General features: G+C 43.6%; 51 protein-coding genes (1 of these 51 running past the window's edge). 25 read left to right on the top strand and 26 right to left on the bottom strand.

The features are described 5' to 3' along the window. From ACE1AQ_RS20335 to ACE1AQ_RS20325, 3 genes are all read right to left on the bottom strand, one after another. A protein-coding gene (locus ACE1AQ_RS20335; protein ID WP_008196518.1) for an NAD(P)H-quinone oxidoreductase subunit F crosses the window boundary here: on the bottom strand, window positions 1-965 show its 5' portion. 934 nt of this gene lie to the left of the window's left edge; the window shows 965 of its 1,899 coding nt (coding positions 1-965); it begins with the start codon at window positions 963-965; its stop codon lies off the left edge, out of view. 223 nt (window positions 966-1,188) lie between these two features. Continuing rightward, window positions 1,189-1,872, bottom strand: a complete 684-nt coding sequence (locus ACE1AQ_RS20330) for a PHP domain-containing protein (RefSeq protein ID WP_008196516.1) — start codon at window positions 1,870-1,872, stop codon at window positions 1,189-1,191. A 164-nt stretch (window positions 1,873-2,036) separates the two neighbouring features. Continuing rightward, window positions 2,037-2,306 carry a hypothetical protein gene (locus tag ACE1AQ_RS20325; protein WP_051011137.1) on the bottom strand — a complete coding sequence of 90 codons (270 nt, stop codon included), beginning with the start codon at window positions 2,304-2,306 and terminating at the stop codon, window positions 2,037-2,039. A 409-nt stretch (window positions 2,307-2,715) separates the two neighbouring features. Here ACE1AQ_RS20325 and ACE1AQ_RS20320 point away from each other — a divergent pair, with 409 nt between their 5' ends. The 3 genes from ACE1AQ_RS20320 to secF all read left to right on the top strand — a co-directional run bounded on the left by ACE1AQ_RS20320 (window position 2,716) and on the right by secF (window position 6,427). After that, window positions 2,716-3,699, top strand: a complete 984-nt coding sequence (locus ACE1AQ_RS20320; RefSeq protein ID WP_008196512.1) for an alpha-ketoacid dehydrogenase subunit beta — start codon at window positions 2,716-2,718, stop codon at window positions 3,697-3,699. 26 nt (window positions 3,700-3,725) lie between these two features. Continuing rightward, window positions 3,726-5,132: a protein translocase subunit SecD gene (gene secD, locus ACE1AQ_RS20315; protein ID WP_008196510.1), complete on the top strand. Its 1,407-nt coding sequence runs from the start codon at window positions 3,726-3,728 to the stop codon at window positions 5,130-5,132. Between the two features lie 362 nt (window positions 5,133-5,494). Next, window positions 5,495-6,427 carry a protein translocase subunit SecF gene (secF, locus tag ACE1AQ_RS20310; protein ID WP_008196509.1) on the top strand — a complete coding sequence of 311 codons (933 nt, stop codon included), beginning with the start codon at window positions 5,495-5,497 and terminating at the stop codon, window positions 6,425-6,427. Here the strand turns inward: secF and ACE1AQ_RS20305 are convergent. From ACE1AQ_RS20305 to ACE1AQ_RS20280, 6 genes are all read right to left on the bottom strand, one after another. Further along, complete coding sequence (locus ACE1AQ_RS20305) at window positions 6,424-6,747, bottom strand: helix-turn-helix transcriptional regulator (RefSeq protein ID WP_008196506.1); 324 nt, start codon at window positions 6,745-6,747, stop codon at window positions 6,424-6,426. The two genes, secF and ACE1AQ_RS20305, sit on opposite strands and share 4 nt — an antisense overlap. After that, complete coding sequence (locus ACE1AQ_RS20300) at window positions 6,744-7,130, bottom strand: type II toxin-antitoxin system RelE/ParE family toxin (RefSeq protein ID WP_008196504.1); 387 nt, start codon at window positions 7,128-7,130, stop codon at window positions 6,744-6,746. The genes ACE1AQ_RS20305 and ACE1AQ_RS20300 overlap by 4 nt, the downstream gene beginning before the upstream one ends. A gap of 66 nt (window positions 7,131-7,196) precedes the next feature. After that, entirely contained in the window at window positions 7,197-7,682 is a 486-nt protein-coding gene (locus ACE1AQ_RS20295; protein WP_008196503.1) for a crossover junction endodeoxyribonuclease RuvC, read from the bottom strand. Between the two features lie 3 nt (window positions 7,683-7,685). Then, a complete protein-coding gene (gene wecB, locus ACE1AQ_RS20290; RefSeq protein WP_008196502.1) occupies window positions 7,686-8,789 on the bottom strand; it encodes a non-hydrolyzing UDP-N-acetylglucosamine 2-epimerase in 1,104 nt (367 codons plus the stop codon). Between the two features lie 107 nt (window positions 8,790-8,896). Further along, entirely contained in the window at window positions 8,897-10,228 is a 1,332-nt protein-coding gene (locus ACE1AQ_RS20285; protein ID WP_110545361.1) for an MlaD family protein, read from the bottom strand. 46 nt (window positions 10,229-10,274) lie between these two features. Next, a complete protein-coding gene (locus ACE1AQ_RS20280; protein ID WP_149978782.1) occupies window positions 10,275-11,057 on the bottom strand; it encodes an ABC transporter ATP-binding protein in 783 nt (260 codons plus the stop codon). Between the two features lie 191 nt (window positions 11,058-11,248). On the opposite strand from ACE1AQ_RS20280, the gene ACE1AQ_RS20275 reads away from it, so the two are divergent. After that, entirely contained in the window at window positions 11,249-13,819 is a 2,571-nt protein-coding gene (locus tag ACE1AQ_RS20275) for a TIGR03960 family B12-binding radical SAM protein (protein WP_008196496.1), read from the top strand. 44 nt (window positions 13,820-13,863) lie between these two features. On the opposite strand, the gene ACE1AQ_RS20270 is transcribed toward ACE1AQ_RS20275, so the two are convergent. After that, entirely contained in the window at window positions 13,864-15,078 is a 1,215-nt protein-coding gene (locus tag ACE1AQ_RS20270) for a type II secretion system F family protein (RefSeq protein ID WP_008196494.1), read from the bottom strand. On the opposite strand from ACE1AQ_RS20270, the gene ACE1AQ_RS20265 reads away from it, so the two are divergent. Beyond that, a complete protein-coding gene (locus ACE1AQ_RS20265) occupies window positions 15,011-15,181 on the top strand; it encodes a hypothetical protein (protein ID WP_159036980.1) in 171 nt (56 codons plus the stop codon). The two genes, ACE1AQ_RS20270 and ACE1AQ_RS20265, sit on opposite strands and share 68 nt — an antisense overlap. A gap of 98 nt (window positions 15,182-15,279) precedes the next feature. On the opposite strand, the gene ACE1AQ_RS20260 is transcribed toward ACE1AQ_RS20265, so the two are convergent. After that, the gene (locus tag ACE1AQ_RS20260; protein ID WP_008196492.1) at window positions 15,280-16,380 is read right to left on the bottom strand and encodes a type IV pilus twitching motility protein PilT; all 1,101 of its coding nucleotides are present in this window, start codon (window positions 16,378-16,380) and stop codon (window positions 15,280-15,282) included. A gap of 152 nt (window positions 16,381-16,532) precedes the next feature. Next, window positions 16,533-18,548 (bottom strand): GspE/PulE family protein, encoded by a 2,016-nt coding sequence (locus tag ACE1AQ_RS20255; RefSeq protein WP_110544542.1) that lies wholly within the window; start codon window positions 18,546-18,548, stop codon window positions 16,533-16,535. A 240-nt stretch (window positions 18,549-18,788) separates the two neighbouring features. On the opposite strand from ACE1AQ_RS20255, the gene grpE reads away from it, so the two are divergent. After that, entirely contained in the window at window positions 18,789-19,511 is a 723-nt protein-coding gene (gene grpE / locus ACE1AQ_RS20250) for a nucleotide exchange factor GrpE (RefSeq protein WP_008196487.1), read from the top strand. A gap of 134 nt (window positions 19,512-19,645) precedes the next feature. On the opposite strand, the gene ACE1AQ_RS20245 is transcribed toward grpE, so the two are convergent. Both ACE1AQ_RS20245 and ACE1AQ_RS20240 read right to left on the bottom strand, forming a co-directional pair. Beyond that, entirely contained in the window at window positions 19,646-20,305 is a 660-nt protein-coding gene (locus tag ACE1AQ_RS20245; protein WP_106909550.1) for an HAD-IA family hydrolase, read from the bottom strand. Between the two features lie 90 nt (window positions 20,306-20,395). Continuing rightward, window positions 20,396-22,360 carry an amylo-alpha-1,6-glucosidase gene (locus ACE1AQ_RS20240; RefSeq protein WP_106909551.1) on the bottom strand — a complete coding sequence of 655 codons (1,965 nt, stop codon included), beginning with the start codon at window positions 22,358-22,360 and terminating at the stop codon, window positions 20,396-20,398. A gap of 90 nt (window positions 22,361-22,450) precedes the next feature. Between ACE1AQ_RS20240 and rpmH the strand changes: the two genes are divergently transcribed. The 5 genes from rpmH (at window position 22,451) to ACE1AQ_RS20215 (ending at window position 25,089) form a co-directional block, all read left to right on the top strand. After that, entirely contained in the window at window positions 22,451-22,588 is a 138-nt protein-coding gene (gene rpmH, locus ACE1AQ_RS20235; protein ID WP_002739276.1) for a 50S ribosomal protein L34, read from the top strand. A gap of 26 nt (window positions 22,589-22,614) precedes the next feature. Next, window positions 22,615-22,977 (top strand): ribonuclease P protein component, encoded by a 363-nt coding sequence (rnpA, locus tag ACE1AQ_RS20230; protein WP_008196481.1) that lies wholly within the window; start codon window positions 22,615-22,617, stop codon window positions 22,975-22,977. After that, window positions 22,967-23,362 (top strand): PH domain-containing protein, encoded by a 396-nt coding sequence (locus ACE1AQ_RS20225; RefSeq protein ID WP_002763099.1) that lies wholly within the window; start codon window positions 22,967-22,969, stop codon window positions 23,360-23,362. The genes rnpA and ACE1AQ_RS20225 overlap by 11 nt, the downstream gene beginning before the upstream one ends. A gap of 84 nt (window positions 23,363-23,446) precedes the next feature. Continuing rightward, window positions 23,447-24,595: a membrane protein insertase YidC gene (gene yidC / locus ACE1AQ_RS20220; protein ID WP_008196477.1), complete on the top strand. Its 1,149-nt coding sequence runs from the start codon at window positions 23,447-23,449 to the stop codon at window positions 24,593-24,595. Further along, on the top strand, window positions 24,595-25,089 hold the full coding sequence (locus tag ACE1AQ_RS20215) for a R3H domain-containing nucleic acid-binding protein (protein ID WP_106909553.1): 495 nt from the start codon (window positions 24,595-24,597) through the stop codon (window positions 25,087-25,089). The genes yidC and ACE1AQ_RS20215 overlap by 1 nt, the downstream gene beginning before the upstream one ends. Before the next feature lie 106 nt (window positions 25,090-25,195). On the opposite strand, the gene ACE1AQ_RS20210 is transcribed toward ACE1AQ_RS20215, so the two are convergent. The 7 genes from ACE1AQ_RS20210 to hslO all read right to left on the bottom strand — a co-directional run bounded on the left by ACE1AQ_RS20210 (window position 25,196) and on the right by hslO (window position 33,677). Next, the gene (locus tag ACE1AQ_RS20210) at window positions 25,196-25,594 is read right to left on the bottom strand and encodes a hypothetical protein (protein ID WP_008196473.1); all 399 of its coding nucleotides are present in this window, start codon (window positions 25,592-25,594) and stop codon (window positions 25,196-25,198) included. Between the two features lie 590 nt (window positions 25,595-26,184). Next, window positions 26,185-26,394 carry a hypothetical protein gene (locus tag ACE1AQ_RS20205; RefSeq protein WP_002739214.1) on the bottom strand — a complete coding sequence of 70 codons (210 nt, stop codon included), beginning with the start codon at window positions 26,392-26,394 and terminating at the stop codon, window positions 26,185-26,187. Window positions 26,395-26,405: 11 nt separating this feature from the next. Further along, complete coding sequence (locus ACE1AQ_RS20200) at window positions 26,406-28,085, bottom strand: glycosyltransferase family 39 protein (RefSeq protein ID WP_110544544.1); 1,680 nt, start codon at window positions 28,083-28,085, stop codon at window positions 26,406-26,408. Between the two features lies 1 nt (window position 28,086). Beyond that, entirely contained in the window at window positions 28,087-28,662 is a 576-nt protein-coding gene (locus ACE1AQ_RS20195) for a hypothetical protein (RefSeq protein ID WP_008196448.1), read from the bottom strand. A 393-nt stretch (window positions 28,663-29,055) separates the two neighbouring features. After that, window positions 29,056-30,267 carry a pentapeptide repeat-containing protein gene (locus tag ACE1AQ_RS20190; protein WP_008196445.1) on the bottom strand — a complete coding sequence of 404 codons (1,212 nt, stop codon included), beginning with the start codon at window positions 30,265-30,267 and terminating at the stop codon, window positions 29,056-29,058. Between the two features lie 476 nt (window positions 30,268-30,743). Then, on the bottom strand, window positions 30,744-32,699 hold the full coding sequence (locus tag ACE1AQ_RS20185; RefSeq protein WP_008196443.1) for a hypothetical protein: 1,956 nt from the start codon (window positions 32,697-32,699) through the stop codon (window positions 30,744-30,746). A 63-nt stretch (window positions 32,700-32,762) separates the two neighbouring features. Continuing rightward, window positions 32,763-33,677 (bottom strand): Hsp33 family molecular chaperone HslO, encoded by a 915-nt coding sequence (hslO, locus tag ACE1AQ_RS20180; RefSeq protein ID WP_008196441.1) that lies wholly within the window; start codon window positions 33,675-33,677, stop codon window positions 32,763-32,765. 84 nt (window positions 33,678-33,761) lie between these two features. Between hslO and ACE1AQ_RS20175 the strand changes: the two genes are divergently transcribed. Then, on the top strand, window positions 33,762-34,178 hold the full coding sequence (locus ACE1AQ_RS20175) for a hypothetical protein (protein ID WP_008196440.1): 417 nt from the start codon (window positions 33,762-33,764) through the stop codon (window positions 34,176-34,178). Between the two features lie 170 nt (window positions 34,179-34,348). Next, a complete protein-coding gene (ffh, locus tag ACE1AQ_RS20170) occupies window positions 34,349-35,785 on the top strand; it encodes a signal recognition particle protein (protein WP_008196438.1) in 1,437 nt (478 codons plus the stop codon). Window positions 35,786-35,788: 3 nt separating this feature from the next. Here the strand turns inward: ffh and thiL are convergent, their stop codons facing one another. Beyond that, window positions 35,789-36,757, bottom strand: coding sequence for a thiamine-phosphate kinase (gene thiL, locus ACE1AQ_RS20165; protein WP_110544546.1), 969 nt, complete (start codon window positions 36,755-36,757; stop codon window positions 35,789-35,791). 637 nt (window positions 36,758-37,394) lie between these two features. Continuing rightward, window positions 37,395-38,066, bottom strand: coding sequence for a hypothetical protein (locus ACE1AQ_RS20160; protein ID WP_008196433.1), 672 nt, complete (start codon window positions 38,064-38,066; stop codon window positions 37,395-37,397). A 104-nt stretch (window positions 38,067-38,170) separates the two neighbouring features. Between ACE1AQ_RS20160 and ACE1AQ_RS20155 the strand changes: the two genes are divergently transcribed. The 3 genes from ACE1AQ_RS20155 to cax all read left to right on the top strand — a co-directional run bounded on the left by ACE1AQ_RS20155 (window position 38,171) and on the right by cax (window position 41,561). Continuing rightward, window positions 38,171-39,655 carry a site-2 protease family protein gene (locus ACE1AQ_RS20155; RefSeq protein WP_008196431.1) on the top strand — a complete coding sequence of 495 codons (1,485 nt, stop codon included), beginning with the start codon at window positions 38,171-38,173 and terminating at the stop codon, window positions 39,653-39,655. A gap of 157 nt (window positions 39,656-39,812) precedes the next feature. After that, a complete protein-coding gene (locus tag ACE1AQ_RS20150; protein WP_008196429.1) occupies window positions 39,813-40,424 on the top strand; it encodes a YdcF family protein in 612 nt (203 codons plus the stop codon). 48 nt (window positions 40,425-40,472) lie between these two features. Further along, complete coding sequence (gene cax, locus ACE1AQ_RS20145; protein WP_110544548.1) at window positions 40,473-41,561, top strand: calcium/proton exchanger; 1,089 nt, start codon at window positions 40,473-40,475, stop codon at window positions 41,559-41,561. A gap of 2 nt (window positions 41,562-41,563) precedes the next feature. On the opposite strand, the gene rsmG is transcribed toward cax, so the two are convergent. After that, window positions 41,564-42,241: a 16S rRNA (guanine(527)-N(7))-methyltransferase RsmG gene (gene rsmG, locus ACE1AQ_RS20140; protein ID WP_110544551.1), complete on the bottom strand. Its 678-nt coding sequence runs from the start codon at window positions 42,239-42,241 to the stop codon at window positions 41,564-41,566. 257 nt (window positions 42,242-42,498) lie between these two features. Between rsmG and ACE1AQ_RS20135 the strand changes: the two genes are divergently transcribed. The 3 genes from ACE1AQ_RS20135 to ACE1AQ_RS20125 are packed head-to-tail and all read left to right on the top strand — an operon-like array spanning window position 42,499 to window position 45,831. Then, window positions 42,499-43,536: an AI-2E family transporter gene (locus ACE1AQ_RS20135; protein ID WP_110545813.1), complete on the top strand. Its 1,038-nt coding sequence runs from the start codon at window positions 42,499-42,501 to the stop codon at window positions 43,534-43,536. 18 nt (window positions 43,537-43,554) lie between these two features. Further along, window positions 43,555-44,409 carry an amino acid ABC transporter substrate-binding protein gene (locus ACE1AQ_RS20130; protein WP_008205768.1) on the top strand — a complete coding sequence of 285 codons (855 nt, stop codon included), beginning with the start codon at window positions 43,555-43,557 and terminating at the stop codon, window positions 44,407-44,409. A gap of 15 nt (window positions 44,410-44,424) precedes the next feature. Next, complete coding sequence (locus ACE1AQ_RS20125) at window positions 44,425-45,831, top strand: DUF2079 domain-containing protein (RefSeq protein WP_110545810.1); 1,407 nt, start codon at window positions 44,425-44,427, stop codon at window positions 45,829-45,831. Here ACE1AQ_RS20125 and miaA read toward each other — a convergent pair. Further along, window positions 45,773-46,720, bottom strand: coding sequence for a tRNA (adenosine(37)-N6)-dimethylallyltransferase MiaA (miaA, locus tag ACE1AQ_RS20120; protein WP_106909032.1), 948 nt, complete (start codon window positions 46,718-46,720; stop codon window positions 45,773-45,775). The genes ACE1AQ_RS20125 and miaA overlap by 59 nt on opposite strands. Window positions 46,721-47,295: 575 nt before the next feature. Next, window positions 47,296-49,149, bottom strand: a complete 1,854-nt coding sequence (gene ftsH3 / locus ACE1AQ_RS20115; protein WP_002763074.1) for an ATP-dependent zinc metalloprotease FtsH3 — start codon at window positions 49,147-49,149, stop codon at window positions 47,296-47,298. 274 nt (window positions 49,150-49,423) lie between these two features. On the opposite strand from ftsH3, the gene ACE1AQ_RS20110 reads away from it, so the two are divergent. The 6 genes from ACE1AQ_RS20110 to ACE1AQ_RS20085 all read left to right on the top strand — a co-directional run. Then, window positions 49,424-50,671 (top strand): RNA polymerase subunit sigma-70, encoded by a 1,248-nt coding sequence (locus ACE1AQ_RS20110; RefSeq protein WP_110545808.1) that lies wholly within the window; start codon window positions 49,424-49,426, stop codon window positions 50,669-50,671. A gap of 2 nt (window positions 50,672-50,673) precedes the next feature. Next, window positions 50,674-51,801 carry a DUF1822 family protein gene (locus ACE1AQ_RS20105; protein ID WP_110545806.1) on the top strand — a complete coding sequence of 376 codons (1,128 nt, stop codon included), beginning with the start codon at window positions 50,674-50,676 and terminating at the stop codon, window positions 51,799-51,801. A 15-nt stretch (window positions 51,802-51,816) separates the two neighbouring features. Then, window positions 51,817-54,285, top strand: coding sequence for a CHASE2 domain-containing protein (locus ACE1AQ_RS20100; protein WP_110545803.1), 2,469 nt, complete (start codon window positions 51,817-51,819; stop codon window positions 54,283-54,285). A 65-nt stretch (window positions 54,286-54,350) separates the two neighbouring features. Beyond that, complete coding sequence (locus ACE1AQ_RS20095; protein ID WP_374809090.1) at window positions 54,351-57,305, top strand: tetratricopeptide repeat protein; 2,955 nt, start codon at window positions 54,351-54,353, stop codon at window positions 57,303-57,305. Window positions 57,306-57,322: 17 nt separating this feature from the next. Further along, window positions 57,323-57,511: a type II toxin-antitoxin system HicA family toxin gene (locus ACE1AQ_RS20090; protein ID WP_016514488.1), complete on the top strand. Its 189-nt coding sequence runs from the start codon at window positions 57,323-57,325 to the stop codon at window positions 57,509-57,511. Between the two features lie 11 nt (window positions 57,512-57,522). Then, window positions 57,523-57,671, top strand: a 149-nt coding sequence (locus ACE1AQ_RS20085; RefSeq protein ID WP_374809110.1) for a type II toxin-antitoxin system HicB family antitoxin, incomplete at its 3' end; no start/stop codon positions are given.

The following is a 57,671-nucleotide window of genomic DNA, read 5'->3' as shown; positions in this document are numbered from 1 at the left end:
AAACCGAGATAGGCGCTGGTGGAGTGGCATAAAACCCGTTTAATATCAATTTGGGACAAGGCCATCAGAGAAGTACCAATTGCCGTCATTGTCCCCAACACTATTAAAACATCAGCAGCGATCGGAGATAGGGTAAATACCGGCTGCAGCTTAATTAAAACATAGGCCCCCGCCGAAACCACGATCGAGTTCCGCAGGATTCCGGCTGGATTGGGTCCCTCCATCGCCTCATCTAGCCACAAATTCAGGGGAAATTGGGCGCATTTACCCGTTGGACCGGCAATAAGGGCTAATCCTAATAAAGTCGCCGTCAGAGGCGGTACAGGGTTATTTACCGCCCAATTTTCTAACTGAGAAAAACTCAATCCCTCCCCGTAACTGGACAGAGCCACCAACCCCATCAATAAAATAATATCGCCGACGCGCTTGGTTAAAAAGGCATCTCGGGCCGCGGTTACGACCAAAGGTTGGGCATACCAAAAACCGACGAGGAGATAGGTAGAGACCGTTAACATCTCTAGGAAGGCGTAACTGAATAGTAGGGAGTCACTCAGGGCAATTCCTCCTAAAGCTGCCTCAAAAAAGCCCATTAAGCCATAAAATCTCGCCAAAGACCAATCCTTTTCCATGTAGCCAAGGGCATAGATTTGGGCCAAGAGACTGATGAGGGTAATCACTTCCAGCGTCCCTAAACTGACGGGAGAAAGTTCGATCGAAAGGGATAAACTAAGATCGGCCACTTTTACCCATTCAAAAGCCAGTTTAATCGTCTCTCGATGCCAAATTTGATTAAAAGCGATCGATCCGTGTATTAACCCTAAGACGGTCATCAATAGGTTAATATAAGCTGCCGGCCGCGGACCGGTCCGACTAATAATGCCTAAAGACCAAGGTAGGGTTAAAATCGAACCAATTAAGCCATAAATGGGAATTAACCAGCAGGTGTAAAGGAATAAATCTTTCATTCAGAGTGTTGGGGTGTTGGGGTGTTGGGGTGTTGGGATGTTAGGGTGTTAGGGTGTTAGGGTGTTAGGGTTTTAGTTGAAATTCCCCATTCCCCCATTTCCCCACTTCCCCATTTCCCCACTTCCCCACTTCCCTGTTTTTGGCCATAAAAAACTAACACTCGATCGAGCAGGGATCGAGTTTAGTCAATTTAGGTATTTTACAGTTAATCCTGCGATCAGGCTAAATGCGCTGTAATAAAGATTTACCGTGGGAATCGGTGCTACAGGTGGCGAATAATTGATATTGACGACTAAGAGCGAGAGCTTGTTCGGTTTCCCGTTGACTGGGTAGCCAGGGTTTGGGATTGCCGTAGGCATAAAAAGCCTCAATCCCATCAATACCCAATTCTACCGCCGCCGCCACTAAATCAGCTGCGGGACGATGATAACGAAAGGGATGGGCCAGAACCACTAAAGCCCCCGCTTGCTGTAAACTTGTAATGACTCTAGAGGCCAAAGCGAGATCTCCTTCCGGTTTGGTTCTTTGCAGATAGGGAGTCAAGAGGGTGTGAGCGGGATCGAAACCATAGCCAAGAATATGCACTTCTGTCTCTAAGAGATTCGCCGTAATTTCTACCCCTGTCCAGAGATGGGGTGGAGAACTCTTTAAATGCTGATTTTCCAGCCAAATTTGCGCTTGTCGATAACCTTCGATCGAGTGATGATCGGTAATTGCTAATCCTTTTAGTCCGATGTCTAAAGCTTGTCTCATCAAGTCTTGGGGACTCATTTGACCATCGGAACAATGGGTGTGAAGATGGAAATTGTAATGGTGGGGACAACTATCATAGCCAATATTTGCCCACACCGCTTTCAGGGCGAGGGTATCTTGAGCTAGGGGTGGAATTGTAGCAGAGACGACCATGCAGTATTGAGGAACTTTCCCAAAGATTACAAATTGTTAACAATCAGGATAACAAATAACAAAAAGAACTGGGTAGCTGCTGTCACCGGTAATACTAAATCCTGTTTCAACGGTATGGGGAAGTGGGGAGAGGGGAGAGGCTGACAGATGTAAGTATTTTACAACTAAGAGGAACGGGAGTGGTAAAAAGCATTAACGAGGGTAGGAGGGAAAGAACTCCAACGATGAAGGTGAATCGACAAACCTTTTAGTAAATCAGCAATTAGGGTAATAGAACCCAGCAGAAAACCAGAAATCTGACCTAAGGGTTTGAGATGGAGAGTTTTTCTAAAGACAGTATGTTGGGGGGGGGAAGTTGCGACAAATTGGCACTTCGGAAATTGATTTTCTGCTTCTCCACCCAGCATAACCATCCAGAGAGTGGCTACAGCCATAGTTAACCAAAGGCGTTCGGCAAGCTCTGGGTTAAGCAGGCCAGTGTTTTGCCTTTTGCAAGAGTGCCTCTTGCCTCGTCTGAAACTATGCACGACCACTGCTTGAGATATTTGTTTTTCAGCATTGCCTTTCACGAGGCTCCTCTAAATCTCTAGCTTGATTGTCTCACCCTGAGTGTGTGAGACTAAATCCTGTTTAAAAAGTATAGGATAGTGGGGTGTGGGGTGTCGGTAGAAACAATTCATAACTTGAGAGTTAATCACACTATTAAAAACGGATTTGGTATGACTGCTCACCTCTTTGTAATAAACCTACACCTGTCAGAACCTCCCACTCCCTTCGGGCCAGAAAAGGGGTAAGATAATAAGTTTAGTGATAAGATGACCGAATTGTAAGCGGGGACTTGATATGGCAGAAACCCTATTATTTAATGCTTTGCGACAGGCGATCGATGAGGAAATGGGCCAGGACCAGACAGTATTTGTTTTGGGTGAAGATGTGGGACATTACGGCGGTTCCTACAAAGTTACCAAAGATCTCTACAAAAAATATGGCGATTTAAGGGTTTTAGATACTCCCATCGCTGAAAATAGTTTTACGGGCATGGCAGTGGGGGCAGCCATGACGGGATTACGTCCGATTATTGAAGGCATGAATATGGGTTTTCTTCTGCTTGCCTTTAACCAAATTGCCAACAATGCTGGGATGTTACGTTATACCTCCGGCGGTAATTTTAAAATCCCCATGGTTATCCGTGGTCCGGGGGGTGTGGGCAGACAATTAGGGGCGGAACATTCCCAACGTTTAGAGGCCTATTTTCACGCAGTACCAGGCCTAAAAATTGTCGCTTGTTCCACTCCCTACAATGCCAAAGGTTTATTAAAATCGGCGATTAGAGATAATAACCCCGTGCTTTTCTTTGAACACGTTCTTCTCTATAATCTCAAGGAAAATTTACCTGATACCGAGTATCTTTTACCGCTCGATAAAGCCGAAATCGTTCGCAAGGGAGAAGATATCACCATTCTCACCTATTCGCGGATGCGTCATCACTGTTTACAGGCATTAAAACAGTTAGAAAAAGATGGCTATGATCCAGAAATTATCGATTTAATTTCCCTGAAACCCTTTGATATGGAGACGATTGCCGCTTCGATTCGCAAGACTCACAGGGTGATTATCGTGGAAGAATGTATGAAAACTGCGGGAATTGCTTCTGAGTTAATTGCTTTAATTAATGAGCAGTTATTCGATGAATTGGATGCCCCCGTGTTAAGATTATCTTCCCAAGATATCCCCACACCTTATAACGGTAATCTAGAAAGATTGACGATTATTCAACCTAATCAAATTGTCGAAGCTGTCCAAAAAATGGTCGGTGATCGCATTTAAAAAATTCTCCTTTTGATACTGAAGTTATGCAGAGACAAAATTGGTTATTGTTACTGATCATCGGCCTGGTTGTTGCCTCGATCATCATCCTGATTAAGTTACCCCTACAATTAGGTTTGGACTTGCGCGGTGGTAGTCAATTAACCATTCAGGTTAAACCCACTGAAACCGTCAAAACCATTCAACCTAATGATTTAAAAGCCGTACAAAATGTGATTGAAAATCGCGTTAATGCCCTCGGTGTTTCTGAATCATTAGTGCAGACTGTGGACAGTAAAAATCAGGTAATCGTGCAACTACCAGGGGTTACAAATCCCAAAGAAGCTGAGAGAAACCTAAATGTTCAGGCCCAATTAGAATTTCGTCAGCAAAAACAAGGTACAGAAGGAGAATTCCGGGCTGAATACTCGATTTTTCAACAAAAAAAAGCGGAATTAGCCGCCCTCAAAACTGAGAATAAACCCGAAAATGCCGCTAAAATTGCCGAACTAGAACAATCTCTGCAAAAATCTCAAGAGGCAATTTTAAATTTATTTGAATCGGTGGACTTAACCGGAAAAAATCTGCAAAATGCCACTATTAGTTCCACCCAAGGCACTAACTGGGAAGTGGCCATTACTTTCGACTCGGAAGGGGGCAATAAATTTGCCGAACTGACTAAAGTGATTGCGGGTACTGGTCGCAGTATTGGGATTTTCCTCGATAATGAATTAATTAGCGCCCCTGTAGTCGATGTGCAGTTTGCCCAAACGGGAATTACAGGAGGCCGGGCCGTGATTACTGGTAATTTTACCGCCGAAACTGCCAACGATCTAGCGATTCAATTGCGCGGTGGTTCCCTACCTTTCCCCGTCAAAGTGGAAGAAATTCGCACCGTCGGGGCAACTTTAGGGCAGGATAGCATCCGTCGCAGTATCTACGCTGGTTTAGTGGGTTTACTGTTAGTTTTAATCTTCATGGCGGTTTATTACCGTTTACCCGGTATTATTGCCGATATTTCCCTGATTATCTATACTATTCTCTCTCTGGGGGCTTTTGCCTTAGTAGGAGTCACGATGACGTTACCCGGTATTGCTGGATTTATCCTCAGTATCGGTATGGCAGTTGATGCTAATGTACTGATTTTTGAACGTACCCGGGAGGAATTAAGAGCGGGAAAATCCCTATTTCGGGCGGTGGAGTCGGGATTTTATCGGGCTTTTTCCAGTATTCTCGATAGTAATGTCACTACTTTAATCGCCTGTGCTGCCTTATTTTGGTTGGGTTCGGGATTAGTCAAGGGTTTTGCTTTAACTTTAGCCATTGGGGTAGCTGTGAGTATGTTTACCGCTTTAACCTGTAGTCGTACTCTCCTGTTAATCACCGTGTTAAACGTCCCCAGCGTCCGTCAAAAACCCCAACTTTTCTGCCCTAATTTACCGACAAATCAATAATCAGTTATCAGTTATCAGTTATCAGTTATCAGGAGTCAGGAGTCAGGAGTCAGGAGTCAGGAGTCAGGAGTCAGGAGTCAGGAGTCGGTCGTCAGGAGGAGATAGGGTGATAGGGTGATAGGGTTTTGGGGTGATAGGGTGATGAGACAACTTCCCCACTTCCCCACTTCCCCACTTCCCCACTTCCCCACTTCCCCACTTCCCCACTTCCCCACTTCCCCACTTCCCCACTTCCCCACTTCCCCACTGATTACTGCTTACTGATAACTGCTTACTGATAACTGAAAAATCTCCCCACTCCCCAAATCCCTTTTTTCCTTTTTCCTTTTTCCTTTTTCCTTTTTACTTTTTACTTAATCGATATGGCATTTAACGTTACAAAACAGCGTAATTTTTGGTGGACAGTCTCGGCCTTGCTGACGATTGGTAGTATTTTGGCCATGGTGATTTCTTGGTTCACTATTCAAGCGCCTTTGCGACCGAGTTTAGATTTTGTTGGTGGCACGAGAATTCAGATAGAATTAGCCTGTGCTAAAAAGAATACCTGTGAGAAACCCTTAACTACTGCCGAAGTGCAAGCAATTTTAGACGAGGAAGGATTGGGTAACAGTAGTGTGCAGGTGTTGGATAAATATACTTTATCGGTGCGGACTAAAACCCTGGCAGAAGAACAGAGAACAAAATTACTCGACACCTTAAATCAGAAAATTGGCACCTTTGACCCCGAAACCGGTCAAATCGATACCGTCGGGCCCACCATCGGTCAAGAATTATTTAGGTCGGGATTTTTAGCTTTATTAGTGTCATTTTTTGGCATTGCCGTCTATCTAAGCTTCCGTTTTCAACGGGATTACGCTTTTTTTGCCATTGTCGCCCTGCTGCACGACGTTTTGATCACTTTAGGGGTCTTTGCGGTTTTAGGCTTAATTGCGGGGGTAGAGGTGGATAGTTTATTTTTGGTTTCCCTCTTGACAATTGTGGGCTTTTCTGTTAATGACACAGTGGTAATTTATGATCGCGTCCGGGAAAATTTTGCTAATACCCCCGAATTATCCGTGGATGAAATTGTCGATAATGCGGTGAGTCAAACCCTAACTCGTTCGATTAATACCACCCTGACCACTTTATTGCCTCTGGTGGCGATTTTTCTCTTTGGTGGCACGACCTTAAAATATTTTGCCCTAGCTTTAATTATTGGTTTCGTAGCGGGGGCCTATTCGAGTATTTTTATCGCTAGTACCCTACTAGCTTGGTGGCGCGGTCGTTCCCATCGACCCACACTCAATTACAGTTAGGATGCCATTGGTGAAGAATCAGTCGGTCTTGGATAGGTCGTAATAGTAATTTCAACCTGTTGATTGAGACGACCCAAAATTGATATCAAACGGTCAATAGTAAAGCGTTCCAAATTAGCATGGCGAATCTGAACAAATTCACTGTGATTAATTCCAGTTCGCACTTGAGCATCGCGGGTTGATAAGTCTTCCTTCTCCAGAACCTTGATAATTTCAGCAGCAAGCAGTGCTTTCGCTTGTCGCACGTCCGCATCTACATCGCCAAAATCGCGGTACACATTCCCGCTACCTTGTACCAGTTCAAATTGTTCTTCACTCATGAGAGTTCCTCCTTCAATCGCTTGAGCCGTGCTTTGATAACTTCGACTTCTTGCTGTGGTGTTTTGATCCCTTTTGGGGATTTTTTCTGGAAGGCATGAATCACCCAGATAGCCTCACCTAACTGGACAGCATAAATAGTTCGATAGGCATCCCCCTTGAAAGGTAGAGCAATCTCGAACACACCAGAACCTATCCCCTTAAAAGGTTTGGTTAGGGATGATTTTGCCCCTTCTGCTGCAATAGTTAAAGCGTCAAGTACAATTTCTTGGGCTTCCTTGGGAAACTTTTGAAAATCTTTCCGTGCCGCTTTAATCCAAGATATAGGACGGGTATTACGCATTCGCTTATGGTGATATAACTGATACCACCTGTCAAGCCCCATTATAGTAAATCCAAAGATGGCTTTTAGTTGTCAGCTAAATTTTTTGACCAATTGGGTCAAATTGCTTCAAGAGATTTGATTGCGAACGCCACTAAAAGCGGCATAGGCGATCGCTATAGCATCTACAGCATCATTAATGGGCATTTTTGTCAATCCGAATAAATACTTAATTTGTTCGGCCACCTCCGCTTTAGTGGCCCTACCATGGCCCAGATGACATTTCCAACTAGCTTGATGGAGGAAAATCGGTTCAATTCCCCCATCGCGGCAGCTAACCAGATTGATAATTCCCAATGCTTGCAGGACTCCACCAGCTGCCTTGATTTGCCGGTTAAAAAAGGGCATTTCTACGGCAATTTCCCCCGGTTTATATTCTGCGATTAACTCCTTTAAATCCCGTTCAATTTCAATCAAACGCTGGGCAGTAGAAAGATTTTTAGAAGTTTCGATCGTGCCGTAATCGACTAAAATCGGCATTAACTCACCATTATCCCGGAGAATAGCCCAACCGACAATCGCTAATCCGGGGTCGATACCCAACCAAGTAGTCATAGATTAAGCCAAAAAATCTTGGACGATTTGGAGAATTCTTTGGGATGCTTGTCCATCTCCAAAAGGATTAATGGCATTAGCCATACGATCATAGGCGATTTTATCCCTTAATAATTCTCCCGCTGCGGCTAAAATTTGCCCTGGATTAGTCCCAATTAATTTTGCGGTTCCCGCTTGTACTGCTTCCGGTCTTTCTGTGGTTTCTCGCAATACTAAAACAGGTTTTCCTAAACTGGGGGCTTCTTCTTGAATGCCCCCAGAATCAGTTAATAATAAATAACAGCGTTGAATCGCCCCCACTAACTCGGCATAATCGAGAGGTTCGGTTAAAAATACCCTGGGATGATTGCCCAAAGCGGACTGAATTGGTTCTCGGACAGTAGGATTGCGATGCAGGGGTAATAATAGGGCTGTATCGGCATATTTTTCTAGTAACAAAGTGAATCCTTTGATAATATCCTGTAACGGTTCGCCCCAATTTTCCCGGCGGTGAACCGTGGCTAATAAAACCCGATAATCTGACCAATTTAAGCCCGCAATTTGACATTCTGGGGCGGTTTTGGCTACGGTTAATAAAGCATCAATAACTGTATTACCGGTGTGGTGAATATTGCCCGTCACCCCAGATTTTTGTAAATTTTCCACGGCTAAAGTAGTGGGAGCAAAATGTAGGGTAGTCAGTTGAGAAATTAGGCGGCGATTAGCTTCTTCGGGATAGGGATTATAGATATCATTAGTTCTTAATCCTGCTTCCACATGAGCGATAGGAATTTGTTGATAAAAAGCCGCTAAAGCAGCAGCAAAAGCAGTGGTAGTATCACCTTGCACAATAATTAAATCTGGTTTTATGCGCTCAAAAACTGTTTCTAAACCCCGTAAACTACGGCAAGTAATATCGGTTAAAGTTTGACGAGTTTGCATAATATCGAGATTTTCATCTGCTTTTAAAGCAAATAATTCCATCACCTGCGCTACCATTTCTTTATGCTGTCCCGTCAGAATTACATGGGTTTGAAACTGTTCCGATTCTTGAAAAGCACGAATAACGGGAGCTAATTTAATCGCTTCAGGACGAGTTCCAAGAGTAATACAAATTGATTTCGACATATTATTATCAGTTATCAGTTATCAGTTATCAGTTATCAGATGTGAGTTTTCAGTTCACTGATTACTGTTGAATGATCCATGAAAATCTATTGAATTGTGCTGTTTTGTCATTTTTCACCGGTGGGGGTTTGTTGAACGATAACTTGGGGATAGAGTTGCATTTGCTGAGGATTTAAAGGTCGAGAGATGGTCAAAACTTTTTGTTTAGCTAACTCTTGAGTCATGGTATCTAAAGTTTGAGCGATACGCAAATTATATTCTAATTGTTCCCCAGAAGAAAGCAGATTACTTAAGCCATCAATTAAACGTCTTAAATTCTCGCGAAATTGGGGATCACCGATTAACTCATCGATATCGGAGGTGATTTTTTGAGTATTTTCAAAAGTCACCCTAGCGGATTCAAGAGTTTTTTGCAGTACGACTATTGTAGCAGGATCGTTAATAGTTTTAGTAATTTCTCGTAAATTATTCGATGTTTCCACCGCATTATTTAAAATAGTCTCGATATTTTGCATTACTTGTTTAGTATCAATTTCATCTAAACCTGCATTCAACCTCAGGGCGGTATTATTGAGATTATTAGCGAGACTACCAATACCTAAACTAGCTTGATTAATATTACCGAGAGTATCAACAATTTGTCCGCGATTTTCGCTGAGAACAGCATTGATATTAGCGACTAATTGGGAAGATTGTTGAAAAGTTCTGCTGATTTGACTGCGGTTTTCCTGCACGGTACTATCTAAAGTATTGATAAAACGGGAGGCATTATTAGCTGTATTAGTGACCGAGCGACTGGTGGCAGCTAATTCCAAGGATAGACGAGAGAGTTCTCTTTGAGCATTACGGATAGTCTGGGAGGTATCATCGGATAAACGGGCGATTTTTTTGGCTGCTATAGCGGTATTTTTGGTGACATCATTGAGATTACCCACAAATTCAGGACTGGTAAAAGTATCCACTAAACGACCAACACTAGACATTAATTGTGTTCCTGTTGTCCCCTGTAAACGAGTATTATTACAGAGAATTAACTGTTGATCACAGTCGGGACCCAGAGGGTCGAGATTTTTGGCCTCAGCACTTAAAGAAACTAAGGGAGTGATATCGATAGCTGCCTCCCCAATTAATCCAGAAAGATTGGTAGTAACAGTTACCTTCCTAGGCATAACTAAGGTAGCAGAAGCGATTTCGGCAATAACTTCCACTTGATTACTCCCCGGGATAAAACTCGTAATTCTTCCCACTCTCACCCCGCGAAAACGCACCGGTGCCCCGACTTGTAACCCTTCCACGTCAGCAAACTCGAAGATTAATTGATAGGTTCTTTGACCAAATCCTCCCCCGCGAACCCAGATAGCGAGCGCCCCAAAGACCAATAATCCGCCTAGGGCAAATAAACCCAGTCTTCCTTCCCGTAAAGCTCGCGAACTCTGCATGATTTTTCTCTCATTCTCGATAGTTCTTAATTTAGCTTAATCTAGCTTAAACGATTGTCCTAATCGGGCCTTCAATGCTGGCGCTAAAAAATTGCCGGATCATGGGATGATCGGTACGATCGATATCTGCCACTAATCCCTGCCATTGCACTTTTCCCTGATAGAGAAATACTACTCGATCGGCGGTGCGTCGGATGGTACTTTGTTGGTGAGAAACCATCACATAAGTGTTCGCAGACCCCGATTTTTCATGGAGAGTCCGCACTAGATCCTCGATAATTGTGGAAGCTATCGGGTCTAATCCGGCGGTAGGTTCATCATACAGCAGTAATTCAGGATTATCAGCCAGATTATCGGGATTAGTGATAATAGCGCGGGCAAAAGCCACCCGTTTACGCATTCCCCCCGATAGTTCCGAAGGATAAAGGTCACTAATTCCCTGTAAACCGACCATTTCCAGGCTTTTTTCCACTAATTCCCTAATTCTGGCTTTTTTTAACTTAGTTTGTTCATAAAGATAAAAACCGACATTTTCCCCGACGGTGAGAGAATCAAACAGGGCCGTTTGTTGAAAAACCAAGGAAGTTCGCATCGCTTCTCGACCATCTTCTAGCAATCCCTGACGCAATTGACCTTTAATACGAATTTCTCCGCCATTTATCCCCGTTAATCCCGCAATTAACCGTAAAACCGTTGATTTTCCCGTTCCCGACGGACCGATAATTACTAGGGCCTCCCCTCGATAAATGGTTAAATCTAATCCGTCGAGAATAACATTATCCCCGAATCTTTTCGATACTCCTCTCAATTCAATTAACGGTTCTTTAATCATCGCTTAATTATCTTATAACCTCTGGAATTTTAGGGAGATGGGGAAGTGGGAAGTATTTTCAGTGAACAGTAAACAGTAATCAGTGAACTGAACTCTGATAACTGATAACTGATAACTGATAACTGACTCGATTCTGGCTGCTATAGTAGAAAAGCACCCATTGCTGACGATATCTGAGGTAGATTGCCGTGACTATTGCTTTAGACCAACTGCTTACCCCCGACATTTTTCGACCGGCGCGTTATTTGGGCAACGAGTTAGGTGCTAAACATAAAGAATGGGCAAGTGCTGTGGTTCGTTGGGTGTTAACCTATCCGGAAGTGTACGAAGTGGGGGCATCTAACCTCGGCCATATTATCCTCTACAATATCCTCAATGCTCAACCCCGCCAACTTTGCGATCGCACTTATCTACCCGCACCGGATTTAGCCCAAAAACTCAAACAGACAAAAACCCCCCTATTTGCCCTAGAATCCCGTCGTTGCCTCACCGATTTTGATATTCTGGGTTTTAGTCTCAGTTACGAGCTAGGAGCCACCAATATTTTAGAAATGCTCGACCTAGCGGCAATTCCCTTGACTTGGAGAGCAAGAGACTCGGGTAACTATCCGCTAATTTTTGCTGGGGGACAAACTGCCACCTCTAACCCCGAACCCTACGCCGACTTTTTTGATTTTATCGCCCTCGGTGATGGCGAAGAATTATTGCCAGAAATCGGTTTAATTTTAGAAGAAGGTAAACTAGCTAATCTAAGCAAAGAAGAACTATTACTAGATTTAGCCCAAATTCCGGGGGTATATGTCCCCCGTTTCTACGATGTCACCCCAATCGGTGCAGTTATCCCCAATCGTGACGATGTACCGCAAAGAATTTTACGCCGGGTAGCCACTCCTATCCCAGCCTATTCTATCGGTTTAGTTCCCTTCGTGGAAACGGTTCACGATCGCCTGGTGGTGGAAATTCGTCGCGGTTGCACTCGGGGATGTCGTTTTTGTCAACCGGGGATGTTAACCCGTCCCGCGCGGGATGTGCAACCGGAAGCAGTCATCGAATCGATTGAAAAAGGAATGCGAGCGACAGGATATAACGAATTTTCCTTATTATCTCTCAGTTGCTCCGATTATCTAGCTTTACCTGCCGTGGGTATGGAGATTAAAAACCGTCTCCAGAATGAGAATATATCTCTATCCTTACCCAGTCAAAGAGTCGATCGCTTTGACGAAAATATTGCTAACATAATTGGGGGCAATCGTCAATCGGGTTTAACCTTTGCACCGGAAGCGGGAACCCAACGAATGCGCGATGTAATTAACAAAGGGTTAACCAACGAAGAATTACTCAGAGGGATAAAAACTGCCGTCGAACAGGGTTGGGATAAGGTCAAACTCTATTTTATGATCGGTTTGCCGGGGGAAACCGATGTGGATGTCATCGGTATCGTGGAAACGGTGCGCTGGTTGCGTCGGGAATGTCGTTTACCGAAGCGGAAACCCCTCGATTTTACCCTAACTATCTCGAATTTTACGCCTAAACCCCATACCCCCTTCCAGTGGCATTCCGTCTCCACGGCCGAATTTATCCGCAAACAGGAGTTATTAAAACAGGAATTCCAGGGTATGAGAGGGGTAAAAGTCAATTATACCGATGTCCGCATCTCGGCCATGGAAGATTTTATCGGTCGCGGTGACAGAAGTTTAGGGAAAGTGGTGCTGCGTGCTTGGCAATTGGGAGCGGGGATGGATGCTTGGTGGGATAATACAGAAAAAGCCTATCAAGCATGGTCACAGGCGATCGAAGAATCCGGTTTAACTTGGAAATATCGTCAGGTAGAACAGGGAGAATGGAATATTTTTGCCGATACAGACAAAGATATTTTAGAGCGTCCTTTGCCCTGGGATCATCTGGATACCGGTATCGATAAAAAATGGCTAGAGGAGGACTTAAAACGCGCCCTAGACGCGGCAACGGTTCCCGATTGTTCTTTTGAGGGTTGTTCCCATTGTGGCGTTTGTAGCGTCGATTTTGGCCATAATATCGTCATTGAAGCGCCTGCGATTCCCGCTTTTGCCGGACATTTTCAACCCAATCAAGAACGCGCCCAAAGAATTCGGGTTTGGTTTGGCAAAATTGGCGAAATGGCCCTAGTTAGCCACTTGGATCTGGTGCGTTTATTTGATCGCGTCGTCCGTCGGGCTGCTATTCCTATTTCCTTTACTGGTGGATTTCACCCCGGTCCGCGCATTTCGATCGCTAATGCTTTATCCTTGGGAGCAACCAGTAGCGGTGAGATTGTCGATTTTGAATTGACAAAAGTAATCGATTTAGAGACTTTTAAACAACAGTTAAGCGCGCAATTACCCGCAGATTTGCCGGTTTATCAGGTGGAAGAAATTCCCTTAAATGCTCCTGCTGCCACCCGTTTGTTAGAAAAAGCCGAGTATTTGCTCACTTTTAATAGCGAGGGAATTGACTGCCAACAGTGGCAAAATTGGCTCGAGGCAATTAAGCAAGCAACGGTGATGGAACGGGAAAAAACCACCAAATCCGGCAAAAAAGTCACGATTAATCTGCGAGAACAATTATATGAATTAGAGTTAAAAACTGTTGACAAAGAAGCCGTTTTGTGCTATGTGGGCAGTTGTCGCAATGATGGCACTTTACTGCAGCCCGATCATATCGTCGAGATGTTAGAACGGGTTTCTGGCCAAGAAATTTCGCTGCTTAATTTTCACCGTCAGCGCTTGATTTTAGGGACTTAACTAGGGTTTGCGGCAAAAAGTTGCCTGTCCTCATTCCTCTAAACTTATCCCAAGGCATCGAAGATTTTAAACATGGGCAAGTACATAGACAAAAGAATAGTTCCCACCATCCCGGCAATACCGACCATCATCAAGGGTTCAATGATACTGGTTAAAGCTTTAACGGCCTGCTCCACCTCATCTTCGTAGAAATCCGCCACTTTCATCATCATGGCATCTAATTCTCCCGTTTCCTCCCCAATACTAATCATTTGAATTGCCAAAGCTGGGAAAACATTGGCTTTTTGTAGAGCCAAACTCATCATTCCCCCCTGCTGAATTTCCGCCTTGGCACCAGAGATCGCATTGGCAATTACCTGATTCCCCACCGTATTACAAACGATATCAAGGGAACTCAAAATCGGGACACCAGAACGGGTCAGAGTCCCAAAAACCCGGCAAAATCTAGCCACAGCTGATTTTTCATTCAAATCACCAAAAAGAGGCATTTTAAGGAAAAACCGGTCAATTTGCAGACGACCCATCGGGGTTTTGTAATAGCGACGCAGTAAAAAAACCGTGGCAGTAATGGTGACAATCGGAATTAAAATCAACCAACTACGCATCACACCACTTAAAAAGAGCATAAATTGCGTTAAAGCTGGTAGTGGCACGTTTAAATCGGTGAAAATTTTGGCAAACACGGGAATTAAAAAGATGGTCATCCCGAAAAACACAATTATCGCCAAAATTCCCACCGCTACCGGATAGGTCATCGCTGATTTAATCTGGTTTTTCAAGCGGGCCATATCTTCCAAAAGTTTCGAGAGACGGTTCAGCACTTCATCAAGTACCCCCCCCGTCTCTCCAGCTTCGATCATACTGATATAAAGTTCATCAAAACATTCGGGATGTTTGGCCATCGCTTCCGATAACGGACTGCCTTGCTGTACCTCAGCACTAATCGCTTGTAGGGCTTTTTTCATCTTGGGATTACCGCATTGATCCCCCAAAACTCCCAAACATCTCACAATCGCCACACCAGCATTAATCATCACCGAAAATTGACGGGAAAAAACCGCTTTATCTTTGATGGAAATGCTGGAGAACATCAACTCTAAACTGGAAAGATCGATCTCTCCCCCCAGTTTTTTGATTTTACCGACGGCAGCATATTTTGTCTTCAGTATCCTCCGGGCCTGCTCGGGAGACATGGCCTCAATTTTCTCTTGGAAAACTTTTCCATATCTGTTTTTAACTTGTGCGACAAAAGTAGGCATAGGACAAATCAGTTATCAGTTATCAGTTATCAGTTATCAGTTATCAGTTATCAGTTATCAGTTATCAGTTATCAGTTATCAGATTGGAGTTTTAAGTGGGTAGATAGTGTTAAGTGAAAACTTCGGTACTTTCTTTTCACTGATTACTGTTCACTGATAACTGATAGGGGCTGACGAACGCTTAAAGGTTACTATTTGTTATTAAATCCGGGCTTTAGCGTTAACGCTGGCCCCAGCGACCAGACGTTGTAATTCATCGGGTTTACCACTTTTAGAAATTGCCTCTTCCAAAGAGACAACACCCCTAACAACTAAATTAGCTAATCCCTGTTCCATGGTTTGCATTCCTAACTTCATTCCCGTTTGAATGGCTGAGTAGATTTGGGGGGCTTTTCCTTCGCGAATTAGGTTGGCAATCGCTGGAGTTACCACCATGATTTCCTGTACCATTGCCCGGCCAAATTCCCCCGGTTTAGGATTTTTTTTCTTGACTAGGTTTTGACTAAAAACTGCTAGTAAAGAGTTGGATAACATGGCGCGAATTTGTGCCTGTTGGTTAGCGGGGAAAACGTCAATAATCCGATCCACTGTTCCCGCTGCCGAGCTAGTGTGTAGGGTTCCCAAGACTAAGTGACCGGTTTCTGCCGCCGTGATCGCCAAACTAATTGTTTCTAAATCCCGCATTTCTCCCACAAGGATAATATCAGGATCTTCCCGCAAAGCTGCCCTTAAAGCGTTAGCAAAACTCTTGGTATCTTCTCCTTTTTGTCGTTGGTGAAACAGGCTTTTTATATTAGGAAAAACGTATTCAATTGGGTCTTCTACAGTTAAAATATGTTCAGATCTGGTTCTATTAATTAAGTCTAAAATTGCCGCTAAAGTGGTAGTTTTACCTGAACCTGTTTGCCCAGTTACGAGAATTAATCCCCTCGGTCTTTCCGATAATTCTCGGACTATTGCTGGTAAATTTAATTGTTCAAAGTTAGGAATTTTAGAGGACAAAGCCCTTAAACAAGCGGCATAAGCCCCCCTTTCTTTATAAACATTGACCCTAAATCTTGCCAATCCCTTCACCCCGTAGGAACAGTCTAATTCCCAATTCTGCTCTAACTCTTTTCTTTGGGTATTATTGAGCATACTAAAAATCAATTTCTGACAATCTTGCGGGGTTAAAGATTCTTCATTAATCGGGGACAGTTTGCCACTAATACGAAAATAGACCGGCGCCCCGGACTGAATGTGCATATCGGAACCGCCCATCTCGACCAATTGTTCCATTAAATCTTCGATCATTAATTCCATAGGTTAAACCCCATCTATAAGGTAAAATCAGTGAACAGTAACCAGTGAACAGACATTAGGAAAGTGCTATTTAAGACTACTCACTTAATACTCCTTAGTTAAAACTCAAATCTGATCACTGATAACCGATAACCGATAACTGAAAAACTGTCTTAATCACTAAATCGCGGTGTCATACAATAGGGACAATCGAGCCATTCTGGTTGTAGTTCGGCGCGACAACCACGACAGATTAAACCGCTTTTACGTTTGGCTTTTAGTTCCGATTCCAGACCAGAATCGGTAAATGTCACCCGTTCCACCTCTTCGAGGGTGGTGTAACCCTCGCGCACCAGATTTAAACTATAGGCGAGGAGTGTCACCATGCCCTCGTCGACGGCCGCCTCCTTAATGCGATCGGTGGTTGCCCCTTGGTTAATTAACTGCTGCAGTCGTTCACTATTCTGCATTACCTCATAGACCCCGACGCGACCTTTATAACCGCTGCCGCTACATTTGGGACAAAGATTACCCTGTTTTCGCGCCTGTTGAATTTCCTCTAGGGTCAGGGTATTAGCCTTATAAAAGGTCACTTCCCGTTCATTGGCCGCGGCAAGACCGAAACGGGCCAATTCCCCTTGACCGGGGTGATAGGCGACTCGGCACTCAGTACAGACGCGGCGCACGAGACGCTGGGCCAAGACTCCCAAGAGGGAACCAGAAATCATAAACGGTTCAACCCCCATCTCGTCGAGACGAGCGATCGCACCTGCGGCATCGTTGGTGTGTAGGGTAGTTAGGACCAAGTGACCGGTTAGGGCGGCCTCGATCGCTGTTTTAGCCGTTTCCTTATCCCTAGTTTCTCCCACCAGAATCACATCCGGATCTTGTCGCAGGAAGGCCCGGAGAATCGAGGCGAAATCCATGCCCTTTTCCCGAATTACCTGCACCTGGGTGATACCCGGTAGAGAATATTCGATCGGGTCCTCGGCGGTATTAATATTAACTCCGGGGTAATTTCTTTCCGCTAAGACCGAGTATAAAGTGGTGGATTTCCCCGAACCGGTCGGGCCTGTCACCAGCAACAGACCAAAGGGACGACTAGCCATATCTCGGACGATTTGCAGGGTTTTTTGATCGGTGATTAGTTTATCTAAACCCAACTGGGTGGCCGAGTTGTCGAGAATCCGTAAACAGACTTTTTCCCCGTAGCGACTGGGCAGGGTATTAACCCGAAAATCCACTTTCCGCCCTTGATAGATCCGCCGAATTTTACCATCTTGGGGAAGACGACGTTCGGCGATATCGAGATCGGCCATGATTTTAAAACGGGCAGTGACCGCCGGGGTAATTTTTTTCGGCAGTGGATCAAAAGCTTGATGAAGAACTCCATCTTTGCGAAAGCGAATTTTCAGGAATTCTTCTTGGGGTTCGATGTGAATATCCGAGGACCCTTCCTGTAGGGCCTTAGCTAGAATTTTATTGACCAGGTTGATGACGGGGGCCTGATTAGCCTCCCCTTCCCCGAGATCATCGGCCGCTTCATCGTTAGCCGCACTGGAGGCCACCTCAATATTGCCGACAATATCGGTCAGATCCGAGAGTTTTTCCAGTTCTTTTTCTTTTTGCAGTCGGGCTTTTTCCTGGTCTAGTTCCGATTGGGCCCGATGGAATTTTTCCAGTAATCTTTCATAATCTTCGCCGGTAATCACCAAACGCTGTAAACCTAAATCCCTGGGGCGGAGAATGCGGTTAATATCGTCGGAAGCATCGAGGTTGTCGGGATCGACCATGGCTATCAAAATCGCAGCCGGCTCCCCTTCGATCTTTCGCAGGGGGATGAGACGATAGCGACGACAAAGATCGATCGGAATCAAAGAGTCGATCAATCGCGCTATTTCCATTTCATCCACATCGGTTAATTCGGGGTCGATCGATTCGACTCCGTAGAGAATTTTTAATTCAAATAACTGATTTTTCTTATACTGTCGCTGCAAATCTGGGGGCAAAGGGCGCCCGGTTAGTTGTTGTAATATTTCTACTAGCGATCGTCCCGATTTCCGTGTTTCCACTAGGGCCTGTTGCATTTGGTCGGCACCGATATAGCCCGACTGCACCAACTTGTTGCCAAAGGGGGAAAAGTAATTGCGTAGGGCAACGGCACGGGTTTTCTTGGCAGAAAATGTCATAGACGATTCTTAACCTCTCCACTACCCTTAAATGTTCCCAATCTTACTGATAAAATTTTATTCTAGCAAAAATTTTTCTAGATCACTGATTATCTATCGGGGTCGCTTATATCCAGTTACCCATCTTGTCCACAAAATGTTACATTAAAGCTTGAACCTTGATTATTAACTGGTACTTAAAGACCAAAATTAGCAGTAAATGGTCATATATCGCCAAATTACCAACTATAATTGTATACCATGAGTGCAGAACCGAATAACTCAACAATTTTCGACGAAAACCAAGAATCCTTTCCTAATTCCCCCGAATCCCTTAGCACCGAATCAGAAGCCAGTGTCACCGATGAAGCCAAAACGGTAACGGACAAGTCCGCCTCTAGCGAGGAATTTTCCCTCCTAGGCGGAATGACTATCGATGCTCTAGAAGAGGAAATCGACACTCTCAAACAGCAGTTAGAGGAGCAAACCCAACAGGTTGATGCCTACAAGAAACGCTATATCACTCTAGCGGCCGAGTTCGACAATTTTCGCAAGCGCACAGCCAAGGAAAAAGAGGAACTGGAAACAAAAATCAAGGGCAAAACCCTGATGGAAATTCTTGGCGTGGTGGATAATTTTGAGCGCGCCCGTACTCACATTAAACCGGCTAATGATGGCGAAACGGCTATTCACAGGAGTTACCAAGGGGTCTGTAAAACCTTAGTAGAGAGTCTCAAGCGTTTAGGCGTTTCCCCCATGCGTCCGGAAGGTCAACCCTTTGATCCCACCCACCACGAAGCGATGATGCGGGAGTACACCGATGAATATCCGGAAGGCACGGTGATCGAGCAGTTAGTGCGAGGATACACTCTCGGAGAACAGGTCCTGCGTCATGCTTTGGTAAAAGTGGCCGCCCCCAAAGAGACAGATCCTAACGCTGATCAGTCAGAATCTACTTCCATTCCATCCCAGGAATCGGTCTAAAATCTCCATGGGGATTAAACCAGTTCGAGGTTTAGGTATTAGCTGGTAGGGTCTGTATTCCCTCCCTGTCCCCTATCCCCACTGACTTGAAAGTGGGAAGTGGGAAGTGGGAAGTGGGGAGAAGGTTTTTAGATTTATTCAGCAAACCCTCTGGATCTTTTAATTAAAAACGCTTCTATACCCAAGGCTTTTGCCCCTTGGTAGTCCTCTTTTTTACTATCGCCAATATGCCAAGCTTGTGCGGGAGGACAATCATGTTTTTGCAGGGCGATTTGAAAAATTTCAGGAGCGGGTTTAGCTGCTCCTACCTGAGAAGAAATCGTGATCGATCGAAAAAAATATTCTAAGCCTAATTCGGCCAAAACTTGGTAGATACGACTATCAAAATTAGAAATAATGCCCAACTCGATCCCCTGAATCTGCCAGAGTCTTAAAGCAGGAATGACATCCTCGTACAGCCCCCAAGGCTCGGCCGTGGCAAAATGACGGTAAAGTTCGCCAAAAAAAGCCTCAAAATCGGGAAATCTTTCCAGATAACCTAAATCATTAAAAACTGCTCCAGTCAGCGATCGCCACCAGCGATACTCTAACTCAGGAATTTGTGCCGGTTCAACCTTAGGAAAAGCCAGGGGGGGAGAAGTGGGGAAAATAGCCGAGAAAGATTGTTCTAGTCTCTCGGCCGCCACTTCTACCCCAAAATCCGCCGCTATTTGACTATAAATTGCTCCGACACTGCCTTTTACTCCAAAAATGGTCCCCACAGCATCGAGAAAAATAACTTGCGGTTTCTGCATGAGAGTTTTGTCTATAACCATCGAACTGAGGTTTTTAGGGTCGGCCTTTTAGCTGGCCTAACACACCTAACAATTGCTCATTTTAAAGGATTATGGCCGAAATTCTCGGATCGCTTCCCAAACCCTTAATGCCTCTGCCACCGTCCATGCTTGGGCAAAAGCTCCCCTAGGGGTAAAAGGGGCATTACCATCGAAAATTTCACTTAAATTACCGATACAGCTATCCCGAAGATGGTCGATCATCGGTGTTAAAAAACTCTCAGCTAGGATAGGATCGCGATAGACTTTCAGATGGGCTTCGATAAATGCCCCTAATAACCATCCCCAGACTGTCCCCTGATGGTAAGCACTATCTCTTTTTAGGCGATCGCCACTGTAAACGCCACGGTAATCGGGATGATCGGTAGTTAGCGATCGCAAACCGCGAGAAGTCAACAGTTTGACAGTACAAATATCGACAATGGCCTTTTTCTGTGGGAAATTTAATAACTCCTCCACCGACAAGGACACGGCAAAAAGTTGATTCGGTCGTAAACTGGCATCATTGCCCTTGTCCGTATCTAAAACATCGTAACAATACCCCAGAGAATCATCCCAGAAGCGAGAAAACCCTTTTAAGGTCATTTTTCTCATTTTTTCGTAATCAGTGGCATCCATGCCCAAATAATGGGCAAATTGAACCATAATTTTTAGGGCATTGAACCAAAGGGCATTAATTTCTACGGGTTTGCCGATGCGGGGAGTAATCACCAGATCATCAACTTTGGCATCCATCCAAGTTAACTGTACTCCCGTTTCGCCGGCATAGATCAAACCATCGTCATCTAGGTGAATATTGTAGCGAGTACCGCGACGAAACCAAGCGATCACTTCCTTTAAAGCGGGATAAATAGTTTTCAGAAACTCAAAATCTTGGCTTTGGTTAAAATAGGAACGAATGGCTTCAAAATACCAAAGAATAGCATCGACAGCGTTATATTCGGGCATTTCTCCCCCATCGGGCAGTAAATTGGGCAATAAACCCCGGTCTAGATAACGGGAAAAAGTTAGTAAAATCTGACGCGCGATCGCAGGTCTGCCTGTAGTCAAAGTTAATCCTCTTAGGGAGATCATCGTATCGCGACCCCAATCACCAAACCAAGGATAACCCGCGATTATCGTTTTGCCCTCCGGTTGATCCCGGAGAGGACGACTAACGATAAACTGGTCGGCAGCGAGGGTAAGTTGTTGAATCCATGGTGGCTGCTGGGGATTAATCAGACTATTCTCGTAGCGATAGCGAGACTCTAGAGAAGATTGACCGTCTAAATTCGGATCGGGACGGGTACTAGCGGCAATTGTCACCGATTCTCCCACTTTAAGAGTAGCCGAAAAACTAGCACCATGGAGATGATTTTCCCGATCGATTAAACCACGATAACGTTCCACGGCCAAATCAAAGCGATAATACCAGATATGAGCAGGAAAAACCTGTCCCTGACTGATTAATAGATAAAAAGGTACAGCATGGTCATAGGCAATCACTCTGACTCCTTTTTCCAGAGGACTAATATCCATTTGCCAGTTAAAACTCTGGGTATTGCCGTGAAAATCACGATAATTGACAAAAGCAGTCAGATTGAGAGTTAGGGGAGAATTGCCACGAAGGTAGGTGTAGCGAGCATAGGTGGTATTTTCTCCCTGTTCCATCCAGATACGCTTTTCTAGCAAGGCATCCCCGCAGGTAAAAGTCCAGACGGGAATTGTGCCTTCCAGATGAAAACTTTCGATATTAATATAGCCTTGCGGTTCGATCGTAGCACCTAACCAGCGATTGCTGGCCAGATGATAAAGTTTCTGGTTATATTGTACCGATTCATCGATTTTAGTCACTAGCAGCGTTCTTTTCGTCGGTGGAGCCAAAGCAGCGATCAACAGGCCATGATAACAGCGAGTTAGCAATCCGGCCACAGTTCCCGCAGCAAAACCCCCAATACCATTAGTGACTAACCATTCCCGCTTTTCAGCCACCAGCAGACAATTACAGATATCCCGACCGAAACGGAGCTTGACCATGAGCTTCCCAATTCCTAGTAATTTTGTTATAATCAAAAATTGTGTCTTTATATCTATAGAGTAACTCTATCTTAAGGAGGAAAATCGGCAGTGAGTAAACGTACTTTAGAAGGAACCACGCGCAAACAGAAGCGCACTTCTGGATTTAGAGCGAGAATGCGTAGCGTCAACGGACGTAAAGTCATTAAAGCTCGTCGGAAAAGAGGGCGCTATCGTTTAAGTGTTTAGGTTATTCTGGGAACCGACTAATTTTCGTGGGACTACCCCAAATTCATCGCTTAAAACATCGACAGGATTTTCAAGCTGTCTATGGAAAAGGGAGGCGTTATCACGGTTCCCACTTAACCTTAATTAGTTTAGAGGATTCTTGCCCAGATGCCCCCGGCCCCAGTCGTTTTGGTATCTCGATTAGCAAGAAAGTTAGTAAAAAAGCGGTGGTTCGTAATCGACTAAAAAGACAAATACGAGCGGTAATTCGGCAGTTATTGCCAGAAATAGCAGCAGGATGGCGAGGGATAATCATTATCCGTCTAGGGGCGATCGAGTGCAATTATGAACATTTTTTGCGAGAATTAAAGCAGTTGTTAGTGAAGGCGAATATAATTCATGGGCATTAAAGAAGAAACTTTTTATGAAGGCGGTCCGCACATCGGCGACCTAATCATCAATATACTGCTAGGATTTACGGTGATTTGTTTACCTTTGACCGTTGGGGCAGTGGTACGGGCAATCTGGTTAAGATATAAGATAACCGATCGGCGGATTTCGATCACCGGGGGTTGGATGGGACGCGATCGCACGGATATTATCTATTCAGAAGTGGCAAAAGTGGCAAAAATGCCGAGAGGAATTGGTATTTGGGGGGATATTGTCGTAACTCTCAAGGATAGAAGTCGTTTAGAAATGCGCGCGATGCCGAAATTTCGGGAAATTCATGACTATATTGCCGAAAGAGTCGCCGATAAAACCGGTCGTCCCCTAGAATCGATCATCAGTCAATAAAACAAAATAATCGATCGCCTCGATTCGATAAATTAGATTTGTTACAGTGCCACCCCATTAAACGAGAAGACATAGATTAAACCCATGGATTTTGGAGTCGGATTTATTTCCACAAATATCATGTTGCCAATCCTAGATTTTTTCTTTCGGATTGTGCATAGTTACGGTTTCGCCATCATTGCTTTAACGCTGGTGGTGAGATTTGCCGTCTTTCCCCTCAGTGCCGGCCAGATTCGCAATATGAGAAAAATGCGAATCACTCAACCCTTGATGAAGGAAAGACAGGCAGAAATTCAACAACGCTACAAAAATGACCCGCAAAAACAACAGGAGGAAATGGGCAAATTAATGCAGGAGTTGGGCAATCCCCTGGCCGGTTGTTTACCCCTGCTATTACAAATGCCGATTCTTTTGGCTTTATTTGCGACGCTGCGGGGTTCCCCCTTCTCGGATATTAACTATACCGTCGATTTACAGGTGCTGCCGGCTGAACAAATCGCCCTCGTGCAGCGCCAACCCTATGCCACCAAACCCCAAAACGTCTATATTGACGAGTCTCTCCACTATCCCATTACCGCCTTTTTACCCCAAGGCAATAAAATCGCCCCGGGAGAACAGGTAAAAATCGACTTGCAAAACGACCAGGGCAAGTCTTTAAGCCAATTAGCCACGGAAGTACCGGAAAATAACCTAAAACCCACCTACGAGGTGCTTAAAGGGCAAGAACTGGTGCAGGTTAATGAAGACGGTTCCATCGTCGCTTTAGCCCCCGGAGATGCCAGTATTAAAGTTATCGTGCCGGGGATTGCCGCTAATACGGGTTTTCTCTTTATTGAGGCCCTGGGAAGAATTGGGGCAACCGGTGCCAATGGTGAAATTCACTGGGATATCTTGGCGATGGTGATCGCTTTCGGTATTAGTATCTATGTTAACCAAGAGTTATCCGGTGCCGGCGCACCTTCGGGGGGAGCAGCCCAACAACAGCAAACGGTGAATAAAATCACCCCGATAATTTTTAGTATGATGTTCCTGTTTTTCCCCTTACCGGCGGGGGTATTGATGTATATCCTAACTGCGAACATCTTCCAAACTATTCAAACGGTGATTTTGATGCGGGAACCTTTACCGGAAAACCTGCAAAAATTGGTAGCGGAACAGGAAAAAACGGAAAAATCCCGCGATGCTCTCCCCTTTGAAAAACGTTCTAGCAAGAAAAAGGAAAAAACATCGTAATGAGTATATGGGAGCAAAATAGCGAGAACGCTAAACAATGGCTGGAAAAACTGCTAAAGTTGATGGCCATGACCGCAGATGTCCAGATTGGAGTGCAGGAATTGGGAACTGGACCTTCCTCCTGTTGGTTAATTATTGATAGTAGTCAATTGAGTCCCCAACAAGTGGAACTCCTCCTCGCTAATAAGGGTGAGGGACTGGATGCGATTCAATCCCTAGCTAATACGATTCTGAATATTGGTGTCGAGTTGGCAGAACATCAGTTCTATATTGTCGAAATCAATGGCTATCGTCAACAAAGACAGTCAGAACTTTTCGACTGGGTGAATCAAGCGGCGACGCAAGTGCGGCAAACAGGACAGGAAATAGAATTAAAAGCCCTATCTTCGGCGGAACGTCGCCAAATCCATGCCTTTTTTCAGGAAGAAAACGATTTAACCACGGAAAGTCGCGGCGTGGAACCCGATCGCCGGTTAGTAATTCGTTTAAAGTAGGATCAAAGGGTGGGGTAAAACCTGCCCTCTTTTTTATTTTAGGCTTTAGCCTTCTTGCTCACTCTAAAATTGAGTTGAGAATTACCACAGCCAGGGAGATATAAAATTAGAAAATCCGACCACCTCGACGGTTGGGGGCTAAACCACGATTACTGGGTGTAAAGCAGTAGGCATCGCGATTGATTCGTCGAATATTCTCTTGTAAAAATCGATCACAATTGCCCTCTGGAACGATAATTGTTTGATAGAGCGATTTTCCCGATAGATTACTATAGTAAGGAATCCAAAGAATACCCAGATTTTGAAATTCATATTTGAAGTGTAGTTCTTCCCCGCGTTTCTTTGCTTCGTATTCGGTCTTCCAAGCTGACTCGGCAATTACTCGCAGACCTTCAAAATCGGCACTGTGCCAGTCAAGACGTGGAGCAGCGAAAACCTCACCGAAAAATGTACTCGAAAATGCCATGCACATCATCAATAAAGTGATTTCTTGTCTGATATTCATGAAAAATTGATAACTGAAATATTTTTTATTTTAACCTCAGTTCAAGATAAGCCGAAACCCTAATTTTACCTTAGCCAGTCAGTCCTATTCTTTCCTGAAAGTCATGGCAAAATCTGCTGGGTGCATCTCATGTTTGTAAATCTACCAAGTTGGGATTTTTACGGGGAAACTCCTCGATAAAATTGGGCGTTACTTGCGATTTTATCACTCAATCCCAGCTTTTGGGGGGTTCTACCCCCCAAACCCCCCGTTGGGGGCGTGGCGCCGCCCCCAAACCCCCCGCGCATTAGCTTTTCGGTGGGATGCTTACAGGCAGCTGCTGATACATTTGTCATCATCTAAGAGTCACTGATAATTGCTGATTATCGGTATTTCTGCAAATGTGAGATGCACCCAATCTGCTTAACCGAAACTGACGTTATTTTAGCCAGATATCTCCTTTCTCTTCTGTCTTTTCGCCTGTTTTTGCTCTCAAAGCTCTGGCAGCCAAAATTTTGTCATCGATTGACGTTGTTAATAGTGGGATTAACTCCCCATTCAACTTTAAAAACACCCCACACCCACGCAAAACTTTTTGCCGCAAACCCTAGTTAATAACTTAACTTCAGGGCATTTACAGGTACATCATCCCAAGATTCTACGGTTCTTAAAACTGCCACCCATCCCGCTTGTTTTTGTTCGTCCGTAAGACTGGTTAACCAACTTTGATGACAATCTTTTGCCGCTTGTTCGTCTTGACAGGCAATACAAGCTTGTACTAAACCGCAGGGGTCAATCTGTTCATTTACCCAAATAATCATAGTTAATAGCCCTACTTAACTTTGTTATTATACTCCATCGAGCGCCCACAGAGAAACTTTTGATATTGATAACCCGTTACATAATTGGAGGATAACTCTGAGAGTTGACAGTCCGATAGATCTATTGCAGAATGGAAATTAATTAGCCATAATTCAAAAGGGGGAGAAGATGACAGATTAAAATTTGGCTTTTGTTCTGAGTTAACTAAGAGAAACTTAGGGTTTTTATCGGGAAATCTTTGGTTAAATTCCCAAGCAATTCCCATCATTTCTCCCACCTGCACCAAACTCCTATAGCTAGTGGCAATTACTAACGGATAACGGCTATTATTTTCGATAGTGGTAACTAATTTATCTGGGCGATAATACTTACGATAGCCTAAATTAAAAGTAACACTTAGGGAACTAACTAAAGCCATGATAATTACAATAATTACTATTCTTTTCCGCTGCCTATGCCAACAATTATCTAATAAAATTGCTAGAATTAAAATTACCGAGGGAAAGTAAACAAAACTATATCTAGCTCCCCGGGTAATATCGATCGCAAGCAGATAGGTGATGACAAAGAAAATAGCAATTGAACTGAGGAAAAATGCCGAGAGAATGCCTAATTCTGGTTTATAGCAGTCTAGCCATGCTGTTTTTAATTGTGGGATAATCCAGAGAAAAAAACCGATCATTATTGCCCCAGAAATCAAGATAATTATTAAAGATTCTGATTCGACTGGGAGCAGGGAAAGCATAGTAATTAATGTTCCCAGCAATTGAAAAAAGGGGCTGATTACTGCCAAAAAACTATCATTCTCTCTCTGAATCCAACCGGTCATCTGATTGCCATAATCTTTGGGGACAACCGTGATAAACCAAATAATAATAAAGCTCAAGTTACCTAAAAAAACTAAACTTAAACGCCACCAATTAGTTATCCAAAAGTTTTTTTGTTTGATTTGATTGAATAAAATCCATAATAAAGTTATCGCTTCCGCTAGGATAGTTAAACTAAAAAAATAGTGAACTAATAACCCTAGACAGTTGACAATTAACCAGAAAAAACCCAAAGTATAGGATATTCTCTGACGGTGAACAATTTTGCCGCTTGCCCTCAGAAAACAGCCTAAAGATATGAGGACAAATACAACCGCTAGAGTATAATGGCGTGCTTCTTGGGAGATAAAAACTCCGTAGGGAGAAACCGCCATTAAAATCGCCGACAGAAAAGCGATCGAGCCAGATTTAAAGACCAATTTACTGATAAAATAAATTAGAGGAATCGAAATAACTCCCCAAAATACTGCCAGCGATCGCATTCCTTCTAAAGATACATATTCTCCCCGATCAAAGAATAATTTATTCCAGAGATAGGCGAAAATAAAATATAAAGGTGGATGATTGTCCTCCTGAATAACTAATTTAATTACATCGGCAATAGTTGCCTGATGGTTGCTCTGGAGAGGTGCTAATAAAGTGTCTAGGGAAATTATTTGATTTAACGGCACTATCTGGTAATTATTGCCAATACTAAAAACCATAGTGGCAAATTCATCCGTCCAGGGAGGTTTGCTCGTTAATTGTGTTAACCTAATAACCAGTCCCAAAATTATTACTAATCCTAACCAACAAAAATCAGACCAAGCTAACCGCTCCTTGCCTTTTTGTTGTAGATTAGAAATGACTGTAGATAAATTCAATTTAATTGTTATCTCCAAAAGATTCGATTATTTTAACCGCTTCCGATGGGGAAATATCTTGACGGCAATTAGGATAATCATAATCCTCCCGGGCAATTAATGCCCCACTGAGACGATAAAAATATTCTCCCATTTTCATCCAATCGGAATACAAATCGGGTTCGGGGAATTGTTGCCTTAATTCCGAGTCTTTGGGTGTACCATAATTAAGCCAGTATCCTTCTCCAAATAGTGGGGAATTGAGCGCTAGGGTTCCCTCTAATTCTAAACCATCATCGCCCCTGGCGTTTTCGATTCCTTCCACCAAAAAACAGCTATTCTCGGCATTTTCAAAGAGTACTGCGTATCCTTTCCCCTCTTCTGCGAGGATTTTAATCTCGCTGGCCTGAAATCCGGGGGGGATATAGTTAGGTAAAATAATCTTAGCATCTAGCGATCGCAGTTGTTGCCGTTGACTTTCGCTCAAAGTTACCGTTTCTGCTCTCAAATATTGCCCATTGTCAATAATAACAATAGATAATCCTAAAACTAAGGGCCAGGGAAATTTTATGGTCATAATCGCGGTTTTTAAGGTCATATTCTCGAGAATATCTGAGTTTTTAGGGAATTTACCGATTATTTATCCAGATTGACGACGAATATTGCTTTTTTACTGTTCCCGATTCCCTATTTACCGAAAAAAATCAAGCATCAGCTAAAAAAATTCTCAGTTATGATTAATCGGTGGAGTTTCCAGACAAGACTTTTCTCTCTGTCTGAACATCTATTCCCTCAATGGGCAGGTTCAGAAGGCTGTTTTTTCCGCTCGTGTCTCGTCAATTTGGGTTTAAAACCCCGTCGTGCTACACTGAAATTTATATCCGTCGTTTTAACCGAAAAAATCTGGGGGCCATTAAAATCATTTTTATTTGGGCAAGTTTCTTGTCTAGACAGAATTTTAGCCTTGAGATAATATTAGGCAGAAGTCCACTTATTCGTTAATATACAATTTTCGTTGCTCCAGGGCCAATTGCCGGAATTCCCCTTCCCCAAATTCTCCCTCTCTGGGACGGCGCTCTTCCTCGGACTCAATTAAATAGATATAATCACAATCAACCCCTTCTAAATTGGTATTTTCGGCGATTTTCCAGGCTTCGATACAAGCGCCCGTCAGGGTGGCTGCCTGTAAATTGGCTCTCATCACGTTACTATGGGCTAAATTAGCCCCTTCTAGATTAGCGTAGGCTAAATTTGCCTCGCTGAAATTTGCCCTAGTCAGGTTGGCATTTTTGAAGTTATACCCGTAAAGATTCAGTCCGCGAAAATTATAGCCAATATAAGCTTTATTTTCCCCTTGACCAGTCACCAGAAGATTTCTCATCGCAACTTCGGACAGAATTGTCTTTTCCCAACGCGCTCGCTCGATGCCCGATACCAGATAAAATCGAGTTCTAGTTAAATCTTTTGCCCTTAAATCAGTGGCTTTTAACTGCGCTCCCGTGAAATCCGCTTCTTGGAGATTTGCCCCGCAAAAATTTGTACCCTTACTGGCTAAAAAAGCAATGGCCATGGATTTCGCAAGCGTTTCTCTCGATTCTTCTAGGGATAACCAGGCCAGATAAGCGGTGAATAAAGTACCACAAACCCCAAAAATCAAAGCTATAGAAAAAGTTACATTCATCACAGCTATTCCTGCTAATGCCCCTTGAAAAGCTAATATAATTACTGTCAATAAAGTTAAAGTTAAGCTGATGACAATTGCTAGGGTAAAACTTATTGCTTGGCCAGAAATCAAGGATAAAACTAAGGGCAATCCCCCAACTCGCTGACGATAAAATATTCCGTAAATTAGAGATAAAATCGTGATTATACCCGCACCAATGATTTTAAATCCGGTTACATCTGTCACCAGCATTAAAGCTAGATAATAACCAGCTAATCCCCACACAAAGGCGCAGATAGCCGCTATTAACCAAGAAATTAAAATTAATTGTAGCTGACCGCGCCTTAGTAATCCTGCCCTAGCCTCGGTAAATTTAGTTTTCTCTAAAATAGCCCCTTGAAAATTAGTGCCACGGAGGTCAGCTTTACTAAAATTAGCCCCCGATAAATTCTTTCCTTGAAAACACTGTCCTTTTAATTTTACTCCTGTAAAATTGCGTTTGCCCTTGGCATATAAATCCAGTACCTCACTTGCTTTCATAAGACCTCTTGCAGAAATCAAAAATCGTTTTTAGGGTTAGGAGTCAGTAGCCAGTAGTCAGTAGTCAGGAGAATTAAGAATGAATAATAATCAGTTAAATGGTCTATTGACAGATTTTATGTTATTTAATCCTTATTTTGGCTATTTTTGAACCATGAAAAATTAATTATGCAGGAGGTTTATAGAAATTACGGAGATCTGTTTTTTGCTTGATTGATTAACTTAATTGATAACAACTATTATCTTTTTAAAATTGGCTTTGGTTATTTTTTGGCAATTTATACTAAATTGGTTTTTATACTAAATCCGTTGAGTATAGGCTAAATATCATCAGGATAGGCAAGGGGCAAGAGGAGGAATAGATAATCAGTCTTTAATAACCGGATTTAGTATAATACAGATTTAACTGGACAGATCCCTGGGGATGGGGGACTTTTTTAGGGGTAATCCACGGCAAAAACAGCCTCTAAAACTGATTATTGACCCGGACTTGGTGTTTCTATCGGGGACTCTGGGGAAAGGGGAGTCGATTCAACTATTGGCGCCGGGGCCGGAGGTTGGAGAATATTGCGCCAGCCTTGCATTTGGGAGCGAGCCGAACTGTAAGCGGTACTTTCCGGGGATACGGATTCAGCCAGGCCAATAGCTTCCAGATAACGGCCATTATTAGCCAGGTCCGTGGCTAAAGACAAAAGCTGATAACTCCAACGTTCCAGCAATTCAGTCCGTTGCACACCCGCATCGGTTTTAGTGGAAATATTGGTAACTAAAGCAATCGCCCGGGTTAAACCTTCTGGGGTTCCCGTCGCCGCTAATTGATTAGCCTGCTGGAGATTTTGACGGGCCCGCAACTCTCGGCGCCAAAGACGGATATTTTGGGACGCTTCCGAGGAAAGCGCGCGACCGGGGGGAATTTGATTGGCAGTTTCGATCGCTGTGCTATAGTCTTTGAGATTGGCCAAAGCTTGGGCCTGATCTAAAATGGGTTGATCCTCCATGCGTTCAATCCGCCCTTGCCAGCCGCCAATTTCCCGTTGAGCATCTCGGTATAGGGCCCGATTCTTGCCAATGGCCCGGGCCTGAATAATAGCGTTACTGAGGGAATTAATATCGCCGGGGATAGAGATTTCCCTGGCCCGTTCTAAAATCGGCCGGTCTTCAATCACTTGTATTTGACGATTCCAAGAGCCAATTTCCTGCTGTGCTTGCCACCAGAGGGGATTATCCCGGGGAACCTCGCCCGCTTTTGCGATAGCGGCGCTATACTGTTCGACCGTCCCAGCTTGTGCTAAATCCCTAGCCTCGGACAGTATTCTTAGATCCTGTACCTGTAACTGCCAGCGCTCCCTCATGCCTAGGGCCATTTGATGGAGGGGTCGAGAAGGGTCGATTTGTTCTAGTCCCAGTATGCCAGCTTCCAATCCGTCCACCGTGCCGGCTTCCGCATCTAAGGCCGCTTCAGACAAGACGGACCAATCGGTGACATCTTCTTTAATTTTGAGGTCTTTGGGGGTTTGGTTAGCCAAATCCCGGAGAGCTTGCCATTGCTTGCGCTTAATTAATCTTTCGGCGTATTCTTTTAGTTTATCCTCGGTTTTCCCGATTAATTTTTGTGCCTCCTGATAGGCATAACTGCTGGCTTGAATTTTTCTAGCTTCTTCGATGACTTTCAACCAATTGTCGAGACCGCCCCGGGCAAAGAGATTAAAGGCATTATCTAATTTACTGCTATCTTCCCGGGCGACGGTAATTTTAGCGAGCGCTTCATTATATTTAACCGTTGCCCAATATTCGTTATTTAAGTTCAATAAATCCACTGCCAGACGGAAAGATTGATTCCAGTTGGAAGCGCGGAGATTTTCCTCTAGTTTGCTTAAGATCTCGTTGCCTTCCGTCCAAGTTCCTTGCCACTTAGCGATTCTTTCTTCAATAATTGCCGCTACTGCCATATTATTGGGGATTTGACGAGCTTTAGTGATCGCTTGCTCTAAATTTCCCGCTTGATAGTCTTTTTCCGCCAAATTCAGGATATCTCGCGCCCATTCTTCCACCTGTTGATTAACCTGCGAGCGCAAGGGATGGTCTTCGGGTAAAGCTTCCACCAGGGCAATTGCCTCGAGTAAACCTGCCACGGTGCGACTATCGGCGGAAAGTTGAGCGCAGTAGAGACGCAGGGAGGCAGAAGCGATAGGCCAGAAGATTTTCGGGCAATTGGGCGACTTCTGCATATTGAATAACTGCCAAGTGGCGAGAAAGCCAACACCGCCAAAGACCACCACAAATAAAGCCGCCCAAACTTTCCAAGTGAAACGATGCTGGTATCGGTACCAAAGGAGAAAAAGAAAAGACTTAGTTTTTTCTGGCCAACGAGTCAGGGAGTCAATCGATTCTCGTTTGACTAGATTTTCGGTTAATTCTTTTCCTTTAGACATTCACTACTCCCCGGCAGATATTTTAGATAGATTTTACCCTAATGGCGCTCATTGCCCAACTTCTCAGCAAGATTCAGCTTGTAGGGACTCGACTAATTCGATTAATTGTCTCTCGTCGGCGCTATATACCTCCCGACAAAACTCACAGACGGCTTCCGCTTGTTTATCCTTTTCGATAATATCTTTTAATTCATCGACCCCGAGGAATTTTAAAGCTCCTAGGGCCCGTTCAAAAGAACAATCACAATCAAAACGCAGCAGCTGCACAGCCGGAAAAATTTCTAGACCCATATCTCCCAGAAGTTCCTGAAAAATATCTTCTAGACTTTTTCCCGCCCGTAAAAGGGGCGTAAATCCCGTTAATTTTCGCAATCTCGACTCTAAACGAGCCACTAAGACCTCATCCCGGGCCGCTTCTTTAGAGAGAACTTGTAATAAAATTCCCCCGGCTGCCGTCACTCCTGTGGTCGTACCGACAAAAACCCCCACTTGCAAAGCGGAGGGAATTTGTTCCGATTGGTCTAGATAGTAGGCGATATCTTCCCCCACTTCCCCAGAAACTATCTCGACGATGCTTTCTTGAAGTTCATTTCTCTCCTCGCCTTTTTCTTCCCGTAGGACTCGCACATAACCCTTGTTACCCACCGCGCGACCCACATCTAATTTACCCTTAGCATTGGGGAGTAATTCCACCTGGGGATAGTCCACATAACCCCGCACCGTGCCATCGAGTCCGGCATCAACTAAAACACCCCCCAGGGGTCCGTCGCCTTTAATGCGAATATTGACCCTAGAACCTGGTTTTTTTAAACTGGAAGCCAAGAGTAAAGCCGATGCCATCGTGCGGCCGAGAGCGGCGGTGGCTACGTTAGATAATTTATGTCTTTGGCGAGCTTCTTCGGTTAAACGAGTGGTAATCACTCCGACTACTCTAATTCCGCTATCGGCGGCCGTGGCGCGGATTAATTTATCTGCCATACTACTTACTGTTATCCTTGGAAAACGCTGTCCCGATTTTTAGTTATTCTTTAACTAACTTAACAAAAATTATCAGACAACAATATGTTCGGCAATTTTCAACAAAGTCAGCTGCGTATCGAAATCTCGGCCCGTGAACAGGCTATCCGGGATAGTTTGCTCAAAACTGCTCATCTCCGTCAATGGCTGTGGCCGCAAATGCTCTCGCCCAATCTACCCGATAAATTAGAGGAAGGTTTGACTTTTACCTCTTGGTTAGGTTTAATTCCCGTACAACATCAGGTTTTACTGGCCAATGACCAGTGTTTACGCTTGCTTTTGAGTCAAGGTATCGATGGCTATCACGAATGGTATTGGGGCGATGGTTGGTTACAATCGCGGTTAGAAGGCATTTCCCTCCTTCCCCTCAATCTCGGTCAAACTCTCAGTTTATTAAAATTACGACTATTTTTGAGCAATCAAAAGTTAGAAGTGCGGGATTTAGGAGTGGCTAGTAGGTAAATCGCACTTTAAAAACCCAATTATCGATTGTTTCTCCCCGCTGCTCACTCTCCCACACCGGGAGATTGGCCGCACCATGCAAGTCCGAGACTAATGACAGGGTAAGAACGGGGGTCTTCCCCCGACATTTGAGATAAAATCGATCTAGTTAAAAATTTAATTCCGAAACTATGTTCGACGCACTGGCCGACCGCTTAGAAGACGCATGGAAAAAATTACGAGGTCAAGATAAAATCTCCTCGGCCAATATACAAGAAACCCTCAAAGAAGTCCGGCGGGCTTTATTAGAAGCAGATGTTAACCTACAGGTAGTCAAGGGATTTATTGCTGAGGTCGAGAAACAAGCCCTCGGCGCTGAAGTGATTTCCGGAGTCAATCCCGGTCAGCAATTTATCAAAATTGTCTATGATGAATTAGTTAAAATTATGGGGGAAAGCAACGTTCCCCTAGCTCAGGCCGATAAACCCCCCACCGTAATTTTAATGGCCGGGTTGCAAGGGACGGGAAAAACCACCGCCACCGCCAAATTAGCCCTATATCTCCGCAAACAGTCCAAAAGCTGCCTGATGGTGGCCACCGATGTTTACCGTCCGGCGGCCATTGACCAATTAATCACCCTCGGTAAACAGATAAATGTTCCCGTCTTCGAGATGGGTTCTCAGGCTAATCCCGTCGATATCGCCCGTCAAGGTGTGGAAAAAGCCAAAGAATTGGGCGTAGATACCGTTATCATCGACACCGCCGGTCGTTTGCAAATAGATACCCAGATGATGGGCCAACTAGCACAAATCAAGAAAATTGTCAAGCCCGACGACACTTTATTAGTGGTGGATGCGATGACCGGTCAGGAAGCGGCCAGTCTTACCAACACTTTTCACCAACAAATCGGCATCACGGGGGCGATTCTTACCAAACTTGATGGCGATACTCGCGGCGGTGCGGCCCTATCAGTGCGGCAAATATCGGGACAACCGATTAAATTTGTTGGGGTTGGCGAAAAAGTAGAAGCTTTAGAGCCATTTTATCCCGATCGCCTTGCCAGTCGCATCCTCAATATGGGTGATGTCCTGACGCTAGTGGAAAAAGCTCAGGAACAGTTAGACCTAGAAGACGCAGCCAAAATGCAGGCCAAGATTTTAGAGGCTAAGTTTGATTTTAATGACTTCCTCAAACAGATGCGGCTGTTAAAAAATATGGGTTCCCTGGGGGGAGTCCTCAAGTTAATCCCCGGTCTAGGCAAACTGAGCGGGACAGACATCGAAAAGGGCGAAAAAGAGTTAAAACGCACGGAAGCGATGATTAATTCCATGACCACGGAGGAACGCGCTAACCCCGATTTATTGGCTAAGTCTCCTAATCGTCGTCGTCGCATTGCCAAAGGTTCGGGACATCCGGAAACGGAAGTTAACAAACTAATTACTAATTTCACCAGAATGCGATCGATGATGCAACAGATGGGACGGGGACAAATGCCCGCTATGCCGGGGATGCCTGGGATGGGTGGCGGAATGTTTGGGGGTGGCAATCAACCGGGGTTCCGCGGTCAGGGTGGCAGCCCGAAAAAACCGAAGAAAATCAAGAAAAAGAAAGGTTTTGGCGATTTATAGAGGCTAAAAATGTTGAAATCCGGAGCTTAAACTGAGGTTTCTACCATCGGCTAATTTTATCTCTCTCCCGGGGACAATTTGACCGATTATCGCCCCCTCTTCCCCCACTTTCTCCAACAATTCTCTGGCACTGTCCGGGGGCAAAGACAAAACTAACTCAAAGTCTTCACCGCCGTATAAAGCCCATTCTAGAGCTTTTTCGGCTCCTACATATTCTTTCAGGGTTGGATGCAGGGGAATCCTCTCGATTTCGGCACCAACCCCACTACAGCGACAAATTTGCATGATGGCATCTGCTAACCCGTCACTGCTATCCATGCCCGCGATGGGAAATTGCTTGACAATTTTTTGTAAATGTGGTATGCAATCAAGTCTCGGTCGCGGCCGTTGATGGGCTTGGATTAATCGCTTTTTTTGGGCGGAATTTAAATTCCTCCCGGTTTCAGGGTGAAAGAGTAACTCTAATCCGGCCCGCGATAAACCGTGATAACCAGTAATAACGATACTATCGCCAACTTTTGCGTTAAAACGTCTAATTTCTTCATTTTTTGCCACTTGTCCCAGGGCGGTGATACTGATGTTAATTTCCGTGGCCCGACAGACATCGCCCCCAACGATCGCCGTCTGATATACTTGCAGACAAGAGCTAAGACCCCGATAGAGTCCTTCTAGCCAATCGATGGCTAGATTGGGAGTTAAAGCCAATCCTACCGTAATTCCCAGGGGTTCTGCCCCCATAGCCGCTAAATCGGATAAATTAGCCGCCGCCGCTCGCCAGCCCACATCTTCGGGAGAGGTAGTAAGATCGCTAAAGTGGACGTTATTAACTAAAACATCAGTGGTGACAACGAGAGAGTAACCATCCTTGAGGCATAAAATCGCCCCATCATCACCGATAATCTCCGCAGGACAATATTTTTGCAGAATCGGTAGCAATCCCTGTTCACCCAAGTCTTTAACGGTTAAATTCATAATTTCTGGGAATTGAACGATACAGCTTCTAAAAAGTCGGCTCTCTTAGGTGCGGAACAAACCACAGAGACACAAAGGACACAGAGATCGATCACTACTATATAAGTTAAACTGACCACACAAAGAATAAGAGAGCCAAAAACCTTGCATTATCCTTCTTGTCGTACACAAGCTGATACAAAAAAGCAGGGCAACAAGGCCTGAAACTCCTGACTGACTGGAAAATAGAAACTGAAATAACGCAAATTCGTCAATCATACTAAATCCCTTGAGTATAGGCCACATATCAGGAGAGGCACTCCTGCAAGGGGAGTGACTCTTAAATTATTACAGATGCGTCAGCGGCTGCGTGTAAGCATCCCACCGAAAAACTAATGCGCTCCGGGGTTTGGGGGCGGCGCCACGCCCCCAACGGGGGGTTTGGGGGGTAGAACCCCCCAAAAGCTTGGATTGAGTGGTAAAATCGGAAGTGATACGGCCATCCGTTGAGTATAGGCTACATATCAGGAGAGGCACTCATGCCAAACGGAGAATAAATAATCAGTTTTTAATAACCGGATTTAGTACGACCACATGAAAATCGGTAAAACCCCACACCCCACACCCTGCCCCCATGAAAAACTTTTTGCCGCAAACCCTAGTTAAGAGGATTGGCGCTGATTTTTTCGTAGGCGCGATCGATAATTCCCCGACCGCGCAAAAAGCCAGTATTAGCTCCCGGACAAAGATAGGAGAGGGTTTCTGGACTAAAACGGTCTAAAATGGACTCTTGCGATCGCAATTGCCGCAGCCAGTGGAAAGTTTTCGCGGTCTGTAGGGGTTGCGGTTGACCCTTAGTGTCGGGGAGAAGATGACGACCGGTAAATAAAACCCCCCCATGACGGTTCCAGTAGAGACAGGAGGAGCCGGGAGAATGGCCAGGAGTCCAAAAACCGCTACAAGTGGGAGATAACTGGATTTGCTGCTGAAAAACGGTAATTTGACGGTGAGGAAGCAGATAAGCTTCCTGTTCCTGTAGAATAATCTCACAATCAAGTAAACTTTGCAGAGAATCGCTCTGTTTCCCCTGACCCCCGCGATGGGTAAAAAATAGGTAACGGACACCCTTTTCTCGGAGAAAATCTCGCTCGCTCTCCTCACAGCTAGGACAATCCACCAGAATATTGCCGGTATTTTCTACAATAAGATAAGAGGTTCCCCCTAGGGTTTCCCGATTAGGCGAGAAAGCGTATAAACCTTCTAGAATTAATCGAGGGGGTTTTGTGGTTTTGCTAACCTCTAAAGGAGACGATTCGGTTTCCGATCGCATGGTTTGCCTATCCAAATCACAATCAATGCGGTTTATAACTTAGCACGATCGATGACCGGGCGGGCTGAAATTAGCCGCTTTTTATTCAAGAGAAAAGAGCCGATATGGAAATGTGGTTGTTATTAGGGATTCTTGGTGGTTTCACTTATTTTATGGTCAAGCGTAGCGTGGCCAAAATCACGACAACACCAATATGGTTAATTTGGTTAGTCCTGATGACTCCGGCTCTAATTTGGACGGGCTGGACGTTAATCTATGGAGAGGATACCCCCATGCCAGCATTTCTGCTCATCGGTCCCTTTGTGATCTGCCCTTTCTTGTATTGGTGGCTAGTACAGAAGGGTCGGGTTACTCCCCAAGAAGGCCCCCCATCACCACGGAAACAAGCGAATTTAGTCCTAGAAAATATTGATAATCCCGCACCTAAAAGTGATTTAAAACCGATCACTGCCGAAGAGGAAAAATCCCTAAGAGATTGTTTTCCTTGGGGTATTTATTATCTGCAAAATATCGATTATCGTCCCCAAGCAATTCTCTGTCGGGGGAAATTGCGAGCGGTTCCTGAAGAAGCTTATCAAGTGATTAAAAACAATGTGGAAAAGGTTTTTGGTGATCGCTTTTTATTGCTTTTCCAAGAAAGTTTTCAGGGACAACCTTTTTTCGCTCTTGTGGCTAATCCCTGGCAGCAAAAAACAGAAACTATAGAAACTGAAAAAGTTACTCGCCCCTTTCTTGCCCTGGGTTTATTGTTATTAACTATCTTAACCACCACAGTGGTCGGTGCGGGATTAAGTGGCATTACGACCCAACAATTAGAAAATAATTCTAGTTTATTATTGCAAGGTTTACCCTACAGTTTGGGCTTAATTGCTATTTTAGCACTGCACGAATTCAGCCATTATTTGACCGCAGTTAAATACAAAATTAAAACTACTTTGCCCTATTTTATCCCCATTCCTTTCTTCCTAGGCACCTTCGGGGCTTTTATTCAAATGAGATCGCCTGTACCCACCCGCAAAGCTTTATTTGATGTGGCGGTGGCCGGTCCTTTGGGGGGTATAATTATCGCTATTCCTCTACTGTTTTGGGGGTTATCCCTCTCGGAAATAGTTCCCCTAACTAATCAAAGCAGTTTATTAAATTTTCAGGCCTTAAATCCGCAGTTTTCTTTTTTCTTGTCTATCGTAGCTAAACTAGCTCTCGGCAGTAATTTAATCGCGGGAAAAGCCATCCATTTACATCCTTTAGCGGTGGCCGGTTATGTGGGAATTATCGTTACAGCCCTAAATTTAATGCCCGTGGGTCAATTGGATGGTGGTCATATTGTTCACGCCATGTATGGACAGAAAACCGCCGTAATTATCGGTCAATTAACTCGATTATTCCTGTTTATTTTAGCCCTAGTGCAACCGGATTTTTTACTCTGGGCGATTATTCTCTTATTAATGCCAGTCAGTGATCAACCGGCTTTAAATGATGTGACGGAATTGGATAATAAACGAGATTTATTAGGTCTATTTTCCCTGACTTTGTTATTAAGTATTTTGCTACCCCTTCCCGAAGCGGTGGCCCGTTGGTGGGGGATGTAAGCAACCGCATCAATCCACCTGAGTTCCAGAAAAATTATCGGTCAGTTGGGGAATAAAATCCCTATCTCCTACGTCAATGTGAGTTCGATGATCCTCACCCTCGATCACTTTAATCCACAAAGCTGAAGGCTGACAACCGCTCACCGATCACTGATATATGGTTCTCAAGGCTAATTCTCGCAGAAAAAAGCGAGTTTCTCCGCAAGGGAAGTTAGGCAAATCTAGGTTAAAATTGCTGGCTATTCCGCTAATTTTGGCGAGTTTAGGCTGGTTATACTACGATTTACGTCAGCAGTGGCTAAAACCAGAAGCGATTTTTGTTTTGGGAGGTCATGCCGATCGAGAACGTTTTGCGGCAAAATTGGCTAAGGAATATCCCGATCTACCGATTTGGGTGTCTTCCGGTAGTCCGCGACGATATGTGAGAAAGATTTTTAAAAAAGCGGGAATTTCTCCAGAACGTCTCCATCTCGATTACAATGCGCGAGATACTGTCACTAACTTTACTAGCCTAGCCGATCAACTGAAAGCCCGAGGTATTGATAGTGTCTATCTGGTTACTTCCGATAATCACATGAGAAGGGCGCGATTAGTGGGAGAAATTGTTTTTGGTAGTCGCGGAATTATGATTAAACCGGTGACTGTTCCCTCCCAATCACCCCCCGAACCCCTAGAAAAGTCGCTCAGAGATGGTTTTAGGGCAATATTATGGATAATAACTGGTTCTACTGGGGAATTTTGGCTAGAATCCGATTCCAGTCCCCTTTAGTTCCCGATCCGATCAAAATAAAATTATCTTGACAAAATTACCCACTTTATGTTAAGCAAAAATATCATTTTCGCCATCCTATTGATTTTTGTGCCTATATCGATCGCCGGTTCGGTGTTACACTGGGGCGGAACGGTAGTTTTTATCACCGCTTGTCTAGCCATTATCCCCCTAGCGGCCTATATGGGGGAAGCCACCGAAGCGATTGCGGTGGTGGTCGGGCCAAATATTGGCGGTTTGATGAATGCCACCTTTGGCAATGCCACAGAATTAATTCTTGCCTATGTCGCTTTGCGGGAAGGGTTCATCGATGTGGTAAAAGCGACGATTACTGGCTCAATTATCGGTAATTTACTCTTAGTTATGGGATTATCGATGTTTTTAGGCGGTTTACGCTTCAAAGAACAGGAATTTCAACCGATAACCGCTCGTTTAAATGCTTCGGCCATGAATTTGGCGGTGGTGGCGATTCTTTTACCCACTGCGGTGGAATTTACCTCCACGGGAGTCGGGGAAGCAGTCCTGCAACGTCTATCGGTGGCCGTGGCAGCGGTGTTAATTTTCGTCTATGGTTTAAGTCTCTTATTTTCCATGAAAACCCACACCTATCTCTACGATGTTGGGGTTGCCGGTATCGAGGAGGAAAGCACCAGAGAAAGCACCGCAAGGCCGAAAATCTGGTTTTGGTCTTTGATTTTATTGATCGTTACTATCGCCGTGGCCGTAGAATCAGAGTTATTGGTGGCATCCCTAGAGGAGGCTACGGAACAGCTAGGTTTAACGGCGCTGTTTACTGGGGTAATTCTTTTGCCTATTATCGGTAATGCGGCCGAACACGCTACGGCTGTCACCGTCGCTCTTAAGAATAAAATGGATCTATCGGTATCTGTGGCCGTCGGTTCCAGTATGCAGATCGCCCTGTTTGTGGCTCCGGTTTTGGTTATCATGGGTTATATTATCGGTCAGCCTATGGATCTAAATTTTAATCCCTTTGAGTTGGTAGCAGTGGCTGTAGCGGTGTGGTTGGCTAATTCGATTAGTAGTGATGGGCGATCAAATTGGTTAGAGGGAATGTTACTCTTAGCTACCTATGCTATCCTGGCCTTGGCTTTCTTTTTCCATCCTCTCACCGCTTAAAGTTATCCCTTAGAGATATATAGACAATGACGGATGCTTTGGCTTAAGGGAGTGGTAAAACTGGCAATTTCGAGGATTTTACCGCCAGCTTTCCCTAGATTCTCCTCTAAACTTAAACTATCCTGCGCGGACCACTGACCACGATAGAGAATAGCGATTCCGGTCTTTTTCAGGAAAGGCAAAGCATAGTTAACACAGATATCCACATTACCTACCGCTCGCAAACAGACGATATCGTAAGCACAGTTATGTTTAAGGTTTTTCCCGACGATTTCCGCCCGACCTAAACGAGTTTTCGTGTTATTTAACTCTAATTTGTCAATAACTTCTTCAAGAAAATTAATCTTTTTTTGGGTGGAATCCAAGAGAGTCACCGACCAATGGGGATATGCGATCGCAATTGGCACTCCCGGAAACCCGGCCCCGCTCCCCAAATCAATGACTGATAGGGATTTTGTCAATAGATCCGGCTGGGATTTTTGCAACCAAGCTAAACCCGATAAAGAATCCCAAAGATGTTTTTCCCAAAACTCCTCTGGTTGGGTAATTCGAGTGAGATTAAAACGTTGATTACCCTCTAAAATCAAGTCATAAAGTTGTTGAAATCGCGCTTGTTGGGCCCCATCGGGTTGCCATTCTAGGGTTTCTTGCCAAAGGTCAAATAATTCAGGAAGGATCATTAATTCGGGTTTGCTAAAAAAGTTTGTTGGTGGGGTGTGGGAATTATGAATTATGAATTATGAATTATGAAGTGGGGGAGATAGGGAAGTGGGGAAGTGGGGAAATGGGGGAATGGGGAAGTGGGTAATTTCAACTAAAAACCCCAACACTCTAAAACCCCAACACCCCAAAACCCCAACACCTAAAACCTGCCGACCGCCGACCGCCTCCCGACTGCTGTATGATAAAACTTGTCCCGATAGGATAAATCAAGGTTGTGAAATTTGGTCAGTGGTTGGGGTTTATCTGTTTAATAATGGCTCTGTATGTATTGTGGCAGATTCGACAGCTGTTATTATTGATTTTTATGGCGATCGTGTTTACCGTAGCCTTAAATAGATGTGTGAAAGGATTGCAGAGATTGGGGATTAAAAGGGGTTTGGCTATTTTAATCACCCTGCTGACGAGTCTAGCAATTGTGATTTTATTTTTTATAATTATCGTTCCCCCCTTTATCGAACAGTTTCAAAAATTAATTGAACTTTTACCGAAAGCTTGGGATTTAGTCCGTAATAACTCGATTCGATGGCGACAACAATTCCAATTTGATTGGTTGCCATCGCTGCCTAATTTAAGTGATTTAGTCCAGCAGTTACAACCTTTAGGAACCTTTGTTTTTAGTAACTTTTTTACTTTCTTTTCTAACTCAGTAGCGGCCATTTTGCAATTATTATTCGTGCTGGTGTTAGCAATGATGATGTTAGTCAACCCCCAACCCTATCGACAAGCTTTTTTAAAATTATTTCCTAACTTCTATCGTCGTCGTGCCGAGGAAATTCTTACCCTGTCGGAAGCGGGTTTAGGTAATTGGTTGTTGGGAATTGCCATTAGTTCAACTATGGTAGGATTATTCAGTGGGTTCGGTCTTTTTGTTTTACAAATCAATCTAGTTCTCGTTCATGCTATCCTAGCAGGATTGCTCAATTTTATCCCTAATATCGGACCGACTGCTAGTGTGATTTTTCCGATCCTCATTGCTGTTATCGATGCACCTTGGAAAATTGTCGCTATTCTGATTCTCTATTTTATTATCCAAAATGTCGAAAGTTATTTGCTGACACCCACTGTCATGGCTAAACAGGTATCTTTACTACCGGCAATTACCCTAATCGCTCAAATTTTCTTTGCTCAAATGTTTGGCATCTTAGGTTTATTATTGGCTTTACCTTTGACAGTGGTAGTAAAAACATGGTTAGATGAATTATTATTCAAAGACATTTTAGATCAATGGGATCACGGCCATAACAAATCTTAAATAATCTCGGCAAAAACCATGAAATTAATTATTCTTACTCTCGTTATTTTATCTAATGTTTTTGCTGCTCTCCCAGCTAAGTCTGAAACGGTTCTAGAAAAAATTAAACGCACGGGATTATTAGAAGTAGCTATGAGAGAAGATGCGATTCCTTTTGGCTATCGAGATAGTAATAATAATTTGCAGGGATTATGCTTAGATTTTATCCAATTGCTCAGGGAGGAACTCAAGCATAAATTAAACCTCCGAATCATCAGTGTCAAAATTTATAAATCAACTTTATTTAATCGCTTCCAGTTATTGGAAAATAAAACCGTTGATTTCGAGTGTGGTCCGAATAGTATCAGAAAAAATATACCCAATGGTGTCAGTTTTTCCCGTCCTTTTTTTGTGACGGGAACTCAGTTTTTAGTTCGGAGTGATAATCAGGATAATTTTAACTTTTCTTCGTCCTTAGAAGGTATAAGTATTGGAGTTTTGCGAGATACCAGCACTCAAGAATTATTAAGACAAAAATATCCTCTTGCTACCTATCAGGAATTTCAAGGAGTGACGGGAAGACTGCGGGGTATCCAAAGTTTAAGAAGGAATAGAATAGATGCTTTTGCTAGTGATGGCATTCTGCTAATTGGAGAAGCTGTCATTCTCGGTTTATCCTTAGAACAAGATTATCAACTTATACCCCGCAATCCTTTAAATTGTGATTATTATGGTTTCATTCTTCCCGCTAATGATCCCCAATGGCAAGAGTTTATTAATGGGGTTATCGTCACCAGTGAGAACAGAAATATTTTTAAAGCATGGTTTACTGAAGTTGCTTCCTATTTTAGAGATACCTGGCAGTATTGTCGTAATAATCCCGAAAAATCCTAGTAAAACTTAACGATTATGCTCAAAAAAAATTATTTATTTTGGTTAATTGGTTGCGCTACAATAATCCTGTTTATTTGCAGCAGCATCAGACATATTTTATTTCAATCTAATGCTCTCGATCTTGGTTGGTTTGATCAGGGAGTTTACCTAATTTCTCAAGGTAAACTACCGATTATATCTTTTGTTGACTACCATATTTTAGGCGATCATATCGCTTTTATTCTCTATCCTATAGCCTTACTTTATAAAATTTATCCGAGCGTTTATTGGCTGCTTTTATTGCAAGCTTTTTCCCTTTCCCTTGCCGCTTTTCCCCTCTGGCAATTGGCAATACAAGCGGGATTAAAAGAAAAACAAGCTTATACATTAGCCTTAGTTTATCTGCTCTATCCCCTAATTTTTAATGTTAATCTCTTTGATTTTCATCCTGAAGTGATCGCAGTGCCAGCCATTTTTTGGACAATTTTGGCCGCAAGATTAAATAATCTCTGGGGATTTTTTCTAGGAATCATTGTTATTCTCGGTTGTAAAGCAATTCTCTCTTTAACATTGTTGGGAATGGGTATCTGGTTACTTCTCTGGGAAAAGAAAAAAATCCCAGGAATAATTGCTATTATTAGCGGCATTCTTTGGTTTATTATCACCACGAAATTATTAATTCCTCTCCTGACAGGAAAATCAGCAGTTATCGAAATGGCCGATTCTCGATATAGTTATCTAGGAGATAGTTTACCAGCAATTATCTTTAATCTTTTCCTCAAACCCGATCTTGTCTTAGGAAAAATCTTTACTGGCAACAATCTAGAATACCTCATCCTATTAATTATTCCCTTAGTTTGGGGTTTATCCTGGCGCTATTCTGCCCCAATAATTGCCGCTATTCCCGCACTCGCTTTAAATTTATTAGCAGATCATGCCCCACAAAAAAACTTAACGACTCAATATTCCCTGCCAATTTTGCCCTTTTTATTTCTAGCGGTTATCGCCACTTTAGCCCATAATAGCAGCTGGTTGAAGCAGCCTAAATGGATAATTACTTGGGCAATTATTGCCTTTTTTGCCTTAGCTAAATACGGCTATTTTTGGTCACTGTATTTAAATTCCCTCGATACTTGGTCCGCCACCCAAAAAGCTCTCACCCAAATTACCACCAATGAGAGTGTCTTGACTACTTCTAGAATTGCCCCCCATCTTACCCATCGAGAAATGATCAAATTAGCGATCGAAGGTTCCCAATCCCTAGATTTAAATCAATTTAATTATATCCTACTCGATCGCCGTCATCCCGGTTGGTCTAGTTCACCAGAACTAATTGATGATCACTTAAATAAACTGAATCAAAATGAGAACTTCCAGTTAATCCTTAATCAGGATGATGTGTTTTTATATCGGGCCTTGACAACCCCTCAAGAAACAAAATAATTTTTCGTTCCACCAATTCCAATAAATTTTCTTTATCGATGGGAAACCAGATAATATCAGCATCGGCACGAAACCAAGTGCGCTGACGTTTGGCAAATTGACGGGTATGGAGGATAATTAAATCGATCGCCTGTTCTAAAGAAATTTCTCCGAGGAGATATTGCTTAATCTCTGCATAACCCAAAGTCTGCAAAAGTGGCAAATCCCAACCGTATTTATCCCCCAAATTCTGCACCTCTGCTACTAATCCTTTTGCAATCATTTGATCAGTACGAACAGTGATCCGCTTGTCTAAACTTTCTGGGGAACAATCTAAACCAATTTGTAAAATTGGATAAGTGGGAGGGTTTTCTCCCTGCTGACTAGAGATAGGTTTTCCTGTCAGATAAAAAACCTCTAAAGCGCGTAAAGTCCTTACCTGATCATGGGGATGAATTTTTTTAGCAGCCTCCTCATCTACCTGGGTCAGAATTTGATAAAGATAGGATTGTCCTAAAGCTTGTAATTGCTGTCTTAAATCCGCTTGAGGAGAAACCCTCGGTATTTTTAAACCTTTGACAATGGACTTGATATAAAGTCCCGTACCACCGACCAAAAACAGAGGAGAATAGTGGAGAGTGGTGATTAAATCCTCAGCCTGTTCTTGGTACTGTGCTAGGGTAAAATTATCTTGAGGAGCGCAAATATCAATTAGATAATGGGGAATCCGCTGACATTCTTCTAAGCTAGGTTTAGCGGTACCAATATTAAATTCTCGATAGATTTGTCGGGAATCGGCACTGAGAATTACTGAATTAAACTTTTCGGCCAATTGTAGTGCCAAACTGGATTTTCCTGTGGCAGTTGCCCCACAAATAACAATTAAAATAGGTAAAGAGGAAGTAGTCATCGACGCTACATGACAGTAATCAGTAATCAGTGAACAGTAATCAGTAATCAGTAATCAGTGAAAAGACAGGACTGTTAAGCTAAGTGGGTGGGTGGAATTAAATATAAGATCAACGTAGGTTGGGTTGAAGCATGAAACCCAACGTCCGCTCATGTTGCGCTACCGCTAACCCATCCTACAAATAATTGTGCCTCCCTACTTAAGACGCATTTAAACTGGGTATTGTGAAGCTGATTAACAGGGGTACATCCCACATTAATTATCAGTGACTCTTAAATTATTACAGATATATCAGCAGCTATCTGTAAGCATCCCACCGAAAAACTAATGCGCTTCGGGGTTTGGGTAGGGTTGATTCATGAATCAACCCTACCTTGAATCAACCCTACCTTGAATCAACTTTAGGAGAAAGTTTCCGCTTAAAAATCCCAAATTACATGAGTAGAAAACGGGTTTCTCCGAGAAACCCGTTTTCTCTGTGTGGGATTGACAAAAATTGAGATGCACCCGATTAACAGCTATCAAAAAAAACAGCACCCTGATGGATGCTGTTTGTCAAGAAAATGTTACAAAACTTAAGCTAAAGCCGCCATTTTCACATCGTTATTAGCGAGGATATTTTGCAACTCCTCCGCGTCCACGGTTTCTTTTTCCACTAACATTTGCGCTAACTGGTCTAAGATGGCGCGGTTATTGACTAAAACCTCTTTAGCGCGACGATAGGCCTGTTCCACTAAGTTACGCACTTCCTCGTCAATAGCTGCCGCAGTTTCATCGGAGAAATCTCGATCGGAAGCGATATCACGACCTAGGAAAACATTACCATTTTGACGACCTAAGGCCACTGGCCCCAGGCGATCGCTCATGCCGAAACGAGTTACCATTTGCCGCGCTACTCGTGCCACCTGTTGCAGGTCATTAGAAGCACCCGTAGTCACTTCTTCCTCACCGAAGATAATTTCTTCCGCTAAACGACCCCCCAAAGCTACAGCCATCTGATTTTGCAGATAAGCGCGAGAATATAACCCGGATTCCATGCGATCCTCGCTGGGAGTGAACCAAGTTAAACCCCCAGCGCGACCGCGAGGAATAATACTAATTTTTTGGACGGGATCGTAATCCGGCATTAAAGCACCCACCAAAGCGTGACCAGCTTCATGGTAAGCAACTAAAGTTTTGCGTTTTTCACTCATGACGCGATTTTTCTTCTCAGGACCTGCTAGAACACGATCGATCGCATCGTTGATCTCATCCATAGAAATCTCGGTTAAATTGCGACGTGCCGCTAAAATTGCGGCTTCGTTGAGCAAATTAGCCAGATCCGCACCGGTAAAACCGGGGGTACGACGAGCGATTTTATCGAGATCCACGTCTTGGGCCAAAGTTTTGCCTCTGGAGTGGACATTAAGGATTTCCTTACGGCCAGCGTAATCGGGACGATCCACCACCACTTGGCGATCAAAACGACCCGGACGTAATAAAGCGGCATCCAGCACATCAGGACGGTTAGTGGCGGCGATAATGATAATACCTGTATTACCTTCAAAACCGTCCATTTCCGTTAATAATTGGTTGAGGGTTTGTTCCCGTTCATCGTTACCACCCCCTAAACCGGCACCCCGTTGACGACCGACAGCATCAATCTCATCGATAAAAACTATACAAGGTGCATTCGCTTTCGCTTGTTCAAATAGGTCGCGGACGCGAGAAGCACCCACCCCGACGAACATTTCCACAAATTCCGAACCGGAAATGCTAAAAAACGGGACTCCTGCTTCTCCAGCTACTGCGCGAGCGAGCAGGGTTTTACCTGTCCCCGGAGGACCGACTAAAAGGACTCCTTTGGGGATTTTTGCCCCAATTGCCGTGAAGCGATCGGCATTTTTGAGGAAGTCCACCACTTCGTTTAATTCTAATTTTGCCCCTTCAATCCCGGCCACATCACCGAAAGTAACCTGGGTTTGGGGTTCCATCTGTACTCTTGCTTTCGATTTGCCGAAGTTCATCGCTTGGGAACCGGGACCACTTTGGGCGCGACGGAGCAAGAAAAATAGACCAACAAGAAGCAATATAGGGAAAAATAGGCTACTGAAGGCTCTTACCCATACTCCTTCTTCTCTTTGGGGCAGTACGGAAATATCAACGTTATTTTCTGCCAAGATGTTGATTAATTGCGGATCGTTGGGCAGGTTAACTAATACATTTGCTCCATCTTGGGTGGGTACGATCGCCCGTTGCCGGTCGGCACTTAAGCGCACGGTTTCTACTTTACCTTCCCGTACTTCCTGTAAAAATTCACTATACTTCCAAGTCTGTTGCACTGCTGGCTGGCGATCAAAGAAAGCTGAGGCCAAGGCAAGGACTACGATTAACAATAGGGCATATAGTCCCGCATTGCGCCATTTTTTGTTATTACCGTTTTTGTTCACGCTGTCGAACTCCTGATAAATTGGGGATGATCTTATCGGTTGTTAAGGGGTTGTTAACTTATGTTAACGTTTCTCAGGAACACTGGACAGGTTTTTTTTTTAATATGCCCGTTCTGGTCCTCCATCGGGGTTAGCTGTTGGGGGTTGGGGGAGTATGTCAATGTGACTCTCCTAGACCGAGTAAGATCACTTAGTAAGCAAATGCCAAAATACTGCATAAAAGCTGCAAGTGGAACGATAGAGAGTTTAGTTGACCTCCACGGGGACTAGCTAGATGAAAAAACGAGAGACTTTGCTGGAGAAGTTTTGTTGCTTTTTAGTTTTGCAGCAAAATAGGACAGAATGGAATTGCGATCGGCGTTTGCGTCGTAACATGGAAAGCTATGGCCCAATCGATCCTAATGTCGAGTCCGAGGAGTATTGGTCCCTATTCTTTCAGCAACAGTATCAGAATCACGGTTCCCAAAATCATCTTTTCCGTGGGCATTTATACGCTTATTTACAGGAACCTTGCTACTGGGCTGCTGCCGAAATCTATCAAAAATATCAAGCTAAACTGGATTATCAGATCGAAGACTACTTTAACGAAGGAATTCTTGGTTTTGAGGCTATCTTAGCTGACTTTAAGCCTTTATTCTCCACTCGCTTCGATAATTTTGCCACTCAGAGGATTAAATATCGCTTAATCGATCGCATCCGTCAGATTAGTCAAGCATTCGGCCATAATACTTGGAGCCTACTACTTAATTCTACCGGAGCGCGTCTCAGCCAAGCTCTCCTGGCGAGGGGATTAGTGGGGGAAACTCTCGAAAATTACCTTTTAGCTTGGGATTACTATAAAGAAATTTATGCCCAGGCAAAAATAAAAACCGATGGTAAAATTCAGGAACCTAGTCCAGAAATCTGGCAAAAAATCGCCGCTGCTTATAACTCGGATAGCCACTCTACCATCAAAATCAATTCTGCGACAATTACCCGATGGTTAAAGGATGCAGGACAAGCTATTTTTGATTATTTATTTCCCCAAGGAAAAACAATTTCTCTACAGCAACCTTTAGGGGGTGAGGAAAGTAGCACGAGGGAGGAAATGATCGAAGATACTCTCCATGATACCCCTTGGCAGCAATTAGAAGCGGCGGAAAATTTTCGCGAGTCGCAACAAAACCACCAAAAAATTCTAGCTTGGTTAGGGGCAGAAATTTCACAGATTTGTCAGCAGCCGCAACAGGCAAAACTGCATCCGCAAATTCAGTTAATTCTAGAGATGACTTATGGTTCAGGGTTGGGACAAGTGGCAATTGCCGCTAAGATTACAGAAATCACCACGGTGGTTATCAAACAATATCAGGTTTCTAGGGAACTGGATAAAGTTTATCGTCACCTCGCTAAAAAGTTTTTACCCTGGGCCAGCGAAAACCTGCATATTTCTTTCCAGTCTCACGATAGAGAAGTTATTAGTAAGGCAATAGAACCATGGCTAACATACTACTATCAAACCAGCGCAACAACTCAGGAGGATTAATTATGGTTAATGATTGGTTAGAACTAACTCCTGATAGCATTTGGCTAGAAATACCCGCAGATATTCAAGAGATAAGTTGGGCAAAAAGTGCCAGTTTTACTGATGCCAGTATTCGTCAGAGATTTTATATTAATTATCTCTGTCAACAAGTTATTTTTAACTATCTACAGTCAGGGATGCCTGGGGTTAGCTTAGTAGAAAATCAAGAGGATTTCTGGCAACTAGGAGTTAATGGTTTTACCGTTAAATTAGGCGAAAAGTCAGTAATAGTTATTGCCAGCGAAACTCTGGATCTAGAAGCGATCGAAATTCCTCAAGAATGGGTAGATATTCCTCAATTAATTGGTGATTATTATCTAGCGGTACAGGTAAACACTGCCGAAAGTCATCTGAGAATTTGGGGTTCTACTACCCATAAAGATATTAAGGAAAAAGGACAATATATTAAGCGCAATCTTAACTACTCTCTACCGAGAAATCAACTGCAATCAGGATCAGATTCTTTAGATTTATGGGGAGAGTGTCAATTACAACCAGTGAAGATTGAACGGGAAAAGATGGAGGAAAAACTATCTTTAGATAGATTGACAACCTTGCTAGACATCTTAGCTAATCCTCAGTTAATCTTTCCCAGAAAAGCCGTTACTTTTCAGGAATGGGCAGCAGTTATCGTCAATAGTAACTGGAGAAAAATTTTAATTACCCGTCGGCAAAAATCCCCCGTCAAGTTAACCAATTGGTTTGCCCATAATTTCCCCATTGATTGGCAAAGTATACTCGATTTTAGCTCACTGTCACTGGTTCCAGCATTCAAAAATACAGAAATTAAACGCATCAAAGATTTAGGAGTAGAATTACTCGGAAATTCCCTCGCTTTGATGATTACTATCGCTAAAACTCAAGAAATATTTAGCCTGCAAGCGACTGTTTACCCCACGGGAGAAACAAGCACTTTACCCCCCCATTTAAAATTAAGTATTCTCACCGAAACTGGTCAGGTTTTTCGAGAAGTAATTGCCACAGATAACGATGAATTTATTCGTTATCGATTTGATGCTGAATTGGGGGATAAATTCTTCATTGAAGTGGCCTTAGAATCGGCAAGAGTAACCGAATATTTACAAGTATAAGCGAGGAAAAACTTAATGATTAAACTCCTAACTCTCGAACTAGATGGCACATTCGATCGGGGATTTAAAGTAAAATTAGAAATTCGTCCCGATCTTAATTCTCGTCCCCAAACTGTGATCAAAGCAAGGCTACCAGCTAATTTAGAGTTATTAACTCTTTACCGTCAATGGCAACGTCACTATAGTGAATTAGAGGGATTTTTTAAAGTCTTAAAAGATAGCAATCCCCAACAAATTACCAATAGTTCTCAGCAGAGTTTAGTCTTTAAAAACTGCCAAGAAAAAGCCAAATTATTTGAGGATAACTTAAACAGATGGTTGAATAATAGCCCAGAATTTGAACCGATTAAAACCGCAATTCTGCGCTCTGGTAATAACTTTCGTATCTGGGTACAAACCGATAATATTTGGCTACAAAGATTCCCCTGGGAAAAATGGGAAATTCTCCAAAATACCGGCGCAGATATAGCCATTATTGTCTCAGAATACGATACCTTAGCCAGACAATTAAAAAATCATAAAAAAATTCGGATTTTAGCCATTTTAGGCTATGCCACCGACTTAAAATTTCTGGAAGAAGATCGCAAAACCTTAGACGATATTGCGGGAAAAGCAGGAGCCGAAATTATCTGGGAAAAAGCTCCCCACCCGCAAAAATTAAATCAGTTATTGCGTCAAGAAACTTGGAATATTCTCTTTTTTAGCGGTCATAGTGCCAGTACAGAAGATGGCCAAGATTGCGAAATTCAACTAACAGAAACTCATAAATTAAAGATAGCTGATTTTAGCTTTTCCCTGGGAGAAGCCACTAAAAACGGGTTAAAGTTAGCGATATTTAACTCCTGTGATGGTATCGGTTTGGCACAACAACTATCCCGGGAAAAAGGGATGGCATTACCCCATCTAATCTTTATGCGCGAGAAATTACCCGATCCCGTTTCTCCCAAATTTCTGCAATACTTTTTAACCGCTTTTACCAATAATAAATCTCTCTATAGCGCCGTACATGAAGCCCAAAAAAATCTCCACGATGACTGGGAAAAAGACTATCCCTGTGCCAGTTGGCTGCCCGTAGTTTGCCCCAATCCCACCGAAGAACCCCCCACTTGGCATAGTTTCAGTAACTCCCCTCAAAAACAACAAAATTGGCGACGATTTGCTCTAACTTTCGGTTTAGGTTTAGCCGTAACGATGACAGTCTTGGCAATAAGAGAAACAGGAATTTTAGAACCCTTAGAATTAAATATTTATGATCGCCTGATGCAACTAAAACCCAAAGATAAACCCGATGAAAGATTATTAATTATTACCATCGATCGCCAAGATTGGGCCTATCAAGATCGCATGGGTATGAAAAGACCAACAATACCCGGAAGCGATCAAAAACGTTCCCTCGCAGGAGAAGCATTATCGCAGCTTTTAAATAAATTACTGCCCTACGAACCGCAAATTATCGCCTTAGATATCCTCCGTCCCATCGCTGCCAGTCAAGATTATCCACCCCTAGCCAAACAATTACAAAATACTCCTAATTTTATCTCGATTTGTAAGTTCAATAATTACCCGCAACCGGACGGATTTCCCCCACCCCCGGAACTGCCAAAAAATCAGAGTGGTTTTAGTAACATAGTCCTAGACGAAACCATTGCCGGAGTTCCCCGAATTCGTCGTTTTTTATATCAGGCAAAACTCGATCGCACCTCTCCCTGTCTTCCCCCGGATTCTTTGGCCAAAGTTGACTCAATGTCCTGTAATTTTAAAGATTATGCTCCTAGTTTTAGTCTCCTAATTGCCAAACGATATCTAGAATCCCAGAATCAAGATTTTGACTGCAATAAACTGCAGCGGGGAATTCTAGAAATTAATATCGGGGATACTCATCTCGGTGACTGGCTACAATCCAACCGCGGCCCCTACAGAACCAGTCAATCCGATACCCGATCCGGCCGTCAAGTTATGCTCGCTTACCGTCGAATCGCCGATAATGGCAGCGATGCAATCACAAAAATTGCCCCGAAAAAATCTCTCCAACAGGTTTTAGATCCGCGTTTTAATCCCGAATCAGTCCGGGAAAAAATTGTCCTGATTGGAGTAACAGAACCCGGGATCGATGATTTTTTAACCCCCTTTAGTCGCAACCCATCGGAAGCAATTCCGGGGGTTTATTTGCACGCGCACGCAGTCAGTCAAATTCTCGATACAATGACAGGAAAACGTACCTCGATCGCTTTCTGGAATCCCCTACAGGAGGCTTTCTGGGTGCTGGGTTGGTCCCTGGTGGGGGGATTGTTAACGTGGCGTTTTCTTCGGGTAAAAACGGTACTTTTGACAGTGGTGATCGCTGTGATTTCCCTTACTGGTATCGGTTGGCTTCTCTTTAGTTATTTCGGTCTCTGGGTTCCGATTATCCCCTCAGCGATCGCACTTCTCACCACCTCCGGTATCTTCTTTTTTCTTCGTTCTTATACTAAATCCGTTGAGTAACGCACAGAAAACGGGTTTCTCGGAGAAACCCGTTTTCTACTATTTAAAATAGCTAGGTAACAGCCATGATCAAACCTTCGATCGCCCTCATCCTTCTTTTCTCCCTACTGCCTCAACCCGGGTTAACCCTTGTCACCCCGGCTGCCGGAAATATTTCTAATCATCCCATTCTGACGGCACAGGGCGATCGGGAGCTTACCGAGGAGCAATTCCTACAACGAGTCACCGTTCGGATTACTAGCGAGACAAATCGGGGATCAGGGACGATTATTGCTAAAAAAGGCGATAATTACCTTGTCCTAACCAACGCCCACGTTACCCGCAACACAAAAACCCTACAGGTACAAACTTACGACGGCCACAGCCGTGCGGCCCGCATTGTCCCCAATTCCCTATCGGAGAATCAAGATCTCGCTCTGCTGGAGTTTAGCGATACCCGGGAATATTCGATCGCCACCATCGCGAAGTTTACCATCAATCAAAACAGCATCGGTTTAGAAGTGGTGGCCGCGGGATATGTTGCCGAAACGGGACAGTATCGGACGACAAAGGGAACCCTCGAACAGGTGAGCGATCGACCCCTCCGGGATGGCTACAGCGTCGGTTATAGTGGCGATATCGTGCAGGGAATGAGTGGCGGCGGCATTTTTGTCGATGGGGAGTTAATCGGCATTAACGGGCGATCGGCCCATCCGATTCTCTCTAACTACATCTACGAAGACGGCACAAAACCCACAGACGCAGAAATCCAACAGATGAGAGCGGTTAATTGGGGCATTTCTATCAATACCCTATTAACCTACATCCGTCCCGAAATCCTCAGCGCCTATAACCTACCCCTACCGCCGGTGAACCCCGATATAGAAACCACCGCCCCTACTGACTATATCGCCGAATTAGAAACGAAAGCGAAGGGTTTCACCGTCCGGATCGATAGTACGAGCGGTGGAAACGGTAGCGGTGTCATTATCGCTAAAGAAGGGAATATTTACACGGTTTTAACCGCCGATCACGTCTTCTGCGAAAAAATCAAAGGCACCACCAGATGTGCCGATCACACCTACACCGTCGTCACCAGCGACGGCAAAACTCGAAACATCGAGAAAAGCACCATCATCCGGCAGGAAGGGGTAGATTTAGCAGTTTTTCAGTTTGAAAGCCTGGACAATTATCCCGTTGCGGAAATAGCGAATTATAACCCAAATACCGGTGATTTTGTTTTTGCCGCAGGCTTCCCCAAAATTGGCGACAATCCCTCGAAATGGTTGTTTAGTGGCGGTACAATTAACGAGAAAGAACGGGGATTACTACAAACCCGCCAAAGTCCTTTAAGGAATAAACAAGGGGGAACATTACAAAGTGTTGCTTCTTTAACCGAAGGCTATGAATTAGTTTATACCAGCATCACATTTGGGGGCATGAGTGGCGGTGCAGTCTTAGACTCCCAGGGGAGAGTAATAGGGATTCATGGAAGTTCGGAAACAGCAGGGGTAACGGAAATTCAGTTAGGGTATAGTTTAGGGATTCCTATTAGCACTTTTATCGGATTGCAAGAAAGATTGAAGGTAAAACCGCAATTATTAACCACTGCTCAACCCCAAGTTAGTCCGCAACAACAACAAGAAATTATTCAAGCGATTACTGGTGTTATTGTCCCTAATACCAATGCGAAGGCGGATATTTGGATACAAAGGGGGGGACAATTATGGCGGTTAGCAAGGGATCAGGAAGCAATTAAAGCCTTTGATGAGGCAATTAAGCAAAATGACCCCGATAATGTCTATTTAGCTTGGTATGGGAAGGGATTAGCGTTATTTGAATTACGCGAACATCAACCAGCTATAGAAGCTTTGCAACAAGCGATTAATACCTTACCTAAACGGGAAAATTTAAAGAAGTTTCACAGTAGTATTTTACAACGGCAAAGTGTAGTTTATCGCTTTTTAGGTGACTTCTCAACAAGTGCTGGTAGAGAAAGAGAAGCCAGAGAAAATTATGAGCAAGCATTAACGGTGATTAATCAGGCGATTTCTCTGGTTCCTAATAACCCCAATCACTATAACGAGAAATGGGCAGTATTAGATAAATTAAAACGCTATGATGAGGGATTAGCGGCGATTAATCAGGCAATTAATCTCGCTCCCCGGGCTGTTTGGTATGCCAATCGGGGGAATCTTTACTCTGATCAACAAAAATACAAATTAGCATTAGATGACTACAACAAAGCTATTGAACTTAATCCTAATTTTGCTATGGCTTACAACAATCGGGGGGGTCTTTACCGTCTCCAAGAAAAATACGATTTAGCCCTCTCTGACTACGACAAAGCTATTGAACTTAATCCTAATTATGCTTATGCTTACAACAATCGGGGGGGTCTTTACTATGACCAACAAAAATACGATTTAGCCCTCTCTGACATCAACAAAACTATTGAACTTAATCGTAATTTTGCTGAGGCTTACTACAATCGGGGGATTCTTTACTATGACCAACAAAAATACGATTTAGCTTTAGCTGACTACAGCAAAGCTATTGACATTAATCCTAATTATGCTGAGGCGTACAACAATCGGGGGAATCTTTACCGTCTCCAACAAAAATACGATTTAGCTTTAGCTGACATCAACAAAACTATTGAACTTAATCCTAATTTGGCTGAGGCTTACAACAATCGGGGGGTTCTTTACCGTCTCCAAGAAAAATACGATTTAGCCCTCTCTGACTACAGCAAAGCTATTGACATTAATCGTAATTTTGCTATGGCTTACTACAATCGGGGGATTCTTTACTTTAACCAACAAAAATACGAATTAGCTTTAGCTGACTGGAACAAAGCTATTAAAATTAATCCTAATCATGCTGAGGCTTACGCCAATCGTGGTGTTTTATATGCCGAATTAAAACAAACCGAAAAAGCAAAAATTGATCTACAACAAGCAGCTATATTATTCCGCCAACAGAATAATATGGCTGCTTATGAACAAGTGATGCAGATTTTACAGCAATTAGGGGGGTGAAATAGAAATCATCAATTATGGAAAGTCGAGAAATTATCAAAAAACTGAAGGATGAGGGATGGTATCAAGTAGGTACAACAGGAAGTCATCATCATTTTAAACATCCCCATAAAAAAGGGAAAGTGACTGTTCCTCACCCTAAAAAGGATATTCCCCTTAAAACCCTAATCAGTATCGAAAAACAAGCCAGTATTAAATTACGATAAAGGAGAAATAAATGATTACTTATTTAGCCACCGTTCATAAAGATAACCATAGTGATTATGGGGTACAATTTTATGACTTTCCGGGTTGTATTAGTGCAGGAGAAACCATCGAAGAAGCGAAAAAAATGGCAACTGAAGCCTTAAAAGGTCATATTTCCTT

It is taken from the genome of Microcystis sp. BLCC-F209 (genome assembly GCF_041928595.1).
Classification (GTDB): Bacteria; Cyanobacteriota; Cyanobacteriia; order Cyanobacteriales; family Microcystaceae; genus Microcystis.
This window is presented reverse-complemented; position numbering and strand designations above follow the sequence as displayed.

Coding starts and splice junctions, on each gene's coding strand:
- ACE1AQ_RS20330 (WP_008196516.1), bottom strand. CDS start 1,872: ATGGTCGTCTCTGCTACAATTCCACCCCTAGCTCAAGATACCCTCGCC.
- ACE1AQ_RS20325 (WP_051011137.1), bottom strand. CDS start 2,306: ATGGCTGTAGCCACTCTCTGGATGGTTATGCTGGGTGGAGAAGCAGAA.
- ACE1AQ_RS20320 (WP_008196512.1), top strand. CDS start 2,716: ATGGCAGAAACCCTATTATTTAATGCTTTGCGACAGGCGATCGATGAG.
- secD (WP_008196510.1), top strand. CDS start 3,726: ATGCAGAGACAAAATTGGTTATTGTTACTGATCATCGGCCTGGTTGTT.
- secF (WP_008196509.1), top strand. CDS start 5,495: ATGGCATTTAACGTTACAAAACAGCGTAATTTTTGGTGGACAGTCTCG.
- ACE1AQ_RS20305 (WP_008196506.1), bottom strand. CDS start 6,747: ATGAGTGAAGAACAATTTGAACTGGTACAAGGTAGCGGGAATGTGTAC.
- ACE1AQ_RS20300 (WP_008196504.1), bottom strand. CDS start 7,130: ATGGGGCTTGACAGGTGGTATCAGTTATATCACCATAAGCGAATGCGT.
- ACE1AQ_RS20295 (WP_008196503.1), bottom strand. CDS start 7,682: ATGACTACTTGGTTGGGTATCGACCCCGGATTAGCGATTGTCGGTTGG.
- wecB (WP_008196502.1), bottom strand. CDS start 8,789: ATGTCGAAATCAATTTGTATTACTCTTGGAACTCGTCCTGAAGCGATT.
- ACE1AQ_RS20285 (WP_110545361.1), bottom strand. CDS start 10,228: ATGCAGAGTTCGCGAGCTTTACGGGAAGGAAGACTGGGTTTATTTGCC.
- ACE1AQ_RS20265 (WP_159036980.1), top strand. CDS start 15,011: ATGGCCTCAATTTTCTCTTGGAAAACTTTTCCATATCTGTTTTTAACT.
- ACE1AQ_RS20270 (WP_008196494.1), bottom strand. CDS start 15,078: ATGCCTACTTTTGTCGCACAAGTTAAAAACAGATATGGAAAAGTTTTC.
- ACE1AQ_RS20260 (WP_008196492.1), bottom strand. CDS start 16,380: ATGGAATTAATGATCGAAGATTTAATGGAACAATTGGTCGAGATGGGC.
- ACE1AQ_RS20255 (WP_110544542.1), bottom strand. CDS start 18,548: ATGACATTTTCTGCCAAGAAAACCCGTGCCGTTGCCCTACGCAATTAC.
- grpE (WP_008196487.1), top strand. CDS start 18,789: ATGAGTGCAGAACCGAATAACTCAACAATTTTCGACGAAAACCAAGAA.
- ACE1AQ_RS20245 (WP_106909550.1), bottom strand. CDS start 20,305: ATGCAGAAACCGCAAGTTATTTTTCTCGATGCTGTGGGGACCATTTTT.
- ACE1AQ_RS20240 (WP_106909551.1), bottom strand. CDS start 22,360: ATGGTCAAGCTCCGTTTCGGTCGGGATATCTGTAATTGTCTGCTGGTG.
- ACE1AQ_RS20225 (WP_002763099.1), top strand. CDS start 22,967: ATGGGCATTAAAGAAGAAACTTTTTATGAAGGCGGTCCGCACATCGGC.
- yidC (WP_008196477.1), top strand. CDS start 23,447: ATGGATTTTGGAGTCGGATTTATTTCCACAAATATCATGTTGCCAATC.
- ACE1AQ_RS20215 (WP_106909553.1), top strand. CDS start 24,595: ATGAGTATATGGGAGCAAAATAGCGAGAACGCTAAACAATGGCTGGAA.
- ACE1AQ_RS20210 (WP_008196473.1), bottom strand. CDS start 25,594: ATGAATATCAGACAAGAAATCACTTTATTGATGATGTGCATGGCATTT.
- ACE1AQ_RS20205 (WP_002739214.1), bottom strand. CDS start 26,394: ATGATTATTTGGGTAAATGAACAGATTGACCCCTGCGGTTTAGTACAA.
- ACE1AQ_RS20195 (WP_008196448.1), bottom strand. CDS start 28,662: ATGACCTTAAAAACCGCGATTATGACCATAAAATTTCCCTGGCCCTTA.
- ACE1AQ_RS20190 (WP_008196445.1), bottom strand. CDS start 30,267: ATGAAAGCAAGTGAGGTACTGGATTTATATGCCAAGGGCAAACGCAAT.
- ACE1AQ_RS20185 (WP_008196443.1), bottom strand. CDS start 32,699: ATGTCTAAAGGAAAAGAATTAACCGAAAATCTAGTCAAACGAGAATCG.
- hslO (WP_008196441.1), bottom strand. CDS start 33,677: ATGGCAGATAAATTAATCCGCGCCACGGCCGCCGATAGCGGAATTAGA.
- ACE1AQ_RS20175 (WP_008196440.1), top strand. CDS start 33,762: ATGTTCGGCAATTTTCAACAAAGTCAGCTGCGTATCGAAATCTCGGCC.
- ffh (WP_008196438.1), top strand. CDS start 34,349: ATGTTCGACGCACTGGCCGACCGCTTAGAAGACGCATGGAAAAAATTA.
- thiL (WP_110544546.1), bottom strand. CDS start 36,757: ATGAATTTAACCGTTAAAGACTTGGGTGAACAGGGATTGCTACCGATT.
- ACE1AQ_RS20160 (WP_008196433.1), bottom strand. CDS start 38,066: ATGCGATCGGAAACCGAATCGTCTCCTTTAGAGGTTAGCAAAACCACA.
- ACE1AQ_RS20155 (WP_008196431.1), top strand. CDS start 38,171: ATGGAAATGTGGTTGTTATTAGGGATTCTTGGTGGTTTCACTTATTTT.
- ACE1AQ_RS20150 (WP_008196429.1), top strand. CDS start 39,813: ATGGTTCTCAAGGCTAATTCTCGCAGAAAAAAGCGAGTTTCTCCGCAA.
- cax (WP_110544548.1), top strand. CDS start 40,473: ATGTTAAGCAAAAATATCATTTTCGCCATCCTATTGATTTTTGTGCCT.
- rsmG (WP_110544551.1), bottom strand. CDS start 42,241: ATGATCCTTCCTGAATTATTTGACCTTTGGCAAGAAACCCTAGAATGG.
- ACE1AQ_RS20130 (WP_008205768.1), top strand. CDS start 43,555: ATGAAATTAATTATTCTTACTCTCGTTATTTTATCTAATGTTTTTGCT.
- ACE1AQ_RS20125 (WP_110545810.1), top strand. CDS start 44,425: ATGCTCAAAAAAAATTATTTATTTTGGTTAATTGGTTGCGCTACAATA.
- miaA (WP_106909032.1), bottom strand. CDS start 46,720: ATGACTACTTCCTCTTTACCTATTTTAATTGTTATTTGTGGGGCAACT.
- ACE1AQ_RS20110 (WP_110545808.1), top strand. CDS start 49,424: ATGAAAAAACGAGAGACTTTGCTGGAGAAGTTTTGTTGCTTTTTAGTT.
- ACE1AQ_RS20105 (WP_110545806.1), top strand. CDS start 50,674: ATGGTTAATGATTGGTTAGAACTAACTCCTGATAGCATTTGGCTAGAA.
- ACE1AQ_RS20100 (WP_110545803.1), top strand. CDS start 51,817: ATGATTAAACTCCTAACTCTCGAACTAGATGGCACATTCGATCGGGGA.
- ACE1AQ_RS20095 (WP_374809090.1), top strand. CDS start 54,351: ATGATCAAACCTTCGATCGCCCTCATCCTTCTTTTCTCCCTACTGCCT.
- ACE1AQ_RS20090 (WP_016514488.1), top strand. CDS start 57,323: ATGGAAAGTCGAGAAATTATCAAAAAACTGAAGGATGAGGGATGGTAT.